Origin of the sequence: Sphingomonas rustica, from assembly GCF_039652585.1 — a bacterium.
GTDB classification, from domain to species: Bacteria; Pseudomonadota; Alphaproteobacteria; order Sphingomonadales; family Sphingomonadaceae; genus Sphingomonas; species Sphingomonas rustica.
Genome location: NZ_JBDIZK010000007.1, coordinates 1 through 55,746, shown reverse-complemented (window position 1 = coordinate 55,746; position 55,746 = coordinate 1). Strand labels below are relative to the sequence as shown.

Genomic DNA, 55,746 nt, shown 5'->3' with positions numbered 1-55,746 from the left:
GCCGGGGGCCGCATGGGTGCCCCAGTCGCGCGTCCCGCCGATGAACAGCGACGGGACGTCGATCGTCCGTCCCGAGAACAGCCGCAGCTGTGCGTTGAGGGCGGGATCGGCAAACACCCGATAGGCCTGCAGCGCCCCCTGGAACCCGGTCCGGCCATATTCCGTCGCGTACACGTCCAGTTCGCGATCGGTCAGCCAGGCGCAGTCGCGAACCTCGTCCGCCGAAGGGTGGAACGGCGCGACCGTCTCCGGCATCGTCCGCCCGCGCTCCATGACATAATAGGACGGCATCCGCGCAAACTCCGCCGCAGTCGGCGCGGCCAGCTGGTGCGGTCGATTTCCGGGCCAGTCGCCGCTCTTCACGTGGAAGAAGGCGCGCAGGAATGCGTGCAGCCCTTGGGGCGGGTGCGACATGTCCGCATTCGCCTGCCGCCCGCCGAGATAGTGTTGATAATGAACCCTTGGCGGATCCAGCGCCGCCAGCGCGGTGGCCAGGGCCCGGGCGCTATTGTCCGGCCGGGCCGGCAGCGGCTCGCGATCCGCCGTGTCGAACGGAAAGGCGGGCGGCCCGGGAAAGGGCGCGCTCATCAGCACGAGCGAGGGAAACATGTCGGGCCGCGCCAGCGCGCAATAGGCCGCGATCGGCGAGCCGATGTCGTGTCCGACGATCATTGCCGTACGGCGACAGCCCAATGCCGACACCAGAGCCACAGCATCGCGCGCCATGTTCAACAGGCTGAACGGCTCCAGCGGCACGTCATAGCCATTCTCCCAGCCGGTGGTCCGGCCATAGCCGCGCTGGTCGGGCGCGACGACATGATAACCGGCATCGGCCAGGATCGGCATCAGGTGCCGCCAGCCATAGGCCAGGTCGGGAAAACCGTGCAGCAGCAGCACCAGCGGCCGACCCGGCCCTTCGTGCCCGGCTTCGAGGATGTGCACGTCCAGACCGTTGAGGCCGTGGACCAGGCGCGATCGCACGCCGTCGGGAAGCGTAGCGGAACCAAGGGGTGAATGCGTCACGTCAGGTCCTTCGATTGCATGGGCAGTTCCAAGCGATGCGGCCGCCAGACCCGCCGCCCCCATTCCAAGGACCACCCGGCGAGTCGCTGAACGCTGTAACGCACGGGCGGTCATCAGTTGCTTCCGTTATATAGCGATCGCCATAGTATGTCAGTCGCCATAGCGACGTCAATCGCAAGCTGTTACGTCGTCGTCATGCCGCGCAAGACCGATGCCCGCGACCGAGCGATCGCCGCCGCCCAGAAGCTGTTTCGCATCCAGGGCTATACGGCGACCGGCCTGACCCAGATCCTGGAGGAAAGCGGCGCGCCGAAGGGATCCTTCTATTTTCACTTTCCACGCGGGAAAGCGCAGTTGGCCGAAGAAGCGATCGACCTTTATGTCGCGGGGCGGATCGCCGTCCTGACCGAGATTTCCTCTGCCACCCGGGGAGACGCCTCGTCGTTCGTCCAGCGCCTGTTCGGCAGTTTCGCAGACGACATGGTCGCCACCGACTTCCAATATGGCTGCCTGATGCAGAACCTCGCCAACGAACTGCCCGCGCTCGACGCCGGGCTGACCGAACGGATCGCACGCGGATTCGCCCGGTCCACCGCGATCATCGAGGCCCATTTTCTTGGATGCAGCTTCGCTCCTGCCCGCGCCTCCGCCAGCGCAGCCGCACTGGTCGCCGCCCTGGAAGGCGCCCGGACCATCGCCCGCCTGGAACGCACGCCGGCCGTCTTCGCGGCATTGGCGAAGGTGAGCTGCCATACGGCGCTTCAACCGTGACACGACAGCATTGAGCGCGGGCAACGCGCAGACGCGCTGAATCGCGCAATCGATAACGGGTGTCATCCCTGCGCCGTCGATCTGTCATCAAACCGTATCGGCCGATTTCTAACCGCGCCGAATGGGAATCATCAACGCATCGAGACGCGGCGGGGATGCGGGGTTCGGCTGGGCCCGGCTTCGCGACCAGATCGCGCGCATGACGCGGCGCGACGATGCCGAGGACCTGCTGCACGATGCATGGGTCGGCATCGCCGATCGCAAGGTACAGGCGAACAACCCCGCGGCGCTTCTGGCGCGCGCCGCGGCAAATGGCGGAATAGACGCGTATCGACGCGAGCGGCGCATGGACCTCGCCTTCGTCCCGGATGCGGCGACGGGATCCGTCGCCGATCATCGCCCCCTTCAGGACGAGGTTCTCATCGCCCGGCATCGCCTGGAACGCCTTCGCATCGGCGTCGCACAGCTAAGCCCGCGCACGCGCCAGATTTTCTTGATGCACCGCCTCGACGCCCGTAAATATCGCGAAATCGCGCAGGAGCTCGGGATCAGCCAGAGCGCCGTCGAGAAGCACATCGCGCGCGCAATGGCGCATCTGACCGACTGGATGGAGAATTGGTGACGTGATGTTCCGCGGCGAGCCGGAAAATGCGAACCGGCAGGCGGCGGACTGGCTGGCACGATTGCATGCGGATGACCGCGCGCCGGGCGACGAAGCCGCGTTTCGCGCATGGCTGAAGGCGGATGCATCGCACGCGGACGCATTCGATCGCGCCTCGGGGATCTGGGACGCCGTCGGGGGACTTCGCGGACAGCCTGTCGCGTCGGCACCCCCTGCTCCGGAACGACTGTCACGCCGCGCCGTGCTGGCAGGCGGCGGCGCGCTGGTGGTGGCCAGCGGCCTCACGCTCGGCTGGCAGGACGCGCATGCCGGCACCTATCGGACCGGGATCGGCGAGCAGCGCCGCCTCGTGCTGGACGATGGCACGCGGGTCATGCTCGACACCGACACGAGCATCCGGTTCCGCGCGCGCGACGACGTCCGCACGCTGTCGCTCACGGCGGGACGGATCGACATCGACATCGCGGCCGATCCTCGCCCCTTCGTGATCGAGGCGGGCGAGCGGCGCGCGACTGCGCAGGCAGCACGGCTGGACCTGCGGCGCGAAGGAGACCGGATCGCATTCACCGCGATCCAGGGCAGCGCGCGAATCCTTTCGGCAGGCACCGAGATGTCGCTGACGTCCGGAAATCGTATCGCGATGGCGGCCGGTCGCGCAGACCGACTCGACCGGCCGGAGATCGAGGATCTCGTCGCCTGGCAAAGCGGGCGCCTGGCGTTCCGCGACGAGACCGTCGCGCGCGCGGCGGCGGAGATGAACCGATATAGTCGGCGCGCGCTGGTCGTCTCCGATGCGCGGGTCGCCGCGATGCGGCTGAGCGGCGTCTACCGCGTCGGCGATCCCGAGGCCTTTGCGCGATCGCTCGCGCTCCTGCTGCCGGTACGCGTCACCGCGGACGACGACGCGATCCGCATCCAGGCCGCCGGCTGAAAAAACTTTTTCAGGCAAGGTGAGGAAATCCCGAGCCCGGTCGTCGAGTGACCGGGCGCTCGCGGGGAGCGCGATACGGGGACCTTGGATCATGACCAGTCTGAAGCGGCAGCTTTGCCGATCGGCAGCGCTTGCGCTCACACTTTCCACGCTTGCCATGGCGAGCACCGCCGAGGCGCAGGGCCAGGCCCGTCGCGTGCGGATCGCCATCGCCGCCCAGCCCATGGACCGGGCGATCGAGCAACTTGCACGGCAAAGCGGCACCGACATCCTGTTCACCCGCGCCGCGGTCGCCGGGCTGAACGCGCCCGCCCTTTCCGGCGAGCTGGATGCCGAGACGGCGCTGCGCCGCCTCGTCGCGGGAACGCCGCTGAGCGTCGTTCGCGACAGCGCCGGCGCGCTGATCGTCCGCGCGCACGCGCCCGAGCCGACACAGGCCAGCGATACCGAAGAGGCGGCGGAAGGCAACGAGATCGTCGTCACGGCCCGCTTCTCCGACGGTGTCGAGCGGGCGCTCGACCTGAAGCGCAACGCCGATTCGATCTCGGACGCAGTCGTCGCCGCCGACATCGGCAAGCTGCCGGCGTTCAACGTGGCCGAGGCGCTGCAGCGCGTCCCGGGCGTGACCATCGTCCGCGAAGCCGGCGAGGGCCAGTTCATCAGCGTGCGCGGGCTCGGCCCGAATTTCCAGGCAGTCACCTTCGACGGCATGCCGCTGGCCTATAACGAGAATATCCGCAACTCGGGCCAGTCGGGGCGGCAGTTCCGCCTCCAGGTGCTGCCCGCCACGCTGATCGACAGCGTCGTGGTGACCAAGTCGCCGACCGCCGATCTCGTCGAGAGCGGTATCGGCTCGACCGTCGACATCCGCCTGATCAACCCGCTCGATCGCGACTCCTTCGTCGCAGCCAGCGCCTATGGCGGCTATGAGGAGCGGACCGACACGATCAATCCCAACGGCACGATCTCGGCGGGCTGGCGCAATGCAGCGCGGACGTTCGGACTGCTGGCCGGAGTTTCCTACACCAAGCGCGAGGTGCAGTTCGACCGCCTGCGCGTGGGCTGGCAGGACACGGTCGTGCCTGGGCTCGGCACGCTGCGCACGCCCGGCGACGCTCAGCCCTATCTGGAAATGGAGAATCGCGAGCGCCTCAGCGCCGTCGTCGGCATGCAATGGCGCCCCGCACCCGGCGTCGAGTTCGAGCTCGACGGTCTCTATTCGAAGTTCAACAACGAGACGACCGAGCGTCGCCTGACCTATTATATCCCGAGCCAGATCGCGCGGCTCGATCCCGCGACCGCGGTGGTCGAGGACGGCCGGCTGGTCGCCGGCACGATCCGGGGCGCGCGGATCCGCAACTATGCCGAATATATGGACCAGTCGCACGAGAACCTGCAGCTGAACGCCACCGCACGGTTCGACCTGGGCGGCTGGCGGATCGAACCGCGTGTCAGCTATGCGCGCGCCAACAGCGACCTCGATACGCCGATCCAGCGCGTCCAGTATCGCACCGCCAACGGCGCGGGCGGCAATCTGAGCTTCGATTTCAGCAACGACGTGCTGAAGGACGGCAAGGTCAACGCGCTCTACACCGACCTTGATCTGACCACCGGATCGAGAATGGTCTTCGAGAGCTTCGCGGTCCGGCCGATCAATTCGACCGACGAGGACAAGAGCTTCGTGCTGAATGTCGAGCGCGACGTGGATTTCGGGATCGGCGGGTTCGATCTTACCCGGATCCGCTTCGGCGGCCAGGTCTCCGACCGCTATCGCGACTATCAGCGCCGCGATCGCAATGCCTCGGTGCTGCGCCCGGGCGCGACGCGCACCGACGCGTATCTCCAGTTCCCGGTACCGTCCAATGCGTTCGATCAGTCGATCGCGCATGGGCAGCCCTGGCGCAACGTCGACTGGGGTCTGTTCAACCAGAATTATACGCTGGGCGCCGAATATGACGGGGTGAACCCCAGCGCCTACGACCTCGCGCCGACGGCCGCCGATCTCCAAAATTCCTATCGGATCGGCGAGGACATCCGGGCAGGCTATGGCCGCGTCGATTTCGAATCGATCCTTGGCGGCATTCCGGTCACCGGCAATTTCGGCGTCCGCTATGTCGAGACGCATACCGACGTGCGCGGCACCACCGTCTCGCCGGTGCCGAACGGCACCGGCGGCGTGACCACCGACGTCACGCCGGTGACGACCAGGGCGCGCTATTCCGAATGGCTGCCCAGTGCCAACGCGACCTTCAAGTTCGCCGACAATGTCCAGTTTCGCCTGGCCGCGGCGCGGACGATGACCCGCCCGTCGCTGTCCGAACTGCGCAATTCGATCAACACCAACAGCGTGACCGTCACCAGCATCTACAACGAAGGCGCCGCCGCGCTGCTGGATCCCACGCTGAACCTCCAGGCATCGGCCGGAAACCCGAACCTGCGTCCCTATACGGCGTGGAATTTCGACCTGTCGTTCGAATGGTATTTCAGCAGGTTCGGCGCCTTCACCGCCGCAGCGTTCCACAAGGACATCAGCGGCTATATCGCGTCCGATTTCGAAACCCGGTCGCTCGCCTTCGCGGTGCGCGACGGGTCGACGCTGCCGGTCGACATCCTGGTCGCCACGCCGCGGAATGTCGGCGACGCGAAAATCTCCGGGATCGAGTTCGGCTATACGGACAAGCTGCCGTTCGGCCTGGGCATCACCGCAACCGCGACCTTCGCAACGTCGAAGCTGCAGCTCGACCGGACCGGCGTCGGCCTCCAGACCGCGGGTATCCAGGGTGTGTCGGACGTCAGCTATTCGATCACGCCGTTCTTCGAAAGCGGCCCGTTCGAGATCAACCTCAGCTACACCTATCGCAACGACTATATCACCGATTCGGGGGCGCTGGTGACGTCGCTGCCCACCGCCGACGATGTCGTCGCCTATTACCAGAAGGGCTTCGGCATCATCGATCTGGGCACCAGCTATCAGGTGCGGCCGAACATCGAGGTCTTCGGCCAGGTGGTGAACCTCCTCGACCAGCGCCAGGTGTCCTATGCCGGCAGCAAGAAGGAGTTCACCGAGATCCACACCTTCGGTCGGACGGTCAATTTCGGCGTCCGCGCCAAATTCTGATCGCCAGCCTCGATCGACTGAAGACGGGACCGTCGCGGACCATCGCGGCGGTCCCGCCTCGCCGATACCCGCCCGCCCGTCCGATCCGCGGAGACACCATGTATCGCAGTTCGACCTTGGGCCTGCTCCTGCTGCTGGGCCTTTCAGATCCCGCCGCTGCGCAATCGGGCGAGAAGCGGCGCTGGCTGGCCGGCGACCATCACGTGCACAGCATCTACAGCGCGACATACCGGCCCGATCCGGCGCATCCCGACCGGCCGCCGGAGCCGGTGATCGGCGGAGATTCGTCGCATACGATCCTTCAGAACGCCCGGATGGCGCGCCGTTTCGGCCTCGACTGGATGGTATCGACCGACCATGGCGGGCCGAACCATTCGGCGCTCAATCATGCACGCGCATGGCCGGACGTTGTCGCGGCGCGCGCGGCGGTGCCCGGACTGATGCTGTTCTACGGGATGGAATTCGACGTGCCCGGCGGCGAACATGCGACGCTCATCCTGCCGCATGGCCCGGCCGAGCGCGACGATCTGCGCGAGATCGAGGCACGCTTCGGCAAGCGCGAGGCGTTCCCGGCCGATCCCGCGCGCAATACCAAGCCCCGGATGATCGAGGCGCTGCGCTACATGGCCCGACTGGCCACGCCGCCCGTCCTGATCGGCAACCATCCGTCTCGCACGGCGACCGGACCCGGCCGATGGGGACTGCATTCGCCGGACGAATACCGGCTGTGGCACGAGGCCGCGCCACAGGTCGCGATCGGGATGGAAGGCGCGCCGGGACATCAGGCCGCCAGGCCCGGACCCGGCCGCGACACCGCCCATGGTTCGCGCGGCCTGTATGGCGGCTTTCCGACGCTCGGCGGCTTCGACCAGATGGTCGCGACGCTGGGCGGCGGCTGGGACGCCCTTCTCGGGCAGGGCCTGCACTGGACGATCACCGCAACCTCGGACTCACACGGTCACTGGCGCGACGGCGGTGCCGATTTCTGGCCCGGCGAATATGCCAAGACGTGGGTGTTCGCGGCACCGACCTATGACGATGTGCTGGACGGGCTCCGGTCGGGACGCGTCTTCGCGGCGACGGGCGGACTGATCGAGGGCCTGGACCTGAGCGTGGCGTCCACCCGGGCGCCGGCTCATGCGGCAAGGATGGGCGATACGCTTGCGATACAGGATGCAAAGGCTCTCCTCGTCACGATACGCTTCCGCCCGGCCGCTGCGCCGAATGCCGCAGGAGCCCTCCCGCAGGTCGATCATGTCGACCTGATCGCCGGCGGCGCGACGACGGGACAGGGCGATCGCAACCCCGGCACGCGGCTGGTCCGGCGCTTTACCGCGCGCGACTGGCATCGCGATGGTGAGTGGCGGGTGATCCGTCACCGAATGCCCGCGCTGCCCGCATCGGGATATCTGCGCGTACGCGGGACCAGCACGACGCAGGGCGAGCCCGAACCCGATGTCGCCGGCGAGGACCCGTGGCAGGACCTGTGGTTCCACTCCAACCCGGTCTATCTCGAAAAAGCGCCGAGCCGGCCGCGTCACGCCGCGCGCAGATGACGCGCCTGCGCCTCGGCTGAGGGCGATCGTCCAATAGGAACTCGCCTTCCGCCTCGCGCGCGCTATCATTCCCTCAAAATCGATAACGAAGAGGGGTCCCCGCATGCGCAACCATCCACGGCAAGGCCGCGCCGGAATCCTGGCGCTCCTGGCTCTCGCCACCGCGCTCGGTTCGCCCCTCGCCGCTCGCGCGCCGCTTCCCGCGCCGCAGTCCGCGCCGGCGCGGGACCTGACCGATCAGGTGCCGCCGGGCGCCGCGATCGGCGACTATGTCGGCGAGGACATGATGATCCCGATGCGCGACGGGGTGAAGCTGCATGTCCAGGTGTGGCGGCCGAAACACGCGAAGGGGCCGCTGCCGATCCTGCTGAGCCGGTCGCCCTATGGCTTCGGCATGCCACAGGTCACGCGGCTGTTCACCGCGTCGTACAAGGAACTGGCGGACGACGGCTTCATCTTCGTGCTGCAGGATATTCGCGGACGGCTCGGGTCCGAGGGGGAGTTCGTCAATCTGCGGCCGCGCAAGGCATCGGCTGGCGGGGTCGACGAATCCACCGACACCTGGGACACGATCGACTGGCTGACGAAGCAGTTGCCCGGCACCAACGGCAAGGCGGGCGTGCTGGGCGTATCCTATGGCGGCTGGACCGCGGCGATGGCGACGATCGATCCGCATCCGGCGCTGAAGGCGGTGTCGTCGCAGGCCTCGCCCAACGACATGTTCGTCGGCGACGACTTCCTGCACAATGGCGCGTTCCGGCTGGACTATGCCTGGAGCTGGGTGAGCGCTCTGGAGTCCGACGGGCGGACGATGAAGGTGTTCGATTTCGGCGGTGAGAAGGACGCCTATGCCTGGTATCTGAAGCAGACCGACCTGGCGATGCTCGACCGCCGGCATCTGGGCACCACCATGCCCAGCTGGCAGAATTTCGTGAACCACCCGAGCTATGACGGCTATTGGCGGGCGCAACGCACCACCAACAACATGCCGAAGCGGGTGGCGACGCCCAACCTGATCGTCGCGGGATGGTATGACCAGGAGGATTTCTACGGTCCGCTGTCCATCTATCGCGAGCAGGAAAAGGGCGACGATCGCGGGCTGAACTATCTGGTGGTCGGGCCGTGGAACCATGGCGGCTGGCGCGGGACGGGATCGTCCTACGGCCCGTTCGAGATGGGTGGGCCGACCGGCGACTGGTATCGCCGCGAGGTGGAATTGCCCTGGTTCCGGTACTGGCTGAAGGGCGAGGGCACGCTGAACCAGCCCGAGGCGCTGGTCTTCCAGACCGGCAGCAACCGCTGGCAGCGGCTGGACAGCTGGCCGCTGAAGCGCGGCACCGCGACGCGCAACCTGTATCTGCGCGCGGGCGGCAGGCTGTCGTTCGAGGCGCCGGGGCGCGGCGAGGCGGCGGCGGACAGCTTCGTGTCCGATCCGGCGAATCCGGTGCCCTATCGCGAGCGCGCGCTGATCACGCCGTTCCTGTCCGAGGGATCGACCTGCGCCAACTGGATCGCCGACGACCAGGCCCCCTTCGCGAAGCGCAAGGACGTGCTGTTCTGGCAGAGCGAACCGTTGGCGCAGGACGTGACGATCTCGGGCGACGTCGCGGCCAAGCTGTTCGCCAGCACGACGGGCTCGGACGCAGACTGGGTGGTGAAGCTGGTCGACATCCATCCCGACGATGCCGGCACGCCCGCCGAACTGCGCGGGCGGCAGCGAATGATCGCCAACGACGTGTTCCGCGGGCGGTTTCGCGGCGGATATGACCGGCCGAAGGCGATCACGCCGAACGCGGTGCTCGACTACCGCATCGACCTCCACTCCGCCTCGCACGTCTTCCGCAAGGGGCACCGGATCGGGGTGCAGGTCCAGAGCAGCTGGTTTCCGCTGATCGGCCGCAACCCGCAGACCTTTGTTCCGAACATCCTGCGCGCGAAGCCGGGCGACTTCCGCGCGCAGACGCACCGGGTCTATCACGCGCCGGGCCGCGCCTCCGCCATCACCGTGTCGGTGGCGGAATAGGCCCGACGCGCGCGTCGCGGTTATTCGAAGCCCCAGCTGTCGACCGTGACGCCCTGCCCCTTGGTCGCCACGCGCAGCACGATGTCCTCGCCCGCATGGGTGAAGGACATCAGGCACAGGCCGTCGGCGGTGCAGCGGTCGAGCTCGGGCAGCGTCTTGCACGCCTTGGCGCTGACCGCCTCGGCACAGTCATCGGCGCCCTGCGCGGTCCATCCCGCGGCGAGCACCTGGCTGCGGAAGGCGCCATAGGCCATGCCCTTGCGCGCCTTCGCCTCAAACGCGCGCAGCGGCGAATTGGCGGGGGGCTCGCGGTCCTGGGCCAGCGCAGCCGCCGGAAGCGCGAGCGCGACCATGCCGGCAAGCGCCAGCGAACGGGACAGGATCATTCGAAATCTCCGGTGAAGAAAGCAGCCTCAGAGCGAGGTGTCGGCCTTGGCGAACAATTCCCAGCAATTGCCGCGCGGGCGGAAGGAATAGCTGAGCTGATAGCCGGTATCCGGCTTCTCCAGCTTGACGCGCACCGTCTCGGCGTCCGGGCGGGTGACGCTGGCGCTCAGGCCGTCGCTGCTCTGGTCCGCGGTGGACATCATCACCGGGAAGCGCAGGCTGGCCCGCGGCTGGCTGCGCGTCATCTCGCGCGGCTCGGGCTCGGCGGTGGCGTCGATCTCGGTCACCTGCACGGTCGGGGCGGTGAAGCTGCGCTGGACCTGCGCCGAATCCGAAAAGGCCTTCAGAAAGCCGTCGAAGTTGCTCGCGGGACAGGGTGCCGCCTCGGCATGCGCGACGCCGGCGGTGCCGAGGGTAGCGGCGCACATCGCAACCAGGAAGCCGGACGAACGCAGGGTAAGGCTGGGCATCGACAGAGTCTCCATGAGGTTGAGGAAATAGTCGCGCGCCCATTCCGGCATCGGCACAGATCGAAACAGGATGGGCGACCGCATGAGCCGATAAAGCGCCGACGGCCGGAAACGGTTCCGGATGCGAGACGAAATCTGGTCCGTCGCGGAACCTCGGCCCCGCCCTGGCTTTGTCCCGGCCTTGTCCATGACGCCTCGGGGTCCCGAAATCGTGACAGTCGACGATCTGCCGCAGCTCATCGCGGTCCTGAAGGCGCGCGGCTATGATTTCGCCGCGCCGACGCCCGCCACCCATGACCGCGTCCTGGCGCGCGCGCCGGGGCGGATGGGGTGGACGCTGACCGACATTCTCGGATGGAGCCTGGCGTTCGAGCCGGGGTCGATCGATGCGGAAGTGGAAGCGCTGCTCGACGCCGCAGGCGCGATCGAACCCGCGGACAGCGGCGTGCGCAGCCGGTTGCGCGCCTCGACGCTGGACGAGGACTGTTATCTCCACTCGGCCTTCCCCACCGACGATCGCGACGCGGTGTTCTTCGGTCCCGACAGCTATCGCTTCGCCCGGCTGATCCGCGAGGTGCTGGGCCGGCGTCCGGTCGCCGGCGGTGCGCGGATCGTCGATATCGGCACGGGCAGCGGCGTCGGCGGCATCGTCGCGGCGCGCCACGCCCCGGGGGCATCGCTGACGCTGACCGACGTGAACGCCCAGGCGTTGCGGCTGGCGGCGGCCAATGCGGCCGGCGCGGGCTTGTCGCCGGCGCTGCGCGAGGGGTCGATCCTCGCCGGCCTTTCGGACGCCATCGATCTCGCCCTGGCCAATCCGCCCTACCTTCTGGACAGTCAGGGCCGCACCTATCGCGACGGCGGCGACCTGCACGGCGCGGCGCTATCGATCGACATGGCGGCGGCGGTCCTGCCTCGGCTGGCGCCCGGCGGCCGCTTCATCCTCTACACCGGCAGCGCGATCGTCGCCGGCGCCGACCGGCTCGGGGCGCGGCTGCATGCGCTGGCGCAGCAGGAGGGATGCGGGCTCGACTATGACGTGATCGACATCGACGTGTTCGGCGAGGAGCTGGCGCGCGACGCCTATCGCGACGTCGACCGGATCGCGATCGTCTCGGCCGTGTTCACCCGGCCGGACTAGAGCGTTTTCACCTTCAGTGAAGACGCTCTAGTGTTTTCGATGCCGCATTTTCCAAGTCGTTGACCGTATACGGTCAACTTGAAAATGCTCTAGCCTCGCGCGGGTCAGGGCCATAGCCGTTTCGGCCGATATCGCCCCTGCTCAACAGATAGAAGCCCAGCCAGGCCCAGCCGACATAGGGGATGAACCCGATCAGGATCGTGTTCCATCCCATGCTGTGGTCGTGCAGCCGTCGCACCATCGTCATGACCGCCATTACGATGCAGATCAACGCGACCAGGGTGTTGATCGAGAACAGGGTCAGCGCGACCGCGCTGGTGCCAAGCGTCATCAATTGCGGATCGACCTCGCTCAGGATCCTCGTCAGCTCGAACAGCGTCAGCGGCAGGGTGATGCACCAGGTGAGGATCAGCGCCATGCCGCGCCGACTCTCCCGCCCGCGCGGATCGACCAGGCCGACAAACTCGCGAAAGACTCGGCGGACCGCGGCCAACGCACTGTCGCGCCCGGACGTGGGGGCGGCCGTTTCCCACCGGCTCATGCGCGAAGCTCCAGCGCGCGGGCGAAGACCGCCTCGAACATGCCGGGCGTCAGCCGCCCGGTATTCTGGTTGTAGCGCGAGCAGTGATAGCTATCGATCACCATCCGCCCCGACGGCATGCGGTGCTCGGCCAGATGCGCGAAGCGGCATTTGGGCAGCTTGCCGCCCAGCGCCTTGACCGTCGACTGATGCGCCACCTGCCCCAGCGCGATCCACACCCGCGCGCCTGCCAGCGCCTCGGCCTCGGCGCTCAGGAACGGGCGGCAGGTGCGGATTTCCTCCGGCGTCGGCTTGTTCTCGGGCGGCAGGCACTTGACCGCGTTCAGGATCATCACCCCCTGCAAGTCGCCGTCCTCGAGCAGCCCGAACCTCGCCAGCGTCGCGAACAGCAGGTCGCCCGACGCGTCGCCGGTAAAGGCCAGCCCGGTGCGGTTCGCGCCCATCCGGCCGGGCGCCAGCCCGACGATCGCCAGCCAGGCATCGCCCGCGCCGCGCGGCGGCACCGGCGCGTTCCACCAGTCGGGATGCTCGGCACGCAGCGCGTGTCGCAGGTCGACGAGGCGCGGGCAACGCGGGCAATCGCGCCCCGGTTCGGCATCGAGCAGCGTGGACGCGGGCATGCGTCCGCGATAGGCGCTGTCGGGTGGGGACGACAAGCTATGTCATCGCGCTGGGATCGAATCGCCGCGGACGCCATGGCGCCCCGCGCGACGAACTCGCCGCGGCACTCTGCGCGCTGGGGCCCGCGATCGTCTCGCCGATCCTGACCACCCGGCCGCTCGGCCCGTCGAAGCGCCGCTTCGCAAACGCGGTCGCGATCGTCGAGAGCGAACTCGACCCGCCTGCGCTGATGAGTCGGCTGAAGACGATCGAGCGTGCCCATGGCCGCCGCCGCGGCCGCCGCTGGGATGCGCGGGTGATCGACCTCGACATCATCCTGTGGTCGGACGGCCCCTGGGCCACCAAAGGCCTGACGATCCCCCACCCCCTGTTCCGCGAACGCGCCTTCGTGCTCGATCCGCTGGTCGCGATCGCCCCGGGCTGGCGCGACCCGATTTCGGGCCGCACCGTCCGTCAGCTCCACGCCCGACTGCACCGCCCCCGTTGACCCGGCCGCGCCCCGCCCCTAGGTGAGCCGCCTTGGTGTGGGTCCGTAGCTCAGTCGGTAGAGCAAGCGACTTTTAATCGAGAGGTCCCGGGTTCGAGCCCCGGCGGACCCACCAACCTCCCGGATCAGCGCGGATCATCCCGCCGCATTGGGGTCGATCGCGATGCTATGGGTTCGGCGGATTCTCGCGGGTCGCCTCGATCAGCGCGGCAAATTGCCGCAATCTGCCACGCACCTGCGGCGCTTCCCGGAGATTGCCTGGCCAGGGAAGCTCACGCGGCATGGAGCCGTCCTCGCCGTCGACCGCGCGCGCGCGCTGCTCATAGCGTTCGGCCATCTCGATCAGGTCGAGTTTGAGATCCGGCGGAGCGTCGTCGGAGGCCATTGAACGGAGCTGCGCGGCCTGCGCCCGCAGCTCGCTGCTGTTAACGTACGACACTGGTACCCAACTCTTTACACGGCCGACGCCTTACTGCTGGCCAATAAGCTACTGATGCGACTCGGAAACGACGCATCGGTCGGGGCCGGGTATCGACTGCCATGGTTAACGGCAAGGCGAAGGCCCCATCGCGCTTACCCGTTTAAAGGCTTTGCGACGCAAGGCGCCGGATCGGACAGCTGAGCGACACCCATAGAGAGCGACCGGGCATGGGCTTCGACGAACGGGCGGGCTATTTCCCCGCGATGGACGAGCGCGAACTGAGCCTGGCCGTGGTCGGCATCACCCACCCGAACGCCGACAAGGCGCGCAGCAACCGCCGGTTCGAACTCGCGCTGTGCGTGCCTGGCGAGCCGATCGACCTGCGCCCGGAACCGAAGAACCCCCATGATGCCCATGCAGTGGCGGTGTTCAGCGTGCGCGGGACCCAGCTCGGCTATCTGACCGCGGAGCGCGCGCCGTGGATCGGCGGCAAGATCAAGGCCGGCGAGGAGTATCAGGCGATCTTCCAGGAGGCGGGCGCCACGTCCGCCGTCATTCGCCTGCGGTTCGGCGGCGGCGCCCCCGCCCTGCCGCCCAGGCGCGACCCGCCCGGCCCGCCCGATGACTTCGAGCCGGACCCGGACGGTCCGGAGTGGGGCGCCTGACGCCACTGACACGATGATCTCATCCGCGGGTAGCTCGGAGGCAGGCGGGCCCGTCACCATCCCGGAGCGCCGTGCTCCGGTCCTCCCTCTCACACCGCATAATTCTCCAGATACCCGCAGCGGTCGCAGCGATAGGTGGCGATGCCGAGCTGGTCCTGGCGCACCTGTTTGATGCCATAGAGGAAACTCTTGACCGGCGGTCCCTTCTGCCAGGTGGCCTGGCGCACCGCGCCATAGGTGAGGTCGACGATGAATCCCTCGGTCATCGCGCCTTCGCATTTCGGGCATCGTGGGGAACGTCGCATCGGCATCTCCTTCTCGTCGGTTCCTCGGAACGGCAGTCTCGCCCGGCGGATATCGCCCGCGACGCGCGCCCTGACCAGAGCCTGGCCCCGACTGCATCCGGGACGGATCCGAAACCAATTTGCATTAAGCTGCCATGGGCGGCATCCTCGGGCGCTGTTCAGGGAGATCCGAACCTTGCCCGTTCCGGCCGAAGACATGGCCCGCATCCGTTGCATGATGCCCGGCAGGGCAGCGCCCCGTCCCCGCCATCGCCGGACGGCCTGAGCGATGCTGTTCGACGGCAGGATCATCGCGGGCATCACCGTGTTCGTCGCCGTCGCCGAGGCGGGCAGCTATGCCCGCGCCGCCGAGCGCGTTGGCCTGTCGCGCTCGGGCGTGGGCAAGGCGGTCGCCCGACTGGAGGAGCGCACCGGCATGCGGCTGTTCGACCGCAACAGCCGCGCGCTGAAACTCACCGACGAGGGCCGCGTCTTCCTCGAAAATGTCACGCCGCTGCTCCAGCAGCTTGGCCGCGTCGCCGCACCCTCGCGGCCCGACGAGGTTCGCGGCCGGCTGCGCGTCTCGACCGACGGCGCGTTCGGCCCCTATTGGCTCGTCCCGGCGATCCCGGACTTCATCGCCGCCTATCCGCAGCTCAAGATCGACGTGCTGGTGCGCGACAGGATCGACACGCTGCTGGTCGAGGGAGTCGATGTCGCGCTGCGCTTCGGCGAGCCGGATTCGCGGGGCCTGGACAAGCGCCTGATCCTGCGCAGCCGGGTACTGACCTGCGCCAGCCCCGGCTATCTCGCGCAGCACGGGACGCCGGCGGCGCCGGACGATATCCTGGACGGACATGTCTGCGTCCGCCTGCTCGACGAAGCGACCGGCCGTCCGCACGTCTGGAATTTCGAGACCGCCGACGGGCGCCAGCGCCCGATCGCCCCGGATTGCGGGCTGACGGTCAACGACGCCGCGTCGCTGGTTGCCGCGGCGGTCGGCGATTTCGGCATCGTCCGCCTCCTCGATATCGTTGCGGAGGACTATCTGTGCTCGGGCCGGCTGGTCGAGATCCTGCCCGAATGGAACACCTTGTTGTGGCCGGCCTATCTCTACACGCTGCCCGACGCCCATGAATCGCTGGCGATCGCCGCCTTCACCAGCTTCATCTGCGCCCGCACCTCAGAGACCGATTGAAAAATCGCGAAGGGGCGATTTTTAGGGCGGCACCAGCCCGCTCCCCCACCCGACCACCCATAGACTACTGAAGTCGGGTGGTCGGGTGGGGGAGCGGGCCGGTACCGCAACGCACCGATAGGCGCATCCCGAACGGTCTCTCGTGACCCGCGACCGACGGCGCGCCCGAGCCGCAGGATCTCCAGTCCGGCGACGCGACGTTCGCTCGCTCCAGCGAAGACAAATTGGCGACGAACGCGACCGCGCGGCGATGGTTATGATCGCGGGTGCAACAACCGACAGTTCGCGGGAGAACGCATGACTTCGAGAACCAGGGTCGCGATTGCGGCCGCGGCGGCGCTGATCGTCGCCTGGCCGCTGGCATCTGTCGCCCAGACGACCGGGTCGGCGACGCCGACGCTTCAGGACGGCAACAAGCAGTTCATCCGCGACGCCTTCGATCGCTGGGCACAGGGTCGGGGCGACGTGTTCAGCCTGTTGTCCGATGACGTGACCTGGCACATCACCGGCTTCGATCCGGCGATCGCCAGGACCTATAGCAGCCGCGAGGCGCTGATGGCCGGCGCGGCCCGCCCGCTGGCCGACCGGGTCACGCAGCCGCTCAAGCCCGTCGTCCGCGGCATCTGGGCGGATGGCGATGACGTGATCGTCCATTGGGACGGCACCGCCCCGCTCCATGACGGTACGACCTACCGCAACACCTATCTGTGGATCATGACCGTCAGGGACCGGCGGATCGTCGCGGTGACCGCCTTTCTCGACAATGCCGCGTTCAAGGCGGCGCTGGCCAAGCCGCCGCGCTCGAACTGACGCCTGGCCTTCCGAACCCCGAGGATTTTCATGAGCTGGATAGAAGCCGATACGCTCGCCGACCTGCGCCTGGTGGTGAACGGAACGCCGCACGACCTGCGCATCGATCCGCGCGTCACCCTGCTCGACGCGCTGCGCGAACATCTCCACCTGACCGGCACCCGAAAGGGGTGCGACCATGGCCAGTGCGGCGCCTGCACCGTGCTGGTCGACGGGCGGCGGATCAACAGCTGCCTTTCGCTGGCGCTGATGCACCGGGATCAGGGGATCGTCACCATCGAGGGGGTCGGATCGCCCGACGCGCTCCACCCGCTCCAGGCGGCCTTTGTCGAGCAGGACGGGTTCCAGTGCGGCTACTGCACCTCGGGCCAGATCTGCTCGGCGCTGGGCATGCTCGACGAAGTCCGCGCCGGCTGGCCCAGCCATGTCAGTGACGCGGTCGAGGACCGGCCGACCCTCGACGCGCATGAGATCCGCGAACGGATGAGCGGCAATCTGTGCCGCTGCGCCGCCTATCCGCGCATCGTCTCGGCGATCGCCGGCTATGCCGCCACCCGCATGGACGAGCCCGCATGAACGCCTTCGACTATTGCCGCCCCGCAGACATTGCCGCGGCACTCGCTGCCGGTGCCGAGCGGCCGGCGGCGCGCTATATCGCCGGCGGCACCAATCTGCTCGACCTGATGAAGGAAGCGATCGAGCGGCCGCGCCACCTGATCGACATCAACGGACTCGACCTGCACGCTGTCGAGGAGACGCCCGGGGGCGGGCTGCGCATCGGTGCGCTCGTGCCCAATTCGGTGCTCGCGGCGCATCCGCTGGTCCGGTCGCGCTACCCCGTCCTCTCGCGCGCGCTGCTGGCCGGCGCCTCGGCACAATTGCGCAACAAGGCAACGACCGGCGGCAACCTGCTCCAGCGCACCCGCTGCTATTATTTCTACGATCCCGCTTCCCCCTGCAACAAGCGCCAGCCGGGCAGCGGCTGCGCCGCGATCGGCGGGTTCAACCGGATCATGGCGATCCTCGGCACCTCCGATCAGTGCATCGCCTCGCATCCGTCCGACATGGCGGTGGCAATGCGCGCGCTGGATGCGCGGGTCGAGACGCTGACCCGTTCGGGAGACACGGCCTCGCGCACGTTCGAGCAGCTCTACCGCCTGCCCGGCGAGACGCCGCATCTCGAAACCAGCCTCGAGCCGGGCGAGCTGATCACCGCGGTAGAGCTGCCGCCCCCGCCGCCCGGGCGGCAGCTCTATCGGAAGGTCCGCGACCGGGCCTCCTATGCCTTTGCCCTGGTCTCGGTCGCCGCAATCGTCGCGACCGAGGATGGCCACATCACTCACGCCGCTTTGGCCTATGGCGGGATCGGCACCATGCCGTGGCGCGACCGCGAGGCCGAGGCGCTGCTGGTCGGCAAGACGCCCGGCACGGCGGCATTCGACCGGATGACCGACCGGCTGCTCGCCCAGGCCAGGGGCAGCGGCGGCAACGACTTCAAGCTGCCGCTGCTGCGCCGGACGATCGCCGCCGCCCTTTCGACCCTGACGGAGCAGCCGGCATGACCGAGGCGAAGCTGACGATGGACGCCCCGTTCGAGCACAGCCTGCTCGACGATGCGCCCAAGCCCAGGGTCGGCACCCCGCTGGACCGGATCGAGGGGCCGCTCAAGGTATCCGGCCGCGCCCGGTACGCCGCCGAGCATTTCCTGCCGGACATGGCCTATGGCGTGCTCGTCCGCGCGCCCTTCGGGTCGGGCACGGTCACCCGGCTGGACGCCGATGCCGCGCGGGCCATGCCCGGGGTGATCGCGGTGATCGACAGCGACCTGCTGATCCGCAACGGCGGCGATTTCGGCGGATCGGCCGCACCGCCCCAGGGGGTGCGCGACGTCGTCTATTTCGGCCAGCCGATCGCGCTGGCGGTCGCCGACAGCTTCGAGCACGCCCGCGCCGCCGCGCTCGCGGTGCGCGTCGACCATGAGGCACGGCCCGGCATCTATGACCTCGAGGCTGCGCTGGACCGGGCGGAGCCGCCGACCGACGATATCTTCGGCCTGTTCCTGATCCACACCGAACAGGGCGATGTCGAAACGGCGATCGCGCAGGCCGACACCGTCATCGACGAAGTCTGGACCACGCCCAGCCACAGCCATGCCGCGATGGAACCACACGCCGCGGTTGCCGAATGGGACGGCCAGCGGCTGACGCTGCAGGCCTCCTATCAGTCGCCGGTCGTCAGCCGCGACCAGCTTGCCACCGCACTCGGGCTCGACGCGACGCAGATTCGCATCCTGTCGCCCTATGTGGGCGGCGGCTTCGGCGGCAAGCTGGGGCTGATGCCCGAGGCTGCGGCCGCGGCGATCGCCGCACGCGAACTCGGCCGCCCGGTCAAGGTGGTGATGGCGCGACAGACGGTGTTCGAGGCGACCGGGCGACGCCCGGCCACCCACCAGCGGCTCCGTCTGGGCGCGGATTCCGACGGCCGCCTGACCGCGATCGCGCACGAGACCATCACCGATCAGCTGGAGGGGGAAACCTTCTTCGAACCCGCCGGCATCGCCACCCATGTCCTCTATGCCGCGCCAAACCGGGTAGTCGATCACAAGGTCGCGCGAGTGAACAAGCTGCTGGGCGTGTCGATGCGCGCGCCGGGCGAGGCGGTCGGCCAGTTGTCGCTGGAATGCGCGATGGACGAGCTGGCGGAGCGGCTCGGCATCGACCCGGTCGAGCTGCGCCTGCGCAACGAGCCCGACCGTCACCCGGAGCTCGACATTCCCTTTTCCAGCCGATCGCTGGCCGACTGCCTGCGCACCGGTGCCGAGCGCTTCGGCTGGTCGAACCGCAGCGTCGTGCCCGCATCGCGCCGGGAGGGCGAATGGCTGATCGGCCATGGCATGGCGGCATCGGTGCGCGGCAATCTGTTCGGGCCCAGCCAGGCGCGGGTGCGGATCGGCGCCGACGGCCGCATCACGATCGAGACCGAGATGACCGATATCGGCACCGGCACCTATACCATCCTCGCCCAGATCGCGGCCGACCTGCTCGGCGTGGCAATGTCCGATGTCGACGTCCGGCTGGGCGACACCGACCTGCCGACCAGCGCCGGATCGGGCGGCAGCTGGGGCGCGACCACCGCCGGATCGGCCGTCTATGCCGCCTGTCTCGAATTGCGCGACCTGCTCGCCGATGCAGCGGGCGTACCGGTGGCCGAAGCGCGCTTCGCCGACGGCATGCTGACCGCGCGGGGACAGGCTCGCACGCTGGGCGACCTGGCAGGCGCGGGCATGGCGGTCGACGGCTCGGTCGCGCCGGGCCAGAGCAACGGCGCGTTCAGCCAGGCATCCTATGGCGCGCATTTCTGCGAGGTTCGGGTCAACGCCACGACCGGCGAGACGCGGGTTGCGCGCTGGTCCAGCGTCCTCGCCGCCGGCCGGATCCTCAATCCCAAGACCGCGACGTCGCAGGCGATCGGCGGGATCGTGTTCGGCATCGGCGCCGCGCTGACCGAGGAACAGGTCCATGACTCGCGCAGCGGCAAGGTCGTGAACCGGGACCTGGGCGAATATCATGTGCCGGTCCATGCCGACATCCCCGACATCGACGTGCTGTTCCTCGACGAGCGCGACCATGCGGCCAACCCGCTGCTGGCCAAGGGCGTCGGGGAACTGGGCGTGTGCGGCGCCGGCGCGGCGGTCGCCAACGCGATCTACAACGCGACCGGTGTCCGCATTCGCGACTTCCCGTGCACGCTGGACAAGCTGCTGGACGGTCTGCCGGCCGCATGAGTGGAGGGAGCGCGCGAGGCGCTGCCTCTCACCGCCTCAGGTGGTTGCCCCGCCATCGACCGACAGGATCGCGCCGGTGATCTGGCGCGCGGCCGGGCTGGCGAGGAAGGCGACCGCCGCCGCGACGGCGACCAGCTGCGTGCCGCGCGTGCGGTCACTCTGGAACGGCTGCGCACCCGGCTGAACGAGGCGGTGGCCGCGGGCGAGCTGACGCCGTCGGTCGACGTCCACGCCCTCGCGCGGTTCGTCCAGACCGTTCAGAACGGCATGTCGATCCTGGCCCGCGATGGCGCGAGCAGCGAGGAATTACGCGAGGTCGCCGAGGTCGCGATGCTGAGCTGGGACGCCCGGACCGGGCGATAGTCGACCAGGCCCTCAGGCCACGCGGCGATAGGCGATCCGCCACATGACCAGGCCGATCGCGGCCGCGACCAGCGCCACCAGGCCGCCGGTCGCAAGCGCACTCAGCCAGAAATAGGTTCGCGTGTCCGGGTCCAGCTCCGGCATGTCGAGCAGCCCGAAGCCCCAGGTCTGCGCCCCCACCAGCAGCGCCAGCGCGCTGGCCGCGCCGACCAGCGCGGCGTGGTGCCCGCGCCTCAGCCCCGCGACGTGCATGACCAGCCACAGCGGGCCGGCAACCGCGACGATCCCGATCGCGCAGAAGATCGTGCCCAGCAGGAGCGCGGCGAGGATCTGCAGCGGCCCCGACTGTCCCCCGGCGATCACCAGCGCGAGCGTGGCGAGGCCGCCGATCCCGGCACCGGCACCCAGCGCATGGCCCGCCCGGTCGAGCGTCGTCTCATAGATCCGCCGCGGACGGCGCGCGCCTCGTGTCACTTTCAGCCCTCCCGTCCCCGTCGATCGAATAGCGGCGCGGCGGCTGCCCCTCAAGCACGCCGCCCGGCGGACTTAACCGATTTGAAACACCGCTGGGCGACCCTGCGTACGGCTTGGGGGACGGGGAAATCATGGCGGTACGGATTGGCACGGCGTCGCTTGCGACTGCACTGGTCCTTGGCGGGTGCGGGCCGGGGGTCGACAATCCTGCGAACCCGCCTCGGCTGGGGCGTTGGGAACATCAGTCCAGGCTCGTCGCACTGGTCGCCAACGACATATGGATCGATCGCAAGGACGCGCCCTTCACCATCCCGCCCGATGCCAGCTCGATCGAGGCGTGCAGCGAACCGACGCTCAAGACCCGCAGCGCGCTCAATCGCAGCCTGATGGCCAATACCGAATCGATGTGCAGCCTGGGTACCCTCCAGCAACGGGGCGGCCTGATCACCGCCACCGGCACCTGCGGCCCGACCGACAAGGAGGGCGGCACGCTGACCGGGACGATCGAATTCAACGGCCAGGAGCGCGAGACGCTGGCCAAGGCCAGGGTCAGCGTCGTGATCCTCTACAAGCTGCCCTCGGGCAGCACCGAACGCCTGCGCGCCGCCTATGAGAATGTCTGGCGGCGCGTCGGCGATTGCACCGGCTGAGAGGCGCCGGATCAGGGCTCGACGATGGTGAAGCCCGGCACCGGGCGATTCTCCGGACCGTCATGGTACATGTCCATATAGACATCGACCGGCGACTCCGCGGCGCAGGTCACCTTGTACAGATCGATGATGAAGCCGAACGGCCCCTCGCCCATGCTGCCGGCACGGTCATAGGCCGGGGCGGCGCCGTCCTTGCAGCGCAGACGACCCAGATAGGCACGCTCGCCCTCAGGCATATTTTCGCGCACCGGATTTTCGCGGGATCCAAGCGGATGTTGCTCGGCCTTTCGCGCGCTTCAGGGCCTTGCCCTTCATCCCGCCCCCCATGCTGAGCATCATCTCGCGCCCCCGATTGTCGCGGCTTTGCGCATGGGCTGCACCACCGGTCACGAGCATGAGGGCAGCAATCGCCACCGCTGCCTGCCTCAGACTCCCCGCCATCCATCGTCTCCCCTCGTTGAGGACACGACGATAGTCCGCCGCCGGATCAGCGCAATGCGGCAAATGCGCCGCGCCGCTCGCACCGCTCCAGCGCGATCAGGTCGGGCTCGGGTGGCGGCGCGCCCAGCGGCGCGACCTCGATCGACCCGCCCGGCTCGACCGAGCCGAACCGCGCCGGATCGCTGCGCGCGCAGGCGAGCATCTGCGCCAGCATCCGCGGCGGCGTGTCGCGCGCCTCGCGGCTCAGCCGGAACGTGCCCCAATGGATCGCCAGCGCCCGCGGGCGGCCCAGGCCGTCCCAGACCTTTACCGCACCCTGCGGTCCGATATGGCTGCCGCTGCCCATCTGTCCCTCCTCGAAGCGGAAGGCGCCGATCGGGATCGCCGCGAAGCGGATCGGACCCAGCGCCGCCGCCTCGGCCGGCCATTTGCCGTCGCCCAGCCCGGTATCGCCGGCAAAGAAGACATTGCCATGGGGCAACCGCACGACGAAGCTCGACCACAGGGCCCGGTTGCGGTCTGAGAACCAGCGGCTGCCCCAATGATGGTTGCGCGTGACCGAAACCTGCGCGCCGGGCAGTTGCGGAATCGCCACCGACTGCGACCAGTCGAGCGCGGTCGCCTTCACGCCGGCATTGCCGATCACCGCGTCATTGCCCAGGCTGGTGACGATCATCGGATGGTCGCGTTCGCTCAGCCGCTTGAGCGTCGCCAAGTCGAGATGGTCGTAATGATTGTGGCTGACCAGCACGAGGTCGATCTTCGGCAGGTCCTCGAAGCGGATGCCCGGCGCGGTCACCCGCTTCGGGCCGAAACCGAAGGGTCCGGCGGTTTTGCTCCACACCGGATCGGTCAGGATGTTGAGACCATCGGCCTGGATCAGGACAGTGGCATGCCCGACCCAGGTCACCACCATCCGCCCGCCCGCGACGCGCGGAGCGGGCTTTGCCGGCGTGACGGCAACATGCTCGGGCCACACCGGCCGGGTGGCATCGCCGAAGATCTGGCGCCACATGAAGCGGATCCGGCTGCCGCCCGACGTCGTGCTGATCCGGTCGTCATCGCCGTCGGGGTTGAAGAAATGGCCGCCGTCGAAATGGCCGGAGACCGGCCCGCGATAATAGCTGCGGTCGAGGAAATGCGGGACGATCACCGCGACGATGCATGCGGCCACCGTCGCCCAGAGCAGGATCGCACCCGCCCGGCGCAAGGCAACGGGGATTCGAGTCATGCCGCCCTTGTCGCGGTCATTGCCGGACGCTTCAAGCTTGATCGCGCGGGCATTGCGCGCCTAACCCAGCGCCATGACCGCGCCGCTGCCCGAGACGCCCGAAGCCGCCGCCCTCGAACTCGAGCGGCTGGCCGCCGAGATCGCGCATCACAATCGCCTGTATCACGGCGACGACGCGCCCGAGATCAGCGACGCCGACTATGACGCGCTGATGCGGCGCAACGCGGCGATCGAGGCTGCCTGGCCCGACCTGGTCCGCGCCGACTCCCCATCGCGCAGCGTCGGCGCCGCGCCCGCCTCGCATCTGTCGAAGGTCGCGCATGCCCGGGCGATGTTCAGCCTCGACAATGCCTTCAGCGCCGAGGATGTCGCCGACTTCATCGGCCGCGTCCGACGCTTCCTGTCGCTGGCCGAGGATGCCGAGGTCGCGCTGACCGCCGAGCCCAAGATCGACGGCCTGTCCTGCTCGCTGCGCTACGAGCGCGGCAGGCTGGTCCAGGCGCTGACCCGCGGCGACGGCCAGATCGGCGAGGACGTCACCGCCAATGTCCGAACCATCGGCGACATCCCCGCGGAAATCCCCGGCGCGCCCGACATCTTCGAGGTGCGCGGCGAGGTCTATATGGCCAAGGGCGATTTCGCCGCACTGAACGCGCGGCTGCTCGCCGAGGCGCCCGATCCCGACAAGGCGCGCCAGTTCGCCAACCCGCGCAACGCCGCCGCCGGATCGCTGCGGCAAAAGGACGCCTCGGTCACCGCGTCGCGGCCGCTGCGCTTCCTCGCCTGGGGCTGGGGCGAGGCAAGTGCCCTGCCCGGCACCACCCAGACCGAGGTGATCGCCGCGATCCGGGCGATGGGGTTTCCCGTGTCGGACCTGTTCGTCGGCCCCGTCGCAGAGGCCGCCGCGCTCGACCGCTATCGTCGGATCGAGACCGAGCGTGCCGACCTGCCGTTCGACATCGACGGCGTCGTCTACAAGCTCGACCGGCTCGACTGGCAGACTCGGCTGGGCAGCGTCGGCCGCGCCCCGCGCTGGGCGATCGCGCACAAATTCCCGGCCGAGCGCGCTCAGACCACGCTGCGCGCGATCGACATCCAGGTCGGCCGCACCGGCAAGCTGACCCCGGTCGCCCGGCTCGAACCCGTCACTGTCGGCGGCGTCGTCGTCACCAACGCGACGCTGCACAATGCCGACGAGATCCAGCGCCTGGGCGTCCGCCCCGGCGACCGCGTCGTGCTCCAGCGCGCCGGCGACGTGATCCCGCAGATCGTCGAGAACCTGACGCGCGACGAGGTTCGCGATCCCTGGACCTTCCCGACCCTGTGCCCTGAATGCCAGTCGGACGCGGTGCGCGAGGAGGACGAGGTCGATATCCGCTGCACCGGCGGGCTGATCTGCCCGGCGCAGCGGGTCGAGCGGCTGCGCCACTTCGTCAGCCGCGGCGCGCTCGATATCGAGGGGCTCGGCATCAAGCAGATCGAGGATTTCTTCCGCGACGATCTGGTCCACACCCCGGCCGACATCTTCCGCCTGACCGAGGAACAGCTGCTCCCGCGCAAGAAGGACGGCCGCACCTGGGCGGCGAACCTGCTCGCCGCGATCGAGGCCAAGCGCCGGCCCGACCCGGTCCGCTTCCTCTTCGGCCTCGGCATCCGCCATGTCGGCGTCAAGACGGCCAAGGACCTGCTCAAGGCATTCGGCACCGTCGAGCACATCGCCGATGTCGCGACGCGCGCGCATGACGATGCGGAGGCCCGCGCCGAGATCGAGTCGGTCGAGGGCGTCGGCCCGGTCGTGGCCGAAGCGCTGATCGACTTCTTCCACGAGCCGCATAATCGCGAGGCCTGGGACGACCTGCTCGGCCAGGTCCAGCCCCAGCCCTTCGTCCTCGAGGTTCGCGAGTCGCCGGTGACCGGCAAGACCCTGGTCTTCACCGGCAGCCTCGAGACGCTGAGCCGCGACGAGGCCAAGGCCCAGGCCGAAGCGCTGGGCGCGCGCGTTTCCGGATCGGTGTCGGCCAAGACCGACCTGGTCATCGCCGGGCCCGGTGCCGGATCGAAGCTGAAAAAGGCGGCGGAACTCGATATCGAGGTGATCGACGAGGCGGCCTGGGCAGCATTGGTGGCGGCTTCGAGCTAAGCCTCGGAAGTGATGCTTTTTTGCAACGCAGCATGACTCGAATCGCTGCGGACCCCTGACTCGCGTTGACTGTCACGGAACTGCCATCAAGTGTCGCCACAGGGCGGCTCAGACGGTGGATATCACCGCACCGCGAGTTGATTGAACCGGGCAACTACCCAACCCAACAAGGGGACGACCATGCGCAATATGCTTTTCGCTGGCGCGGCAGTAGCCGCGCTCGTGATTCCGGCTGCTGCCAGCGCGCAGCAGATTACCACCGGCATCCAGGGCACCGTGACCGACGACGCGGGTGCACCCGTCGCCGGCGCCCAGATCACCGTCACCGACACCCGCACCGGCGCAGCGCGCACGCTGACCACCGGCTCGACCGGCACCTTCACCGCAACCGGCCTGACCACCGGCGGCCCCTACACCGTTGCTGCCACCGCCGACGGCTATGAGGGCCAGACGGTCGAGAACATCAACACCACGCTCCAGGGCAACACCCAGGTCGCCTTCACGCTCGCGACCGGCGCCGGCGAAATCGTCGTCACCGCGCAGCGCGCCCGCGTCACCCAGTCGGTGACCGGCCCCGGCACCTCGTTCGGCACCGCCGTCCTCGCGAACGCGCCGACCTTCAACCGCGACGTCCGCGACATCATCCGTCTCGACCCGCGCGTCAGCCTCGACCGCGACGATGGCGGTTCGGGCCAGGACCGCATCTCGTGCCTGGGCGGCAACGACCGCGGCAACGTGTTCACGGTCGACGGCATCGCCCAGAGCGACATCTACGGCCTGAACGACACCGGCTTCTCGTCGCGCAGTTCCACCCCGCTGCCCTATGACGCGATCCGCGAGACCCAGGTCCAGTTCGCGCCGTTCGACGTCGACTATGGCCAGTTCACCGGCTGCGCGATCAACGTCGTGACCAAGTCGGGCACCAACGATTATCGCGCGACCGGCTTCTTCGAATATTCCGACTCGGGCATGCGCGCCAAGAACGTCGCCGGCCGCGCCGTCGCACCGATCGAGCCCGAGAAGCGCTGGGGCGTCACCCTGGGCGGCCCGATCATCAAGGACCGCCTGTTCATCTTCGGTGCCTATGAGCATAACGAAGCCGGCCAGTCGCAGGACGACGGCCCCACCGGCGCCGGCTATGCCAACCCGCAGACCGGCATCAGCCTGACCCAGTTCAACCAGATCCGCGACGTGCTGCGCAACAGCTACGGCGTCGACACCGGCGATCTGGTCTACAGCCGCGATTACACCAATGATCGCTATTTCGTCCGCGCCGACCTGCAGATCAACGACAAGCATCGCCTGGAAGGCACCTATCAGCGCCTCGAGGAGAGCACGCTGCGTCCGGACGACCTGTTTACGGGCAACTCGCCCCAGGCGGTCGGCCGCAACACCTTCTACCGCAGCGGTACCGTCTCGAACTATTATTCGGGCCGTCTCTACTCGCAGTGGACCGACCAGTTCTCGACCGAGCTGCGCTATGCCCGCTCGGAAGTCCGGGATCTCCAGGACCCGGTCGGCGGCGGTGAAGCCCAGTCGGGCAGCCCGATCCCGCGCATCATCGTCGGCATCGACAACGCCAGCGGCATCGACAACCCCACCGGCATCGACGGCACCGTCCTCGCCGGCCCGGGCAACTCGCGCTCGGCCAACGACCTGCGCACCACGATCGAGCAGTATCGCGCGGTCGCCAAGCTGGCGGTGGGCAACCACTCGATCAAGGTCGGTGCGGAGCTGAACCGCGCGAACCTGTTCAACCTGTTCGTGCAGAACGCGACCGGCACGCTGGTCTTCCGCAACATCGACGACCTGCGCGCGGGCCTGTTGTCGCAGGGCACCGGCAACTTCCAGACCTCGACCTCGCCTGCCAACGTCGTTGGCGGCATCACCGAGGGCGCGTTCGGCAACTTCACCGCCGACGGCAACATCAACAGCGCGGCTGCGTCGTTCACCCGCAGCATCTACTCGATCTATGCTCAGGACGAGTGGCGCGCGACCGACGCGCTGAAGATCACCGCCGGCGTCCGCGTCGACTGGTATGACGGCGGCCGTCCGGACTATAACCCGGTCTTCGCCCGTCGCTACGGCATCGCCAACAGCACCGGCTTCAGCAATGTCGATCCGGTGATCCTGCCGCGCGTCGCCTTCGCCTATGACTTCGACAATGGCGGGATGTTCAGCCGCACCCAGCTGCGCGGCGGTGTCGGCATCTTCTCGGGCGGCGATCCGGTCGTGTGGTTCGGCAACGCCTTCCAGAACGACGGCGCGGCCTTCGCGCTGGGCACCACCCAGGCCTCAGGCTGCCCGACGGGCCAGATCAGCGTGCTGAACGGCGGCCGCTTCACCGGCGTCCCGACCTGCATGCAGGCATCGGCGCAGGCGACCGCGGCGGCCGGCCAGGGCAACACCCAGTCGATCGATCCGAACATCACCATGCCGACCGTGTTCCGCGCGAACATCGGCCTGCAGACCGAGCTGAACTTCACCGACGGTGGCGCCTTCAGCGGCTGGAACCTGAACCTCGACTATATCTACAGCAAGTATCAGAACCCGTTCACGCTGGTCGATCTGTCGCAGGCGATCAATCCGGCGCGTGGCCTCAACGGCTACACGATCGACGGTCGTCCGATCTACAACTCGATCGACCTGCTGGCGACGGGCTGCACCGGCCGCCTGACCGGCACCGGCGCTCCGCCGACCTTCAGCAACCTCAACGCTGCCTGCTTCACCGGGTCGCGCGGCGGCGAGCTGATGCTCACCAACTCGGACGGCTATCGCAGCCACATCGCATCGATGCTGCTGTCGAAGAACTTCGAGGGCGGTCTCTTCACCGAGGGCGGCTCGACCTATGTGACCTTCGGCTATGCGTACACCGACTCGCATGACCGCCGGAACATGTACAACTCGACCGCCGGCTCGAACTATGGCCAGTCGGCCGCGTTCGACCGCCAGAATCCGGCCGAATCGACCGGCTTCTTCCAGAGCCGCCACAACATCAGCTTCTCGACCAACTTCCGGAACGAGTTCTTCTCGGATCTGGGGACGTCGCTGGGCTTCACCTTCGTGGCGCGCTCGGGCCGTCCGTACAGCCTGACCTTCACCGGCAACAACGTGTTCAACCCGACCAATGGCGGCCTGACCACGAACGATGCGGCGCTGCTGTACATCCCGACCGGCATCACCGACCCCAACGTCGTCTATGTCGATACGCTGTCGAGCACCGGCGGGGTGCTCCGCACCGCGGCCCAGAATGCAGCCGACTTCGACGGCTTCATCAACAGCCTGGACTGCGCTAAGAAGGCCCGCGGCCGTTCGATCGACCGCAACAGCTGCACCAACGACTGGTATTTCGACCTGGATCTGAGCTTCTCGCAGGAACTGCCCGGACCGGGCCGTCTCTTCGGTCGCGACGACAAGATCCGTGTCTATGCGATGGTCGACAACTTCCTGAACCTGCTCGACCGTAACTGGAACGTGCAGCGTCGCCGCAACTTCTTCGGCGTCCAGGACGTGGTCCAGGCAGGTCGTGCAGCCGTGACCCAGGGCACGACCACCCCGGCGATTCCGGGCGTGGACTCGCAGGGCCGCTATGTGATCTCGAACTACTTCGGCAGCACCTTCGCCGACGACAACCAGATCAACGTGTCGTCCTCGGCATGGCGTCTGAAGATCGGTGTCAGCTACGACTTCTGATCTCGTCGACAGCGAACCAACGAAACCGCCGCCCCGGAAACGGGGCGGCGGTTTTCGTTTGTGCCGCGCTCAGGCCGTTTGAGAATGCGCCTGTCGGCGCATTGCGGCACCGCCTTGAAAATCGCTCTTCCGCGATTTTTCAAACGATCTCAGACCCCCTCGACCGCCTTGGCGTAGAGGCTGTTCAGCGGTCGCGCGAACACCCGCCGGACCATCGGCTCGAAGAAGGCCAGCGGCTCGCTGTCATAGTCCGGGTCGAACGCCACCTGGTCGTACCTGCCGCAGAATTCGGCACAGGCTTCGAAATGCGGATGCCCGCGAAACGCCTCGCGCGCGTCGCGGTCCATCCCCAGGAAATGGAAGAAATAATAGCCCTGGAAGGCGCCGTGATGCTGCGCGATCCAGTGCAGCTCCTCGCTGACGAACGGCTTCAGGATCGCCGCCGCGATCTCGGGATGGTTGTAGCTGCCCAGCGTGTCGCCGATATCGTGGAGCAGCGCCATCACCACATAGGGCTCGTCCCGCCCGTCGCGATGCGCGCGCGTCGCGGTCTGCAGCGAATGCTGCATCCGGTCGATCGGAAACCCGCCGAAATCGCCGTCCAGCAGCCCGAGATGCGCCAGCACCCGGTCCGCCAGCCCGGCGGCGAAACCGCGGAACTGCCCGCCGATGATCGCCCAGTCCGCCTGCGTTCCTTCCGCCATCGCGCGGAACGTCGCGCGTTCGCCGCCGTTTTCCATTGGAACCTCTCCTATGCTTCCGGCCAAGCTACCCCTCTTTGCCCCTTCCTGTCAGCGGTGTTAGAGACGCCTCCGTGCTCCAACCTCTGGACTCCAAGCTTCGCCTTTCCGCCGCCCTCGCCCGGCCGGTGGTGTTCACGCGCCCGTTCTTCGAGGACAAGAGCCGCGCCTTCTGGATGCTCCAGGCGGTCGGCTGGGGCGGCTATCTCGTGCTGCGCACCGTGTCGTCGGTGTCGAACGCGCTGACGGTCGAGGGGGTGATCCAGCCGATCATCGAATCGATCGTCGGCTATTGCATCACGCTGCTGCTCTCGACGCTCTACGGCGTCTACCGGCGCCTGCCGCCGATCACCGGCATCCTGCTGACGCTCGCCACGCTGTTGCTGGCGACCCTGCTCTATGCGGTGCTCAACGCCTTCAGCTTCAGCTTCATCCGCATGGCCGAACCGGGGATCAGCGTCGCCCTGGTGTTCGCGTCGATGTTCCTGAACTTCACCGTGCTGGCCGGCTGGTCGGCGCTGTATTTCGGGATCAACTTCTATCTGATCGTCGAACAGCAGGCCGACCAGATGCACGCGCTCGAGCATCAGGCATCGTCGGCGCAGCTGGCGATGCTGCGCTATCAGCTCAACCCGCATTTCCTGTTCAACACGCTCAACTCGATCTCGACCCTGGTCCTGCTCAAGCAGACCGAACGCGCCAACATCATGCTGTCGCGCCTCGCCTCGTTCCTGCGCTACACGCTGGCGAACGAGCCGACCGCGCATGTCACCATGGCGCAGGAGGTCGAGACGCTGAAGCTGTATCTTGAGATCGAGAAGATGCGCTTCGACGAACGATTGCGCACCCATTTCGAGGTCGACCCGCGCGTCGCCAAGGCACGGCTGCCTTCGCTGCTGCTCCAGCCGCTGGTCGAAAACGCGATCAAATATGCGGTGACGCCGCAGGAAGAGGGCGCCGATATCACGCTTTCGGCTCGGCTCGCCGGAGAACGGGTGCAGATCAGCGTATCGGACACCGGCCCGGGATTGATCGAGAATAAGTCCCGGCCGACCCTTTCAACCGGCGTGGGGCTCGCCAATATCAAGGAGCGACTGGCTCAGGCTTACGGGCCCGACCATCGTTTCGAGGCGCGATCGAACCCGGGGGTGGGGTTCAGCGTTGAGATCGAAATCCCGTTCCAGATCGAGGAACCGAACCGAGAGGCCGCATGACGATCCGTACCATTCTCGTCGACGACGAGTCCCTGGCCATCCAGGGTCTCGAGCTCCGTCTCCAGGAGCATGAAGACGTCGAGATCATCGACAAATGTTCCAATGGCCGCGAGGCCATCCGTGCCATCAAGACCCACAAGCCCGACCTGGTCTTTCTCGACATCCAGATGCCCGGCTTCGACGGCTTCTCGGTGGTCCAGGGCCTGATGGAGGTTGAACCGCCCCTGTTCGTCTTCGTCACCGCCTATTCGGACCACGCCATCCGCGCGTTCGAGGCGCAGGCGATGGACTATCTGATGAAGCCGGTCGAACCCGCCCGGCTCGCCGACACGCTCGACCGCGTCCGCCAGCGCCTGAACGAGAAGCGCGGCGCCGAGGAAGTCGAGAAGCTGAAGGAAGTGCTCGCCGAAGTCGCGCCCGACGCGGTCGACGAGATGGCATCGGACGGAAACGACCAGCACGCCTCGAACCGTTTCGAGAAGCTCATCAACATCAAGGATCGCGGCCAGATCTTCCGCGTCGATGTCGACACGATCGAGCGGATCGACGCCGCCGGCGATTACATGTGCATCTATACCGGCGACAACACGCTGATCCTGCGCGAAACGATGAAGGATCTGGAAAAGCGCCTCGACCCGCGCCGGTTCCAGCGCGTCCATCGCTCGACCATCGTCAATCTCGACCTGGTCAAGCAGGTCAAGCCGCACACCAATGGCGAATGCTTCCTCGTGCTCGATTCGGGCGCGCAGGTGAAGGTCAGCCGTTCCTATCGCGACGTGGTGGCGCGCTTCGTCCACTGATCCGGGCGGCGGGCATCCTGCAGGGTGCCCGCCCCTCCCCTTTCCCACCGACCCTTTCGATTCCGCTTTGAGCGGCGTTCGCCGGCGCGACGCTTGCCGTTCCGGTGACGTTCCGATAGAGGAACATTGACGGAACAAAGGGGTGGGTCATGTCCAGCAAGTTCAGCCGTTTCGCCGCGCTTCACGTGCCGGGCGATCCGGTCATCCTGTTCAACGTCTGGGATGCGGGCACTGCCCGGATCGCCGCCCGTGCGGGGGCGAAGGCGATCGCGACGGGCAGCGCCTCGGTCGCGGCCGCCCATGGCTGTGACGATGCGGAGGCGCTGCCGATCGCGCTCGCCATCGCCAATGCGGAGCGGGTGGCCAGGGCGACCGACCTGCCCGTCTCGATCGATTTCGAGGGGGGCTATTCGCCCGATCCCGATCTGGCCGCCGCCCATGCCGGACGGCTTGCGGCGACCGGGGCTATCGGCTGCAATTTCGAGGATCAGGTGATCGGCGGCACCGGCCCGCGCCGGATGCACGCGATCGACGACCAGGCTGCGCGCATCGCCGCGATCCGCTGGGAAGTCGGGCCCAATTTCTTCATCAATGCCCGGACCGACCATTTCCTGATCGCACCGCGCGAAACGCATGACCGGGCGCTGGCCGACGCCGCGATCGAACGCAGCCACGCCTATGCCGAGGCCGGCGCCAGCGGCTTCTTCGTCCCCGGCCTGGCCGACCTCCACCTGCTCGAACGCATCTGCAAGGCCGCGCCGCTCCCGGTCAATTTCATGGCCTTCCCCGGCGCCCCCGATGCCCGCGCCGTCGCATCCACCGGAGTCGCCCGCATCAGCCACGGCCCCTTCCCGCACATGACCGCGATGAAGGCCTTCGAGGACGCCGCGCGGGCCGCGTTCGCGGGGTGAGGGCCGGCCAGCAGGGCATAGGGAGCATTGGAGCGCGTCCAAATCCGAGAGCAACCCACCCCCACAAGCCTCAAGGCACCAAATCCGCCCGCATCAACGTGATCCGCACAATCTCACCCCCGCCGATCCGATACTGGACATGCACCGCATAGCCGTCCCGAGCGAACCGGTCCCACGCGCCGCTCGGGCCGAAAATCACATTGTCGGTCTCCTGTCCGCTCTTCGATGGCGCGCCAAAACCCGCCAGCACCTCGGCGCGACCCCATGACGCCGCCAGATCGCCCAGCCCCTGCGCAAACGCATCTCCGGCACCGCACCCGACAAAGATCGTGCCGACCCGATCCTCCGCATCCGCGCTGACATCGACCCCCTCGGCACAGACATAGTCGATGACCGGCGCATCCAGATCGTCATCCACCGTCCGGTCGAACGACCATCCGCTGAACGGCGGATCGGCCAGCAGAGCGGCCGCCGGCCCGCCCAGATACCGGGCAAGCGTCTCGGTCGAGATCATAAGCGTGCTCTCCTCACCAACCGGCCCTATGCCGACTGCTCGATCGTACGGACCGCCGGCCCGTTCGCTTCGACGAACACATAGAGCTGCGCCTCGTCATGCCGCAGATCGGCCAGGTCAAACTGACCGACGAAGACCATCGGCTTGCTATTCTCGAACGGCCAGACCGCATCCTGCAGCCAGTTCGGCCGCTTCTTCAGGCAGCGAAAGTCCTCCGCGATCCGCGCCTTGGCCATTTTCAGGCGCGCGGCGCGCGATGCGCCCGGCGGAAACGCATCGATCAGCCGACCAATATAGTCGCCCGGCAGGACAAGCCACGAAGGCGCGGCATCCAGCACGATCCCGAAATTCTCACCCGCCGCCGCATCGACGCGATGCTCGATGCCCAGCGCCGTCAGATATCCGGACATCGCATCGCGAATGTCGAGATCCGCTCCGGCCGATGCCGCATTCTGGTGCATCATGAAGAGGAAGAGATTGTCGTGATCGCTATGGGCCGGCACCGACACCGCCTCCTCCAGCAATTCCTGCAGCGGCAGGTCGACCATCACATCATCATAGAATTGCTTCAGCGGAATCTTGCCGCCGACATAGGCGATGATCTTTTCGACCGGCGTCATATGACCTCAGAGTTCGCCCAGCAGAAATCGGGCCGCAGCCGCGCTCATCGCGGGATCACGCGCCGCCAGCACGACCCGCTGCACCTCATCGCGAGCCTCGGCCGTGATCTCGAAATCGTCGTCGACCGTCCAAGGCAGTTCGGCTCCGCCCGGATAGCCATTGGCATTGATCGCACCGGCCAGTTCGGCGCCGAACACAGCCCCGGGCACCGCCGGATCATCAGCAGCCTGCTCAAGCTTGACCGGAAGCTCCGCCTCCGCTGCCACCGCCATCAGCGCGTCGAGAGCGGTGCGGTAATTCACCCTGCCTCGTCATAGCGGCGCAGAAACGGCTCGGACAGTTCAGGCGGATTGAGTCGCGTGGCGGACCGGTCCTCGACCTCGATCGTCTCTTCGCTGTCGGTGATCGTCACGAACAACGTCACGCCCTGCAGCGCCTGTTCCCGCTCGGAGCGCAGCGTGGCCAGGGCATCGACCATCGCATCGATCAGATGCTCGAAATAGGTTTCGAAGCCGCCCTCGGGATCTTCCACTTCTTCGGAGAGATCCTGCTCGATCCGCTTGAAATGCTCCCATCCCGTCATCTCGTGCCGCCATTCGGCGGAGTTCCACCGCAGATAGGCATCGTAGCTCTCGTCCAGATCGCCGGCCTCCTCCGCCTCGGCGCGCTTTTCCGCATAGCCTTCCTCGGTGTTGGCACACAGGCCGACGCTCATCCCGCCATCGTCGGTCTGAAGGCAGATCGCGTACAGCCGCTCGCCGTCGAGCGAGCCCAGCAACTCGTCGAGCGCCAAGAGCGTCGATGCGTAGAACGCGTCAGGAGTCGGGTGAAAGGCGATCTCGGCCATAACACGCAGGAAAGGTCGCCTGGACCTCTAGATTTCTCCTAACAGGAACCGGGCTGCAGCATCACGCACTTGCGGATCGGCATCCGCCAAGACCTTGCTTCGCACTTCTTCGCGTGTCGCCGCTGCAATCTCGAAATTGTCGTCGAAAAGGTTGCCCCCGCGATCCACGATGAAGAAATTCAACCAGGCGGCCAGCATATTGAAGAATGCCGGCAGGTCGGCGGCGATACGATGATGCGTCCAGCGACCCTCGCCGTGCTTGGCGAAGCTGATGCTCCCGTCGCCGGCGATGCTCACGGGATTGGCCGACCAGTCCGCGATCGCATATCGGTCTTCACCCCAATCCTTCGACGGCTCCCCGCTATTGGCATCCGCACGATAGCCTGCTTGCTGCTCTTCCAATTCGTCGAGACCATAAATGTACAGGTCTTCGACTATCCAGGGAATCTCGGCACTCCCGGGATATCCTGCCGCCCCGATCTCATCCGCCAGATCGTCTCCGAATACGGTCCGATGGAAACCGGCATCGGCGTCCGGGGTTTCCAGATCGATCGGGGTCTCCGCCTCGTCGCCGGCTTGCACGAGAGCTTCGACTGCCTCGGTGTACGTCACCCTGATTCTCCTACTAACATCCCGCGCGGAAGCGTCGCAGCATTTCGACACGATCGATCAGGCGACCCTTCGTGCTGTTCTGCCAGCTGCCTCGGTGACCTTGTTTACTGTACAGGTGGTCGTTGGGAAGGCCGCGGCGACCATTCTTCAGGAAGCGGATGTTGCGCGGATCCCCCTCCCAGTCGGGCGCCGTCGCCGCATTGTTGATATGGTGGCCGGTGAATCCGCGGACCTTGCCGGTCTTCAACAACTCACGCCGCTGTGCTGCGGTCCAGTTGACGGTGCCGCGCCCCGTTTCCTGTACCAGAAGGCGCTCCTGCGCCCAGGCGCGCGAAATACCCGTGGAGTAGGCGCCGGGTTGCGGGGTGAGTGATGGATGCTTCGGATAGGTAACAGTGCCCGGTGCATCCTGGAGGCCTTCGGGGTCGAACCAGGCCAGCGGATCGTGCACATAGGCATGCGTCCGCAAGCCGCCATCGATCCCGATCGGATCAGGCGAGAGATATTGGCCAGTCTCAGGATCGTAATAGCGATTCAGATTATAGTGGAGCCCGCTTTCCTCATCCGCCCACTGACCGGGGAAGCGGAGCGAACATGGCGCGACATCGCCGGATTCGTCCGCTTGCCGGTCGCGCAGCAATTCGCGTGCGGTTCGCGCGCGCCCCCATAACTCCGCCTCACATTCCCACAGCAATTCGCCTTCCGCAGAAAACAGCGCGCGTGGCGCCCCGATCTGGTCGGCGACCATGGGCTGCAATTGTGCCGCCGCCGCGTCCGGCGTGCCATCTTCGCCCGCAGGCAACAACTCCCTGGCCAACGGACGAAGACCGTCCTGCTCGTAGTGCCAGCGCTCGATGCGCAGGCTGCCGGTGCTCGCGCCGCCATTGCCCTCGTCACGATCCGTGCCGCGGTGCCACGCCTCCGCCAGCGTCTGGCCTTGCCACACATAATCGACGCGGCGCGGTTCTGCGCCCGCGACCAGCGACTTCGCCACGCGCCGCCCGAACGCATCGTAGCTGTAGCGCCAGCGCACACCCTCCGGAGTTTCGAGCTCGGTGAGGCGATCGAACCCGTCCCAGCGATAGCGCCAGTGCCGCGGGCGGAAGCCGTCCTGCGACAGCACCCGCTCGATCATCCGTCCTCGCGCGTCATAGCGGAAGCGGTTTGGTCCCGCCTCGACAACGCAGTCCTGCCAGTAGCGATGCTCGCCAGCCAGACCTTCGGCCAGGTTCATCAGCGCATCGTAGCGATAAGTCTCGCGGGCGCCGGGGCGCTCGACCGACAGGGTCTGATCGCGCCGGTCATGGTGATAGCGGGTCTCGCCGCGAGTACCCGACCTGCCGCTTTCGGCTGTGCCGGCCAAGCGCCCGACCTGATCCCAATGATAATGGCGCGTGAGCGTGTCAGGCTGCGGCCGATCAGGCGTGAAGGGCGCAACGCCACCGGCGCGTTGCTCCGCGATCCTGCCGGCCGGATCATAGCGTTGCTGAAGCTGGAACGCGGTCGGTGTGCCGATTGCCGCAAGTTCACGCAGCGTTTCGAGCCCGCTTGCATCATGCGTGAAGCGCAGCACCTGACCATTGCTTTCGTAGCGGCTCAGTTGTCCGGCTTCGTCGAACGCCAGCGCGGTCTCGCCGCTGGGGCTCGATCGCCCGACGCACCGACCCGCATCGTCATATCGATAGCTGACGGCGACACCGTTCTGCGTTTCACTGACGAGCCGTCCCTTTTCGTCGAAAACGAGCGAGACCTCGGCCACCTCGGTCGGGACGCCGTCTGCCAGCACCCAGCTGGTCGCGCCCGTCAGCCGGTCCAGCTCGTCATAGCGATAGGTGATCGCATCATCGCCGGCGATGACTCTAATGATGCGATCGCGCGCGTCCCATTCGAACTGCTGATCCGCACCGTCCGGCATCCGTCGCGCGAGCAAGCGTCCGAGCACGTCCCGCTGGTATCGCGTCTCGCGTCCCGCCCAGTCGATCTGCGCAAGCAGACGCCCCGCCGGGTCATAATGGAACTGCCACGACTGTCCGGCCGCGTTGGTGATCGCGGTGAGGCGCCCCGCCCCGTCGTAACCAAACTGCGTCGTGGCGCCCAACGGGTCGACGACCTGACGCAAGGTATCGAAGGAACCGTAATGATAACGCGTCGCCTGACCGTCCCCACGCAGGCGCGCGACCAGCTGCCCCTCCGCATCATAGGCAAAACGCATCTCGTTGCCGTCGGCCGTGCGCGCGGCGCTGACGGATCCCAGCGGATTTTCGGACGAGCGCTGATAGGACCAACTGCTGGACCGGCCCACCGGATCAGTGACCGAGACGAGCCTGCCCATCCGGTCCCAGGCCTGACGGGTCAGCCGGCCGCCGGGGTCTTGTTGAACGACCGGACGGCCTGCGGCGTCCGTTTCCCAAAGCGTCTCGCCCACCCCGGCGACACGTTCGCGGACAAGCGCTCCCCGTTCATCATAGTCGGCCGTCCCGGACGTACCGTCCAGAGTCCAACCAACGATGTTACCGCGATCGTCGCGCCTCCAGCTCGACCGCTCTTCGCCATCGCTGAACGCAACCAGCGCGCCCCAGCGATCATAGGACCAGCTCGTGCTACGGCCCGCCCAATCGGTTTCGCCGATCAGCCTGCCGTCACCATCATAGGCGTAACGCGTCTCGCGCCCCGCCGGATCGATCCGGCGCTGCAGCCGCTCCAGCGAATCCCATTCGCTGATCGTGACCGCGCCAAGGGGATCGACCTCCTCGGTGACCATCCCGTCCTGGTTGTAGGTGAAGCTGAACACCGCGCCGGTCGCGTCGATATAACGCGATCGCCGCTCCTCGGGATAATAGAGGAAGCGGTCGTTGAACATGCCGTCGCCGGTCTCGGTCCCGACGACGCGGCCAGCGGGATCATAGGCGAGCGACACCTGGGTCGGGCCGCTGTCGCGCCAGGCGTTCAGCCATCCCTCGCGCGTATAGCGATAATGGCGCTCGCCGGTGAAGGTCCCGATCGCGTCGGTCAGATATCCGTTCGCATCATAGACGTAGCGCACCACCGGCTCCGCCTCACCGTCCATCCGCAATGCGGTCAGCAGGCCCAAGCCGTTGGTTTCGACGCGAAACACCGTTCCGTCGGCATGGCGGATCGCGACCAGATAGCCCCGGCCGTCTCGCTGAAAGTCGATCCGGTTGCCGTTGCGGTCCTCATACCCCACCATCTCCAATCGGGCGGGATCGGCGACCGGGGCGAATAGCAGGAATTGCTGGGTCCGGCTGTCGAACAGCCGCATCCGGTCGCGTGTGCCGGTCAGGTGGTAATAGGGCGCTTTGAGATGGCGGGCGTCGATCCGCGGCGTATCCCCGATCGCGAACAGCAGCCGTTGGCCTCCGGCATCCTCGAGCAAAACGGTGCCGGCTGCTGCATCCAGGGTCAGCCGCTGTGACCAGTTGCAGATCCAGCGCGGGCCCAACAGACCCTCGACCTGCATCTTGCCCGGATAGGCGCGCTCCAGCCGGAGTGGCAGGATGCCAGGATACTCGAAATCGGTGCGGTAATCGGCATAGTCGCCCGTGACAATATCGACCGGTTCGCCGAACAAGTTGCGCAGCTTGCCATCGACCAGCCCGCCCTGCCGGACGGCCGACCGCATGCCGATCACCTCGACTGCCGACAGCAACAGCTGCTCGGCAACCGAGAATTCGGCATCCGCGGTGCCGTACACCCCGGTGGTGTCATCCCCCAGGACGGTCTCGCACCCTTCCTGGATGACCGCGTCGCAGGACAGCTTGTGCCCGATCCGCGCCATGGGCAGGCCGTTGATCAGGATCGTCTCGCTGCCCTCGATGATCTGCGACGGCGGCGTCCCCGGGTGCTTGGTGCAGGCGGCGGTATCGGTGACGCGCGCCGCCGGCTGCCCCTCGAACAGGACGTTGGGCGATCCGCTGCTGATCGGGCCCGACAGCGTTGCGGTCTTGGCGCCGGCCCCGGCGATCGCGCTGGTGACGAAGCCGCCGACCGCACCCGCGCCGAACGCCACCGCCGCGCCGACCAGCGGCGCCGCCATGCCCGCAGTGCCGATGATCGCCGCTGCGCTGACCGCGACGATCGCGCCCACGACGATGCCGGCCACGATACCGGCAAGCAGCCCGGCAAAGGCGTTGCTGTGCGCGATCTGATGCTTCAGCCGCGCGGCATTCTTGCCCGGCCCGGCCAGCCGCTTCGCACCGAATTGCTGCGCGACCCAGAAGGCACCTTCGTCGGCATGGACCTTCTCCGCAACCCAGGCGCCGGCCATCGCGCCCGCCAGCGGCGCCGCGATCCGGCCGGCAAAGCATTTGAGCGCAGTCAGGCCGCCGGTCGAAGCGGCGGTATAGGCGCCGCCGGCGACGATCCCGGCCGACGCGACATGGCCGCCCGTCGCGATGGCGGACACGGTGCCCGCATTGCTGTTCGCCGCGGTCCGCTCACGCAGATCGCGCAGCTTTTCCTCGGCGCTGGGCTCGGGTTGGGTCACTCGGCGAAGGTGAAGGACATGATCGCGGAGATCAGTGCCTTGCGGGTCTCGTCTTCGGGACCGCCGGGGATCGAACCGGTGAAGGTGAGCACCCGGTTCTGGTCATGCAGCACCATCGCCATGATCTGGTGGACCGGCTTGCCATCCGTCCGCCAGCCCATCTCCATCAGCTGCGCCTCGCGCCCGCCGATCGCCCCGGTGGTGTCGGAGAGCATTTCGAAATCGGCGAGCTGGGCGCCGAAATTCTGGCGTTGCTGGACGACATAATCCTGGAAGGTCATGCCGAGCGGCAGGCGGTCGCGCGAAATGACCAGGTTCGATCCCTGGACCTGCGACTCCTGCGGCAACAGCACGTTGATGCTCTGATCGTGCCAGGCCGAGTTCAGCGAAAGCGTGCCTTCAGCGATTCGATACACGATCCTGCATCTCCACTGTTCCGACTGCCGCTTGATTACCGTTCAAGCCCGGAAATGCCCACCGGTTTCTGGCGAAGTTCATCGTCCGCAACAGCCTGTCTGCCGCGAATGTCAGCTTCATGACGGTGGGTTCTTGCGCATTACGTGCGCATAACGCGCCGGCGCCCGGTGGCGATCCATGCCGGGCGGCCGGCGGCGCGGATTACTCCGCGTCGGGCGTGGCTGCCTCGTCCTCACCCTTTGCGGCGTCGTGCTCCGCCCCTTCGGCATCCACCGCGGGCGATTCGAACCAGGCCTCGACCGGGCCGTTCAGGGTGAGGGTCAGCGGATTGCCCTTGCGGTCCATCTTCTTGCCGACCTGGACCTTGATCCAGCCTTCGCTGATCGAATATTCCTCCACGTCACGGCGCTGCACGCCCTTGAAGCGGATGCCGATGCCGCGCATCAGCGTCGGCTCGTCGAAATGGGGGCTCTTCGGATTGACCGAGAGGCGGTCGGGAGGGGTATCGCTCATGCGCGCCCCTTTGCCGCAAAGCGGGTCAGGCGGGCAAGCCCTCCGCTTCACGCTGGCGCATCTCCAGATAGCGGTGGATGGTCGACACCACGACCGATCCCTCGCCCACGCCCGATGCGACGCGCTTGATCGATCCCGAGCGCACGTCGCCGACCGCGAAGATGCCCGGCCGCGACGAACAGAAGGGCGAGGCGCCGTTGCCGGTGACAACGAACCCTTGCGCGTCCAGTTCGACGCAGTCGCCCAGCCAGTCGGTATTGGGCTCGGCGCCGATCATCACGAACAGGCCGCCGACCGCCAGTTCCTGCTCCTTGCCCGACCGTTCGCGCCAGCGCAGCCGCTCGAGATGCTTGCCGCCGGCGACCTCGGTCACCTGGCAATAGGGGTGGAGCGTGATCCGGTCGGATGCCTCGATCCGTTCGATCAGGTAGCGCGACATGGTCGCCGCCAGTCCCTCGCCGCGGACCAGGATATGGACGTGGCGGACATGGCGCGACAGGAACATCGCCGCCTGCCCCGCCGAATTGCCGCCGCCGACCACGACGACGTCGGTGCCGGCGCACAGTCCGGCCTCCATCGCGGTTGCGGCGTAATAGATACCGTTGCCCTCCAGCCGGTCATAGTCGGGCAGGTCGAGCTTGCGATAGCGCGCGCCGGTCGCGACCACGATCGATCGGGCGCGGACCGAGCGGCCGTCGTCCAGCGCGACGCGGAAGGCGTCGGACTGGCAGTCGAGCGCCGCGGCGCCGCGTGACACCAGCAGCTGCGCGCCGAACTTCTGCGCCTGCACCTGCGCGCGGCCGGCCAGCGCCTGGCCCGAAATGCCGGTGGGGAAGCCCAGGTAATTCTCGATCTTCGAGCTGGTGCCCGCCTGGCCGCCGGGGGCGATCGCCTCGATCACCACCGTATCCAGTCCTTCGGACGCGCCATAGACCGCGGCGGCCAGCCCCGCGGGACCAGCGCCGACCACGAGCAGGTCGTGGAGCTGCGCCTCGTCGATCGCGACGCTGAGGCCCAGCGCATCGGCCAGCTCGGCGTTGCTGGGGTTGCGCAGCGGATGGCCCTGCGCAACCACCACCGGCAGGTCGGCATCGGTCAGCTCGAAACAGTCGAGAAAGCCGCGCGCGTCGACATCGCTCTCGGTGTCGATGCGGCGATGGGGATAGCCGTTGCGGGTCAGGAAGGTCTCGATCCGCACGCTGCTGGCCGAATGGCCGGGGCCGACCAGGGTGACGCCGCCCTGGCCGTGGAGCATCAGCCCGACGCGGCGCAGGATGAAGGCGCGCATGATGATCTCGCCGATATCGGGCTCGGCCGCGATCATCCGGCGGAAGTCGTCGCGCCGGATCCGTGCGACCCGGCTGCCGGGCAGCGCGCGGCCGGTGACCAGGATCTTGCGGTCGTTGAACAGGTCGAGTTCGCCGGTGAACTGGCCGGGCACATGGGTGTGGACGACGTGGAACTGGCCGCAGTCATCCTCATCGAGAATCTCGATGCCGCCGGCCAGGCACAGGAAGAAATCGACGCTGCGCTGCCCGCGCTCGAACAGCATCGCTCCGTCGGGCAGGTCCTCGGCAGTGCCGAAGGCGGCGACGCGGGCCGACATCTCGTCGGAGAGGACCGGGAAGGTCTGGGCGACCCGCAGATAGGGGTCGGACGGGTCGAGGCCCGGCGCGGCTGCGGGGGAGCGGGTGTCGGTCATGCGCGCACCCTATCGGCGCGCATGGGCCGGCGCGAGTCGTACCTAAGGATGAGGGCGCGGAACCCGAAGGTCCCGCGCCCCGAGGCCCGACTCAGCAGTAGCGGACCAGCACGCGGCGGCCGATATAGGGATCGTAGACGCGGCGGACGCGGCAATCGTCATAGCCGCGGTAGCGGCGGTAATTGTCGCGGTACCAATAGCCGTTGGTCGGGTAATAGCCGCGGTCGCGATAATAGCGGCGGTCATAGTCGTAACGGCGGTCGTAATAGTCGTAGCCGCGGTCACGGTCGCTGGCCAGCGCCGCGCCGATGGCGATGCCGGCGATGCCGGCCACCAGCGCTTCGCCGCCGCGGTCGCGGTCGCGATAGTAGTGGCGGTAGCGCTGGGCATCCGCCGGCGCCGCCGCGGCCGTCAGCGCGGTGACGCCGAGGACGGCGCCGAGTGCGACCTTCGTGCCAAGATTCAACATGACAGTCCTCCTCGAGTTTCGACTGCCCCGCTCGCTTGCCTGACAAAACGCGCAGAGCCGGGCGCAGGTTCACCGGATACGCCCGCGCGCCTGAACCGGATCGGAATCGGGTGTTCATGCGCGGTTTAGGACGCTAGTCGGGCGGGCATGCGATACTGGCTGCTGCGCTCCGAACCCGATGTCTATGGCTGGGACGACCTGATCAAGGAGGGGTCGACCGAATGGAACGGAGTGCGCAACTATACCGCGCGCAATTTCCTGAAGGAGATGGCGCCGGGTGACCAGGCGCTGTTCTACCATTCGAACACCGAGAAGGCGGCGGTGGGGATCATGGAGATCACCCGCGCCTGGCAGCCCGACGGCGACGACGGGAAGTGGGCCAGCGTCGCGGTGAAGCCGGTGCGCAAGCTGAACAAGCCGGTGCCGCTGGCCGACATCAAGGCCGAGCCGCGGCTGAAGGAGCTCGAGATGATCCGCCAGTCGCGCCTGTCGGTGACCCCGGTTCGCGACGCCGAATGGAAGGTGCTGCTGGAGATGGGCGCGTAATGCGACACGAAACGGCGATTCCGGCAAACTAGAACCGAGCAAAATCAGGACGATAGCGACTCGGCGCAGGAAATTTCCTACGCGGTCGCAGCGGACGGGGATCGGGCGGACAGGCGGGCGCATGCCCGGCTTGTGACACGCAAGCGGCGCGCGATCAGTCGATCATCACAGTGCCGTGGTCGACCCGGTAGCGGGTCGCCGCGCCGGGGACGGTGTCGAACAGGGCCGCCTCGGTCCCCGTCATCCACACCTGCCCCTTGCCCGCGAGCCGGTCGAACAGCGCGGCGCGGCGTCCGGGGTCGAGATGCGCCGCGACCTCGTCGAGCAGCAGCACCGGGGCGCGGCCGGTGCGGTCGGCGACCAGATCGGCATGGGCGAGGACGAGGCCGAGCAGCAGCGCCTTCTGCTCGCCGGTCGAGCAGAGATGCGCGGGCTGGTCCTTGGCGAGATGGGTGACGATCAGGTCGGCGCGGTGCGGCCCGGCCAGCGCGCGGCCCGCGGCGGCATCGCGCCGGCGCCCCTCGGCCAGCGCGCGGGCAAGGTCGGGCGCGGTCCCGCTCCAGCCGTCGAGCCGCAGCCCGGCGCGCGCGAACGCCCCCTCGGGCTGGGTCAGGATCGCTGCGGCCAGCCGGTCGACCGTGTCGCGGCGGGCAGCGTCGATCGCGGCGCCATGCTCGGCCATGCGCGCCTCGAGCGCGGCGAGCCAGGCGGGATCGGGCGCCGCATCCTCGGCCAGGATGCGGTTGCGCTGGCGCATCGCCGCGTCATAGCGGGTCGCGTGGCCGGCATGGCCGGGATGCAGCGCCAGCGTCAGCCGGTCGAGGAAGCGGCGGCGATCGCCCGGCGCCTCGACGAACAGCCGGTCCATTGCAGGCGTGAGCCACAGGATGGTGAGCCATTCGGCCAGCGCGGTCGCGGCGGCCGCGGTGCCATTGACCCGCACCAGCCGCCGCTCGGGCGCGCGCGGCTCGGTCCCCGTGCCGATCTCGCCCCCGCCCTGTGCCGCATCCAGCCGGGCCGCGACCCCGAAACCGCCGGACCCGCCCTGGCGCGCCATGTCCGACAGCGCCGCGCGGCGCAGCCCGCGGCCGGGGGCGAGCAGCGACACCGCCTCGAGCACATTGGTCTTGCCCGCGCCATTCTCTCCGGTGAGCACGACGAAGCCGGGGCCGGGTTCGAGCACGGCGTCCGCGTGGTTGCGGAAATCGGTGAGGACGAGACGGGTCAGGGCCATGCGGGACCGTTCCTAGCCGGGCGGGGGGCGCAGGGCTACCGGGGGCGGGAGTCGCGGGGCGGGGTTGGGTTGCATGAGGTGGGCGCGGCGCTTGGGGCGTCGGGGAAATTTTTGCGCACAAAGTCACGAAGGCACGAAGGAAGAAGATGGGTTGTCGCGCAGAGGCGCGGAGGCGCGGAGGGGTTTTGGCTGGGCCTTGTGGTGGGGCTTGATCGGGTCGGCGTGGACAGGTTCGCCTGGCGGATCGGAGCGTCGCATGGACGATCAGCGGTCGTAACCCGGCCGCAGTGCCGGGGTCTACCCCGCCTCCATCCTGCCGCCTGGAGCGGAGGGCGCCGTTGCCTGGAACCGCGTAGCGTCGCGAGCGGTGTGGGACCGCTTTACCTGCTCGTCACCGCCGAGGCCGCAGGCTTTCAGGGAGGAGCGAGGGGAAGCGGGTGCCGTGGAACCTCCCGGTTCGGGATGGAGGAGGGGTGGGCCCCGGCACTTCGGCCGGGGCGACGGGTAGATCGGGGGGTCTCGGCTTGGTGAGGTTACCCTCCCCTCGACGTTGATCCCCATTCCCCGGAGCCGCAGGCTTCTGGGGAGGAGATCTGAGACGCGGCTTGCGTATCCCGTGAAAGGCGCTTAACACTGAACCATATGGTTCAGTATTCCGCCTCGGCGCTCGACCTGTCCTTTGCGGCGCTGTCCGATGCGACGCGGCGGGGGATCATCGATCGGCTGGGGCGCGGGGAGGCGTCGATCACGCATCTTGCCGATGCGTTCGGGATGACGCTGACCGGGATGAAGAAGCACGTCCAGATCCTCGAGCGGGCGGGCCTGGTGGTCACGCACAAGGTCGGACGGGTGCGCAGTTGCAGGCTCGGGGCCGGCGGCCTGAAGGCGGAGGCCGAGTGGATCGAGCTGCATCGCAGGCTGTTCGAGGACCGGTTCGACGCGCTGGATGCCATTCTTGTCGAGATGAAACAGGAGGAACGCGATGACCCAGCCGGACGATAGCGCAGGCGCTGCGCGATACCCAACGACCGTCGAGCGCAGGGGCGAGCGCGAGCTGGTCGTGACGCGCGTGTTCGATGCGCCGCCGGAGCTCGTGTACCGCGCGTGGAGCGTGTCCGACCTGTTCCGGCGCTGGTGGATGCCGAAGTCGGTGACGGGCGTCACGCTGGTCGGGTGCGACATGGATGTGCGAACCGGCGGCACCTATCGGCTGGAATTCAGTGCGGGCGGCGCAGACACGATGGCCTTTTACGGCAAGTATCTGGAGGCCGTGCCGAACGCGCGGATCGTGTGGACCAATGACGAGGGCGAGGACGGCGCGGTGACGACGGTGACGTTCGAGGCGCAGGGCGACGGGACGCTGCTGACGTTCCACGAAGCCTATCCGTCGGCGCAGGCGCTGGAGGAGGCGCTGCAGGGCTCGGCGGCGGGGTTGCCGGAGCAGTTCGGGCAGCTGGACGGGATGCTGGCGGAGATGGGGGCGTAGTTGGGTGGGCTCGCACGAAGACACGAAGGTGGGTTGTTCGCGCAGAGACGCGGAGGCGCAGAGGGGGTGCGTTCGAGCTCGAGGTTGGGTGACGGGTTAGATGAGCTCGACTTTCTCCTCCCCAGGAGCCTGCGGCTCCGGGGGAGGGGGACCGCGATGCGTAGCATCGTGGTGGAGGGGGCTGCTGGGGTTTAGGGGTGGCAGTGGCCGCCACGGCTGTTGTGGACCCCCTCCACCATTCGCTGCGCGATGAACAGGTGAGATTGCCGGGGGCAATCTCACCTGTTCATCCCCCTCCCCCGGATGCGCAGCATCCTGGGGAGGAGAGTGCGGTCAGATACCTTTCAAGCCCGCGGCTTCCAGGCGTTGCTGGGCGATCCTGTATCCGGGGGCCGGGGCGATGTTCAGGCGCTGGCGGGCGGCCTCCAGGGGTTCGGCCATCAGCTTTTCATAATCCTCGGCATGGAGCCAGGCGGCGCGCTTGCCGTTGCGATAGCCTTCGATGACGGCCTTGAGGAAAGCCGTCTCGCGGGTGACGCGCAGGCTTTTCAGGGCGGCGCCCATCGCGATGAAGCCCCAGCCGAGGCCGCCGGTCTGGGCGTAGGAGAAGGCGACGAGGCAGGCTTCGCCCAGATGCTCGTCGGCCTTGTAGCCGGTCAGGATGTGCCACAGGTCGTGGATGTCGCGTTCGCGGCGGCCCATCCAGGCATAGGGATGCTCGACATCGCCCTGGAACGCGCCCTCGGCCATGCTGATCTCGGCCAGGCCGTCGGCGGAATAGCCGGTGGCGTCGAGGAAGCTGCGATAGGCGCCGCCGACCGTCCCCTCGGCAAAGCCGTCGATCCAGGCCCGGTCGCCCAGGCGCCGGGCGAGTTCGACCCGGCGATAGGCAAGCGCGCCGCCGGCGGGGATCGTCAGCAGCTTGCGATAGGAACGCTGGGTCACGTCGCCGTTCAGCGCGCGCATGATGCGGAAGACCTGGGCAGTGTCGTCGCCATTGGCGAGCAGCTTGCCCAGCGCATTGAGCGCGGTGCCCCATTCGCGCCGGAGCGGGATGCCGGGGTTCAGCGCCTCGGCAGGCGGCGTCGCCGCCGGCTGGGCCGTCGTGGGGCGCTGGGTCGGGGCAAGTTGCGTGGCCATGGGATCACCGAATCACTACTGACAATGATGTAAGTAGCACGAGTTGCGGGCTAAGGCAATTGGGGGGTTGTGCGGGGGTTACGGGTGCAACGGTTTGGGCGCGGTGGACGCGCGCAGCAAGTGCCACTCCCGCTTGCGGGAGGGGTTACAGTATGAGGTGCGCTTGTGGACAGGCCCTCCCAGTCGCCGGGTGGACAGCCCCCGGCTGTCCAGGTCAAGCCGGGGGCTTGACCGTGCCCGGCAACTCCCTCCCGCAAGCGGGAGGGAGTTAGAGTCGCAGCACCTGGTCGGCTGGCCCGCCTCTCCCTCCGGAGCGAGGATCTGAATGTGGCCAGGCTTCGCATCGTTGAAGGGAACCCGCGGGACGCTATAGGGGTATAGCACGGGGTGCCGCGAGCGCGATTCCCGCGTGGACGCGGCACGGATGGGGAGCCTTCATGAAGAAATTTGCCTCGGTACTGGCTGCGGCCGCGACCTTTTGTCTTGCGGCGCCGGTGATGGCGCAGGACGACGTCATCTCGATCCTGCTCGGCAAGACCGACGAGGTCTTCGCCAGCAAGGGGTTCAAGCCGACCGGATGGACCCAGCGCGGGACGCTGGCCAATGGCGGGTCGAAGACGTTCAAGCTCACGCTGGCCGGCGACGGCCCCTATGCGGTGATCGGGATGTGCGACACCGATTGCGAGGACGTGAACCTGGTGATCAGCGACGCCAGCGGCGCCGAGGTCGACAAGGACGTCGAGACCGATGACGCGCCGATCGTGCTGCTGGAAAAGCCGGGCACCTATTCGGTCAGGATCGACATGAAGGCGTGCAAGACCGACAGCTGCGACTATGGCATGCGCGCGTTCACGCAGTAAGACTGGAAGGACCGGGCGCGCCGCGTGAGCGACGCGCCCGGCCTTGCGCCCGGCGCCCCGATCAGCGCAGCGCCTCCACCAGCGTCCAGATGCCGATCGCGACGAACAGCGCGGCGGCGATGCGGTGGACCAGGGTCAGGTCGATCTTCCTGAGCAGCCTGTCGCCCATCCACACCACGGGTCCGTTGGCGAGCATCATGCCGAGCGTGGTGCCCATCGTCACTGCGACGACATTGTCGAACCGCGCGCCCAGCGCGACGGTGGCGATCTGGGTCTTGTCGCCCATCTCGACGAAGAAGAAGGCGACCAGCGTGGTCAGGAAGGCGCCGTAGCGCGGCAGCTTCGCATCCTCGTCATCGAGTTTGTCCGGGATCAGGGTCCAGGCGCCCATCGCGATGAACGACAGGCCGATCGCGACCGCGAACCATCGGCTTTCGAGGAATCCCGAAGCCAGCGTGCCGACCAGTGCGGCGAGGAAGTGATTGGCCAGCGTCGCGGCGAAGATGCCGGCGATGATCGGCCAGGGGCGGCGAAACTTCACCGCAAGCAGGATGGCGAGCAGCTGGGTCTTGTCGCCGATCTCGGCAAGCGCGACGAGGCCGAGCGAGGTGAAGAAGGCTTCCATGGGATCTGGTTCCGGGGGTCGGGCGGCGGACGAACGACAGCAACGACCCTCCCGCCCGACCATGAGCGGAAAGCCGTTGCCATCGGTCTCGCCTGGGATGCGGCGGGCCGTGCGGCCCTCCCCATCCCTGCTGCGCCATGGTGTCTCCACCAAGTATGTTGACGCAGGCAATCCGCCCGGATGCGGGCGGCGGGCTACTCCCCGAATGACGCCGGCCGGATAGCGGCGGGGGTCGCGGGGGTCAATATGATCGACCCACAAAACTGATCTATCCTAGCTTTTCCGGCCCGGTATCGAACGCGGTGTCCATCGCGACCGCGGCGCGATAGCAAGGGCACTCCTCGATGATGGACGGTGTCATGCGCGCGATCATGCCGACCCTTGCCGCCCTTGCCCTTGCCGCCCTTGCCCTTGCCGGATGCGACCCGGGCCTTGGGACCGAAGAAGATTATAGCGTGCCGCCGTCCGAGGTGGGCACCGTCCAGATCTTCTCGCCGGAGCACCGCCTGCCGTCCTCGGCGAAGAATGTCCGGATCCACCGCAGGCATTTCCAGGATACGGTCCTGTTCGTCCGGTTCGACGCGCCGCCGGACGATGCCCGTGCCTTTGCCGAGCGGCTGACCGGGCAGAAGCTGCGCGCCGGCGAAGGCGATGTGTCGAGCTGGGGACGCGGGCTCGGCTGGTGGATCGATCGCTATCCGGAACAGGGAAAAGGCGCGGTGGGCACGATCGGCGCCAACGCCACGGCCCGCGTCGTCGTGCACCCAGGCACGCCCGACGCCACGGTGTGGATTTTCGCAAGCCAGGGGTAAGATCGGCGCAGAGCCGCCTAAGCGTCGAAACCCCATGTTGACACCGTCAACACGACGCAATATTGACGCCGTCAACATGGAGGCGATGCGATGACCTATCATCATGGCGATGCCCGTGCGGCGCTGATCGCGGCGGCGGGGGAGTGGCTGGAGGAGGTCGGCGCGGCGGGGCTGTCGCTGCGCGGGGTGGCGGAGCGGGCCGGGCTGTCGCGGCAGGCGCCCTATAATCATTTCGCCGACAAGGAAGCCATGCTGGCGGTGCTGGCGGCGCAGGGGTTCGAGCGGCTGGCGGCGGCGGTGCGTGCGGCGAGCGGATGGCGCGCGGGCGTGGCGGCACTGGCGGCGGCGGGGGAGGCCTATATCGGCTTTGCCCAGGCGCGCCCTGCCCTGTTCCGGCTGATGTTCGCGCGCGAGCTGGTCGACATCGCCCGCTTTCCCGAGGCGGCGGCGGCGGCCGGGGACGCGCTGGCGGCGCTGACGCAGGTGGTCGCTGGGCTGTGCCCGGCGGCGCGGGTGGCCGACGTCAGCCTGGCGGCATGGTCGATCGTCCATGGCTATGCCACGCTGACCAACGAGGCGGGGATCGAGCCCCCGGCGCGGCGGACGGCGCGGGCGCGGCAGTTTGCGGAGATCGTCGCGGCATCGGCAAGGACGGCGGCGGACGGGACCAACACTCGATCACGGGAGCACGGAGCATGAGCGGACTGGCGGCAGTTGCGGGCGGCGTGATCGCCTTCGTCGGAACCCATTTCTTGTTGTCGCACCCGCTGCGCCGACCCATCGCCGGCGCGATCGGGGAGAAGGCGTTTCTGGGCGTCTATTCGCTGGTCGCGTTCGCGACTTTGGGTGCGACGATATGGGCCTATCGCGCGGCCGAAGTCACCGCGCCCTTATGGCTGGTGGGCGACGGGTTGTGGGCAGTGGCGACGGCGGTGATGCTGGTGGCGTCGATCCTGATGCTGGGCTCGCTGGTGCGCAATCCGGCGCTGCCCGGCGCCGAGGACCAGGCGGCGACCGCCGAGGCGAAGGGCGTCTATGCCGTCACCCGCCACCCGATGATGTGGGCGTTCGCGCTGTGGGGCGTGGCGCATATCCTGGTCTATCCGATCGCCAAGAACCTGATCCTGTCGGGCGGGATCATCGTGCTGGCGCTGGTCGGCGCGGCGTTGCAGGACCGCAAGAAGGCAGCGGCAGCGCCGCAGGCCTGGCCGGCCTGGGAAGCGCGGACCAGCTACCTCCCCTTCGCCGCGATCCTGGCCGGGCGGGCGCGGTTCGGCGGGTTCGGGATGCATGCGATCGGCGGCGGCGTGGTGCTGTGGCTGGTAGCGACCTGGGCGCATATCCCGCTGGCCGGGTGGGCTGCGGGGGTTTGGCGGTGGGTGGGGTGATGGTGGGCGGCGGGTGCTTTGCGCCCCAAGAACAGTCATTCGCCGGGCCAGCGACCGTTCCCTAAAGCGCCCTTTATTAAGATGGCGCCGACGGACGCACGTGGTGTTTGTATCGATAGGGCCACGATAAAGCAATTTTTGTTCACCGTGGCGAGAAAAGGGTTGCTCAGTGAAGTAGCCAAGCACATCGGACGCTAGTCGGCGACGGCCTCTCCGAAGTAAGAAGGCCGGACATCGTAGCGTTCCATATTTGCCCCAGCACGGAAATCGAGTACGCTCACAGAAGCGTGACCAACCGCGGCAAGGGTGCCGGCCGGCACGCCGAGTATGATTTTCGTGATCGCCCGAATGACGCCACTGTGCGTTACGAGAAGTACCTGACCTGGTATGACCGAGAGGCGGGCGAGACTGGCACGCAGGCGAGCCTCGAACGCCGACCAAGATTCGCCACCCGGAGGAGTGTGCTCACCCGAGCGCCAGCGGAAATAGGCCTTATCTTCGCTGGCCATGAGGTCGTCGATGAGACACCCGCTCCATCTGCCTACATCAAATTCGCGCCACGAACGATCCGGCTGCGCTGTGGTGTACCCCGCGAGCCATGCGGTTTCGCGTGTCCGCGCCAGGTCCGAGCAGAAGGCGGATTTGAACTGAGTGTCCCGCAGATATCGCCCTAAAGCGATGGCCTGTTCACGGCCAAGAGCCGACAGTGGCCGGTCCGCATGACCCTGCAGCCGTCGTTCGGCATTCCAATCGGTCTGCGCATGTCGAACGAGGAAAAGCTGTTCCACCCATACCCTCAAGCCAATTTTTGCCTCGTTCGGCGCATGCCCCTTAGAGGCGGTTCACGCAATCGTAGTTGCGACGCATCGGATCGCACGAGCCAACTTATCGCATTATGATGGCCTATGCCGTACGGGCTGCGTACACTCCTTCGGCATATGTGAATCATGGCCGATGCGCGGCGCGTAGATATGGCCGGGGAAAAATTAGTGAACCTGCACGCATCACCCAACTTTGGACCGGCGACCGGGGGGATAAATGTCGAAGAGCTGCAACCCTATGATTATATGCAACCGGTTGGAAACAGCGATGCATCAGACGATCCGCTATTCCACGAACTCGTAACTACCGCCGCGTTCAAACGTTTGGCGGACATCCGCTTTCTGGGCGGCATCGACTATTTCCTCGTCCGCTATCCCAATGGCGCCCCGGGAAATCGCCGCTACACACGTTTGCAGCATAGTCTGGGCGTCGCCAGACTGGCCAAGCTCTACGCTGAGATCAAGGGGCTTAGCCAGAAGGAAGGTCGTCTCGCTTGGACCGCGGCACTTCTTCATGATGTTGGACACGCCCCCTTGTCTCACACACTAGAAGGTGCGTTTAAACGTGCATTCGGTATTGATCACCATATTGCCGGCGCTGACATCATCCTGGGCCGCTCACCCCATGGTCGCGAGATAACCAATATCCTGCTGGCATATGGTCTCGACCCCGAAGAGGTGCTTGCGATAGCAAGCGGCGAGCAGGATCCTTTCGATGATTTTTTCAGCGGTCCGATCAACTTCGACACGATCGAGGGAATCTTGCGATCGTGGATGTATGTTAGGCCGCATCCGAACATGCTTAGCCCGGAGAAGGTTGTCCTAGCTTCGATACATCGGGCTACACCCGCCGACATGCGGACCGTGGACAACTTCTGGGAATATAAGGATCACGCATATCGGCTTATCGTACGTTCCGAATTTGGCGTTGCGTCCGATTATCTGTGCGAAGCTATTGTCTCAAGCAACATATTTCGCCTTGAGCGTAATGACTATTTCTTGACTGAAAGACAGATATTTAGAAAGATTCCCGACCTCAAGAGACTGCTTCTCAAATTCGAACTGCGCTCACGAGCCATTCACAATAAGACGCAGGAAATAGCATACAAAGCGCGATTTTTTTCGGTAGATCGGCGGTTTGACTTCTACTCCCGGGACGATAAGGCTCGATACACGCAGCGGAAGGAGGATAGGGTGATGAGGGCGCCCGATCCCACCACTGCCGACAGTTTTCCTCGCCCCTCGCTGCCGGCGTCATTTTATGAGCTCGACTTACGAGAAGACTACTGAGACTTCCAACGCGGCCCTGAGGGCGCTGCGTAAATCCCTCACACCGATCGTCCCGGCCAGTGCGGTCGCGCTTACGTGCGGATCGTATGCTCGGCGTGAAGCGACGATCGGCTCTGACCTGGATTTTTACGTCCTCGTTCCCGATCTTGAACAAGCTGATCCCGCGTGGTTCGGCGATGCAAAGACCGCTATCACTCATGTCGTCAGTAAGCCACCAGCTGCTGACGGCGCGTTCGAGTCCCTTATTCGCAAAGATGAAATTCTCGCGAATTTCGGTGGTGACAAGGACGTCAACAAGACGATTACGAGAAGGATGCTATACCTTCTTGAAGGAGAGTATTTGACCAACGAGGTAGAGTTCAAGGACATAAGGCGCAAGATTATCGCGCGCTACGTATCGGAAACGCGCGAAGACCATCACATTGCCCAGTATCTACTGAACGATATCATTCGGTATTGGCGAACAATTACAGTAGATTATGCTTTCAAGACCCAAGAGGCGAACAAGCCGTGGGCAATCCGCAATATCAAACTTGTATTCTCACGCAAGCTTATCTACGCAAGCGGCCTCTTCAGTGTTGCGATGACCGCTGACCGAAGTCAGCAAGCGAAGATCGAAATCCTCGAAGAACTGTTCTCTATGACGCCGTTGGACCGAATGACGCATATCTGCGGCGAGAGCCGTACGCGCGAACTGTTAAACAGCTACAACATCTTTCTTAGCCGGATTGACGACGAGACCTCGCGTCAGCACCTTGAGGCCCTATCGAAGAAGGATCGCGACACAGACGAGACCTTCCGGGAACTGAAGAATGAGGGCTACCGCTTCGCAAGCGAACTACTGATGGCTTTCGAGAAGACGTTCCATTCGACCCATCCCATCCACCGGGCGGTAGTTTTTTAGGCTCTGGATGCCCGATCGCTCGGCGAAGGGAATTAGGATCCGCGTATCAACGAAAGTAACGCCGCGCTTTGCTAAGAGTCCGTTTTGAAATGCGCCTGTTGGCGCATTGCGGTGCCGGCGCGCTCCCCCACCCGACCACCCACAGAATACTGCCGTTGGGTGGTCGGGTGGGGAGCGGGCCGGTGCCGCCTTGAAAATCGCTCTTTCGCGATTTTCCAAACAGTCTCTAAGACAGAGAGAAAAACGCAACCTGGCGAAAAAGGTCAATCCACTCGTGCCACTCGCTTCGGCACATTACGACGAGGTGCCGGACGACACATAAAGAAATATCGCGTAGTCTCTATCTCCCAACAATAAGCAGGGATGGGCGCCCTATAGAATTTCTTGAAATAGCCCGGCTCTCACTCGCAATGATTAAAGAAGAATTCCCTGCGCAGACGGCGCTGCTCCAACTTGAATGACGCCGTTTATCAACCATTGGTCTGGCCACCGTCGATGAGTCCCCATCGCCAGCATGATTCCGCGCTGAGGAAGATCAACTCCAAACTTGTGCCGCATCCAGTCGAGGGCCTGGGCCTCTGATCCGAACTCATGACGCCGACGCAGGAAGGTCGCCTCAGTTTCCCAGTCTTGGCACGTTCCGGTGTGCTCGCCATCGTCGTCTCGGTAGGTGTATTTGAAGGAGTAAGGCGATGCCTCTGTCGAGACATTTTCCGACAACTGGAACATGTCCCCCTGCGCCCGGATCGCCTTGCGACTAGCAAGTTCTCGGCCGAGTTCTTCCTCCGATCGTCGGACGATATCGAAAGTAAGCGAGGTCTGAAGGCCGCCTTGCGGGCGGGGCCATCGACGGGCTGATAGCCGCTCTTTGAGCGGGGCGGTGATGTCGGACGAGATCGGGTTAGCTGACGATGGAGCGAGTAGTCATACG

The 55,746-nt window shown here is 66.8% G+C and carries 56 protein-coding genes and 1 tRNA gene (1 of these 57 only partly in view); 31 read left to right on the top strand and 26 right to left on the bottom strand.

What is annotated here, in order from left to right; genetic code table 11:
• Positions 1–1,023, bottom strand: partial view of an alpha/beta fold hydrolase gene (locus tag TPR58_RS12630; RefSeq protein WP_346247036.1) — the 5' portion only. The gene continues 150 nt to the left of window position 1, outside the view; the window shows 1,023 of its 1,173 coding nt (coding positions 1–1,023); it begins with the start codon at positions 1,021–1,023; its stop codon lies off the left edge, out of view.
• 195 nt (positions 1,024–1,218) lie between these two features.
• On the opposite strand from TPR58_RS12630, the gene TPR58_RS12625 reads away from it, so the two are divergent.
• From TPR58_RS12625 to TPR58_RS12600, 6 genes are all read left to right on the top strand, one after another.
• Positions 1,219–1,794 (top strand): TetR/AcrR family transcriptional regulator, encoded by a 576-nt coding sequence (locus tag TPR58_RS12625; RefSeq protein ID WP_346247034.1) that lies wholly within the window; start codon positions 1,219–1,221, stop codon positions 1,792–1,794.
• A 121-nt stretch (positions 1,795–1,915) separates the two neighbouring features.
• On the top strand, positions 1,916–2,416 hold the full coding sequence (locus TPR58_RS12620) for a sigma-70 family RNA polymerase sigma factor (protein ID WP_346247033.1): 501 nt from the start codon (positions 1,916–1,918) through the stop codon (positions 2,414–2,416).
• Positions 2,417–2,420: 4 nt separating this feature from the next.
• Positions 2,421–3,347, top strand: a complete 927-nt coding sequence (locus TPR58_RS12615; RefSeq protein WP_346247239.1) for a FecR family protein — start codon at positions 2,421–2,423, stop codon at positions 3,345–3,347.
• A gap of 91 nt (positions 3,348–3,438) precedes the next feature.
• The gene (locus tag TPR58_RS12610; protein ID WP_346247032.1) at positions 3,439–6,465 is read left to right on the top strand and encodes a TonB-dependent receptor; all 3,027 of its coding nucleotides are present in this window, start codon (positions 3,439–3,441) and stop codon (positions 6,463–6,465) included.
• A 98-nt stretch (positions 6,466–6,563) separates the two neighbouring features.
• Complete coding sequence (locus TPR58_RS12605) at positions 6,564–8,021, top strand: CehA/McbA family metallohydrolase domain-containing protein (protein WP_346247031.1); 1,458 nt, start codon at positions 6,564–6,566, stop codon at positions 8,019–8,021.
• 103 nt (positions 8,022–8,124) lie between these two features.
• The gene (locus TPR58_RS12600) at positions 8,125–10,044 is read left to right on the top strand and encodes a CocE/NonD family hydrolase (RefSeq protein WP_346247030.1); all 1,920 of its coding nucleotides are present in this window, start codon (positions 8,125–8,127) and stop codon (positions 10,042–10,044) included.
• A 20-nt stretch (positions 10,045–10,064) separates the two neighbouring features.
• Here the strand turns inward: TPR58_RS12600 and TPR58_RS12595 are convergent, their stop codons facing one another.
• On the bottom strand, positions 10,065–10,430 hold the full coding sequence (locus TPR58_RS12595; RefSeq protein WP_346247029.1) for a hypothetical protein: 366 nt from the start codon (positions 10,428–10,430) through the stop codon (positions 10,065–10,067).
• Positions 10,431–10,457: 27 nt separating this feature from the next.
• The gene (locus TPR58_RS12590; RefSeq protein ID WP_346247028.1) at positions 10,458–10,901 is read right to left on the bottom strand and encodes a hypothetical protein; all 444 of its coding nucleotides are present in this window, start codon (positions 10,899–10,901) and stop codon (positions 10,458–10,460) included.
• 211 nt (positions 10,902–11,112) lie between these two features.
• Between TPR58_RS12590 and TPR58_RS12585 the strand changes: the two genes are divergently transcribed.
• Complete coding sequence (locus tag TPR58_RS12585) at positions 11,113–12,042, top strand: methyltransferase (RefSeq protein ID WP_346247027.1); 930 nt, start codon at positions 11,113–11,115, stop codon at positions 12,040–12,042.
• 73 nt (positions 12,043–12,115) lie between these two features.
• On the opposite strand, the gene TPR58_RS12580 is transcribed toward TPR58_RS12585, so the two are convergent.
• Both TPR58_RS12580 and TPR58_RS12575 read right to left on the bottom strand, forming a co-directional pair.
• Positions 12,116–12,583, bottom strand: coding sequence for a DUF805 domain-containing protein (locus tag TPR58_RS12580; RefSeq protein WP_346247026.1), 468 nt, complete (start codon positions 12,581–12,583; stop codon positions 12,116–12,118).
• A complete protein-coding gene (locus tag TPR58_RS12575; RefSeq protein WP_346247024.1) occupies positions 12,580–13,203 on the bottom strand; it encodes a uracil-DNA glycosylase in 624 nt (207 codons plus the stop codon). The genes TPR58_RS12580 and TPR58_RS12575 overlap by 4 nt, the downstream gene beginning before the upstream one ends.
• 23 nt (positions 13,204–13,226) lie before the next feature.
• Here TPR58_RS12575 and folK point away from each other — a divergent pair, with 23 nt between their 5' ends.
• Both folK and TPR58_RS12565 read left to right on the top strand, forming a co-directional pair.
• Positions 13,227–13,691, top strand: coding sequence for a 2-amino-4-hydroxy-6-hydroxymethyldihydropteridine diphosphokinase (gene folK / locus TPR58_RS12570; protein ID WP_346247023.1), 465 nt, complete (start codon positions 13,227–13,229; stop codon positions 13,689–13,691).
• 39 nt (positions 13,692–13,730) lie between these two features.
• Positions 13,731–13,806, top strand: a tRNA-Lys gene (locus tag TPR58_RS12565).
• Between the two features lie 51 nt (positions 13,807–13,857).
• On the opposite strand, the gene TPR58_RS12560 is transcribed toward TPR58_RS12565, so the two are convergent.
• Positions 13,858–14,130 carry a hypothetical protein gene (locus TPR58_RS12560; RefSeq protein ID WP_346247022.1) on the bottom strand — a complete coding sequence of 91 codons (273 nt, stop codon included), beginning with the start codon at positions 14,128–14,130 and terminating at the stop codon, positions 13,858–13,860.
• Between the two features lie 209 nt (positions 14,131–14,339).
• Here TPR58_RS12560 and TPR58_RS12555 point away from each other — a divergent pair, with 209 nt between their 5' ends.
• The gene (locus TPR58_RS12555; RefSeq protein ID WP_346247021.1) at positions 14,340–14,777 is read left to right on the top strand and encodes an HIRAN domain-containing protein; all 438 of its coding nucleotides are present in this window, start codon (positions 14,340–14,342) and stop codon (positions 14,775–14,777) included.
• A gap of 89 nt (positions 14,778–14,866) precedes the next feature.
• Here TPR58_RS12555 and TPR58_RS12550 read toward each other — a convergent pair whose 3' ends face one another.
• A complete protein-coding gene (locus TPR58_RS12550) occupies positions 14,867–15,043 on the bottom strand; it encodes a hypothetical protein (protein WP_346247020.1) in 177 nt (58 codons plus the stop codon).
• A 307-nt stretch (positions 15,044–15,350) separates the two neighbouring features.
• Here TPR58_RS12550 and TPR58_RS12545 point away from each other — a divergent pair, with 307 nt between their 5' ends.
• From TPR58_RS12545 to TPR58_RS22660, 6 genes are all read left to right on the top strand, one after another.
• Positions 15,351–16,259: a LysR family transcriptional regulator gene (locus tag TPR58_RS12545; RefSeq protein WP_346247019.1), complete on the top strand. Its 909-nt coding sequence runs from the start codon at positions 15,351–15,353 to the stop codon at positions 16,257–16,259.
• Positions 16,260–16,556: 297 nt separating this feature from the next.
• Entirely contained in the window at positions 16,557–17,069 is a 513-nt protein-coding gene (locus TPR58_RS12540; RefSeq protein WP_346247018.1) for a nuclear transport factor 2 family protein, read from the top strand.
• Between the two features lie 30 nt (positions 17,070–17,099).
• Positions 17,100–17,645: a 2Fe-2S iron-sulfur cluster-binding protein gene (locus TPR58_RS12535; protein ID WP_346247017.1), complete on the top strand. Its 546-nt coding sequence runs from the start codon at positions 17,100–17,102 to the stop codon at positions 17,643–17,645.
• Complete coding sequence (locus tag TPR58_RS12530) at positions 17,642–18,631, top strand: FAD binding domain-containing protein (protein WP_346247016.1); 990 nt, start codon at positions 17,642–17,644, stop codon at positions 18,629–18,631. Before TPR58_RS12535 ends, TPR58_RS12530 begins: the two co-directional genes overlap by 4 nt.
• Complete coding sequence (locus TPR58_RS12525; protein ID WP_346247015.1) at positions 18,628–20,853, top strand: xanthine dehydrogenase family protein molybdopterin-binding subunit; 2,226 nt, start codon at positions 18,628–18,630, stop codon at positions 20,851–20,853. Before TPR58_RS12530 ends, TPR58_RS12525 begins: the two co-directional genes overlap by 4 nt.
• The gene (locus TPR58_RS22660; protein ID WP_428835715.1) at positions 20,854–21,216 is read left to right on the top strand and encodes a hypothetical protein; all 363 of its coding nucleotides are present in this window, start codon (positions 20,854–20,856) and stop codon (positions 21,214–21,216) included.
• A gap of 12 nt (positions 21,217–21,228) precedes the next feature.
• Here the strand turns inward: TPR58_RS22660 and TPR58_RS12515 are convergent, their stop codons facing one another.
• Positions 21,229–21,690: a hypothetical protein gene (locus TPR58_RS12515; protein ID WP_346247013.1), complete on the bottom strand. Its 462-nt coding sequence runs from the start codon at positions 21,688–21,690 to the stop codon at positions 21,229–21,231.
• A 131-nt stretch (positions 21,691–21,821) separates the two neighbouring features.
• On the opposite strand from TPR58_RS12515, the gene TPR58_RS12510 reads away from it, so the two are divergent.
• Positions 21,822–22,340 (top strand): hypothetical protein, encoded by a 519-nt coding sequence (locus TPR58_RS12510; protein ID WP_346247012.1) that lies wholly within the window; start codon positions 21,822–21,824, stop codon positions 22,338–22,340.
• Positions 22,341–22,351: 11 nt separating this feature from the next.
• Here TPR58_RS12510 and TPR58_RS12505 read toward each other — a convergent pair whose 3' ends face one another.
• The 3 genes from TPR58_RS12505 to TPR58_RS12495 are packed head-to-tail and all read right to left on the bottom strand — an operon-like array spanning position 22,352 to position 24,012.
• The gene (locus TPR58_RS12505; protein ID WP_346247011.1) at positions 22,352–22,576 is read right to left on the bottom strand and encodes a hypothetical protein; all 225 of its coding nucleotides are present in this window, start codon (positions 22,574–22,576) and stop codon (positions 22,352–22,354) included.
• Positions 22,569–22,781 carry a hypothetical protein gene (locus TPR58_RS12500; RefSeq protein ID WP_346247010.1) on the bottom strand — a complete coding sequence of 71 codons (213 nt, stop codon included), beginning with the start codon at positions 22,779–22,781 and terminating at the stop codon, positions 22,569–22,571. The genes TPR58_RS12505 and TPR58_RS12500 overlap by 8 nt, the downstream gene beginning before the upstream one ends.
• Before the next feature lie 46 nt (positions 22,782–22,827).
• On the bottom strand, positions 22,828–24,012 hold the full coding sequence (locus TPR58_RS12495) for an MBL fold metallo-hydrolase (protein WP_346247009.1): 1,185 nt from the start codon (positions 24,010–24,012) through the stop codon (positions 22,828–22,830).
• Positions 24,013–24,085: 73 nt separating this feature from the next.
• Here TPR58_RS12495 and ligA point away from each other — a divergent pair, with 73 nt between their 5' ends.
• The gene (ligA, locus tag TPR58_RS12490) at positions 24,086–26,152 is read left to right on the top strand and encodes an NAD-dependent DNA ligase LigA (protein WP_346247008.1); all 2,067 of its coding nucleotides are present in this window, start codon (positions 24,086–24,088) and stop codon (positions 26,150–26,152) included.
• A 180-nt stretch (positions 26,153–26,332) separates the two neighbouring features.
• Positions 26,333–29,845 carry a TonB-dependent receptor gene (locus TPR58_RS12485; RefSeq protein ID WP_346247007.1) on the top strand — a complete coding sequence of 1,171 codons (3,513 nt, stop codon included), beginning with the start codon at positions 26,333–26,335 and terminating at the stop codon, positions 29,843–29,845.
• Positions 29,846–29,994: 149 nt separating this feature from the next.
• Here the strand turns inward: TPR58_RS12485 and TPR58_RS12480 are convergent, their stop codons facing one another.
• Complete coding sequence (locus tag TPR58_RS12480) at positions 29,995–30,585, bottom strand: HD domain-containing protein (RefSeq protein WP_346247006.1); 591 nt, start codon at positions 30,583–30,585, stop codon at positions 29,995–29,997.
• Positions 30,586–30,761: 176 nt separating this feature from the next.
• On the opposite strand from TPR58_RS12480, the gene TPR58_RS12475 reads away from it, so the two are divergent.
• The 3 genes from TPR58_RS12475 to TPR58_RS12465 all read left to right on the top strand — a co-directional run bounded on the left by TPR58_RS12475 (position 30,762) and on the right by TPR58_RS12465 (position 33,510).
• Entirely contained in the window at positions 30,762–31,799 is a 1,038-nt protein-coding gene (locus TPR58_RS12475) for a sensor histidine kinase (protein WP_346247238.1), read from the top strand.
• The gene (locus tag TPR58_RS12470; protein ID WP_346247005.1) at positions 31,796–32,599 is read left to right on the top strand and encodes a LytR/AlgR family response regulator transcription factor; all 804 of its coding nucleotides are present in this window, start codon (positions 31,796–31,798) and stop codon (positions 32,597–32,599) included. The genes TPR58_RS12475 and TPR58_RS12470 overlap by 4 nt, the downstream gene beginning before the upstream one ends.
• Before the next feature lie 149 nt (positions 32,600–32,748).
• Complete coding sequence (locus tag TPR58_RS12465; protein ID WP_346247003.1) at positions 32,749–33,510, top strand: isocitrate lyase/PEP mutase family protein; 762 nt, start codon at positions 32,749–32,751, stop codon at positions 33,508–33,510.
• 70 nt (positions 33,511–33,580) lie between these two features.
• Here TPR58_RS12465 and TPR58_RS12460 read toward each other — a convergent pair whose 3' ends face one another.
• From TPR58_RS12460 to TPR58_RS12415, 10 genes are all read right to left on the bottom strand, one after another.
• Positions 33,581–34,024 (bottom strand): hypothetical protein, encoded by a 444-nt coding sequence (locus TPR58_RS12460; RefSeq protein ID WP_346247002.1) that lies wholly within the window; start codon positions 34,022–34,024, stop codon positions 33,581–33,583.
• Between the two features lie 26 nt (positions 34,025–34,050).
• Positions 34,051–34,644, bottom strand: a complete 594-nt coding sequence (locus tag TPR58_RS12455) for a YwqG family protein (RefSeq protein WP_346247001.1) — start codon at positions 34,642–34,644, stop codon at positions 34,051–34,053.
• A 6-nt stretch (positions 34,645–34,650) separates the two neighbouring features.
• Complete coding sequence (locus TPR58_RS12450) at positions 34,651–34,947, bottom strand: hypothetical protein (RefSeq protein ID WP_346247000.1); 297 nt, start codon at positions 34,945–34,947, stop codon at positions 34,651–34,653.
• On the bottom strand, positions 34,944–35,492 hold the full coding sequence (locus tag TPR58_RS12445) for a DUF4303 domain-containing protein (RefSeq protein ID WP_346246999.1): 549 nt from the start codon (positions 35,490–35,492) through the stop codon (positions 34,944–34,946). The genes TPR58_RS12450 and TPR58_RS12445 overlap by 4 nt, the downstream gene beginning before the upstream one ends.
• A 27-nt stretch (positions 35,493–35,519) precedes the next feature.
• A complete protein-coding gene (locus TPR58_RS12440) occupies positions 35,520–36,104 on the bottom strand; it encodes a hypothetical protein (RefSeq protein WP_346246998.1) in 585 nt (194 codons plus the stop codon).
• 13 nt (positions 36,105–36,117) lie between these two features.
• Positions 36,118–40,608 carry an RHS repeat-associated core domain-containing protein gene (locus TPR58_RS12435; RefSeq protein WP_346246997.1) on the bottom strand — a complete coding sequence of 1,497 codons (4,491 nt, stop codon included), beginning with the start codon at positions 40,606–40,608 and terminating at the stop codon, positions 36,118–36,120.
• Complete coding sequence (locus TPR58_RS12430; protein ID WP_346246996.1) at positions 40,605–41,024, bottom strand: DcrB-related protein; 420 nt, start codon at positions 41,022–41,024, stop codon at positions 40,605–40,607. The genes TPR58_RS12435 and TPR58_RS12430 overlap by 4 nt, the downstream gene beginning before the upstream one ends.
• A 202-nt stretch (positions 41,025–41,226) precedes the next feature.
• The gene (locus TPR58_RS12425; RefSeq protein ID WP_346246995.1) at positions 41,227–41,538 is read right to left on the bottom strand and encodes a DUF3297 family protein; all 312 of its coding nucleotides are present in this window, start codon (positions 41,536–41,538) and stop codon (positions 41,227–41,229) included.
• Positions 41,539–41,563: 25 nt separating this feature from the next.
• Positions 41,564–43,240, bottom strand: coding sequence for an FAD-dependent oxidoreductase (locus tag TPR58_RS12420; RefSeq protein ID WP_346246994.1), 1,677 nt, complete (start codon positions 43,238–43,240; stop codon positions 41,564–41,566).
• Positions 43,241–43,331: 91 nt separating this feature from the next.
• Positions 43,332–43,709, bottom strand: a complete 378-nt coding sequence (locus TPR58_RS12415; protein ID WP_346246993.1) for a hypothetical protein — start codon at positions 43,707–43,709, stop codon at positions 43,332–43,334.
• Between the two features lie 147 nt (positions 43,710–43,856).
• Between TPR58_RS12415 and TPR58_RS12410 the strand changes: the two genes are divergently transcribed.
• Positions 43,857–44,255 (top strand): EVE domain-containing protein, encoded by a 399-nt coding sequence (locus TPR58_RS12410; protein WP_346246992.1) that lies wholly within the window; start codon positions 43,857–43,859, stop codon positions 44,253–44,255.
• A gap of 154 nt (positions 44,256–44,409) precedes the next feature.
• On the opposite strand, the gene recF is transcribed toward TPR58_RS12410, so the two are convergent.
• On the bottom strand, positions 44,410–45,489 hold the full coding sequence (recF, locus tag TPR58_RS12405) for a DNA replication/repair protein RecF (RefSeq protein WP_346246991.1): 1,080 nt from the start codon (positions 45,487–45,489) through the stop codon (positions 44,410–44,412).
• A gap of 642 nt (positions 45,490–46,131) precedes the next feature.
• Between recF and TPR58_RS12400 the strand changes: the two genes are divergently transcribed.
• Together TPR58_RS12400 and TPR58_RS12395 are read left to right on the top strand one after the other, a co-directional pair.
• The gene (locus TPR58_RS12400; protein WP_346246990.1) at positions 46,132–46,491 is read left to right on the top strand and encodes an ArsR/SmtB family transcription factor; all 360 of its coding nucleotides are present in this window, start codon (positions 46,132–46,134) and stop codon (positions 46,489–46,491) included.
• On the top strand, positions 46,472–46,975 hold the full coding sequence (locus TPR58_RS12395; protein WP_346246989.1) for an SRPBCC domain-containing protein: 504 nt from the start codon (positions 46,472–46,474) through the stop codon (positions 46,973–46,975). Before TPR58_RS12400 ends, TPR58_RS12395 begins: the two co-directional genes overlap by 20 nt.
• Positions 46,976–47,308: 333 nt before the next feature.
• Here TPR58_RS12395 and TPR58_RS12390 read toward each other — a convergent pair whose 3' ends face one another.
• Positions 47,309–48,115 carry a Coq4 family protein gene (locus TPR58_RS12390; protein ID WP_346246988.1) on the bottom strand — a complete coding sequence of 269 codons (807 nt, stop codon included), beginning with the start codon at positions 48,113–48,115 and terminating at the stop codon, positions 47,309–47,311.
• 437 nt (positions 48,116–48,552) lie between these two features.
• Between TPR58_RS12390 and TPR58_RS12385 the strand changes: the two genes are divergently transcribed.
• Positions 48,553–48,975, top strand: a complete 423-nt coding sequence (locus TPR58_RS12385) for a hypothetical protein (protein ID WP_346246987.1) — start codon at positions 48,553–48,555, stop codon at positions 48,973–48,975.
• Positions 48,976–49,036: 61 nt separating this feature from the next.
• Here TPR58_RS12385 and TPR58_RS12380 read toward each other — a convergent pair whose 3' ends face one another.
• Positions 49,037–49,600, bottom strand: a complete 564-nt coding sequence (locus tag TPR58_RS12380; RefSeq protein ID WP_346246986.1) for a TMEM165/GDT1 family protein — start codon at positions 49,598–49,600, stop codon at positions 49,037–49,039.
• A 344-nt stretch (positions 49,601–49,944) separates the two neighbouring features.
• Here TPR58_RS12380 and TPR58_RS12375 point away from each other — a divergent pair, with 344 nt between their 5' ends.
• The 3 genes from TPR58_RS12375 to TPR58_RS12365 all read left to right on the top strand — a co-directional run bounded on the left by TPR58_RS12375 (position 49,945) and on the right by TPR58_RS12365 (position 51,800).
• Complete coding sequence (locus tag TPR58_RS12375; protein WP_346246985.1) at positions 49,945–50,412, top strand: hypothetical protein; 468 nt, start codon at positions 49,945–49,947, stop codon at positions 50,410–50,412.
• A 90-nt stretch (positions 50,413–50,502) separates the two neighbouring features.
• On the top strand, positions 50,503–51,111 hold the full coding sequence (locus TPR58_RS12370) for a TetR/AcrR family transcriptional regulator (protein WP_346246984.1): 609 nt from the start codon (positions 50,503–50,505) through the stop codon (positions 51,109–51,111).
• Positions 51,108–51,800, top strand: coding sequence for an NnrU family protein (locus TPR58_RS12365; protein WP_346246983.1), 693 nt, complete (start codon positions 51,108–51,110; stop codon positions 51,798–51,800). The genes TPR58_RS12370 and TPR58_RS12365 overlap by 4 nt, the downstream gene beginning before the upstream one ends.
• A 194-nt stretch (positions 51,801–51,994) precedes the next feature.
• On the opposite strand, the gene TPR58_RS12360 is transcribed toward TPR58_RS12365, so the two are convergent.
• Positions 51,995–52,588: a histidine phosphatase family protein gene (locus TPR58_RS12360; protein WP_346246982.1), complete on the bottom strand. Its 594-nt coding sequence runs from the start codon at positions 52,586–52,588 to the stop codon at positions 51,995–51,997.
• A 159-nt stretch (positions 52,589–52,747) separates the two neighbouring features.
• Here TPR58_RS12360 and TPR58_RS12355 point away from each other — a divergent pair, with 159 nt between their 5' ends.
• The gene (locus tag TPR58_RS12355) at positions 52,748–53,911 is read left to right on the top strand and encodes an HD domain-containing protein (protein WP_346246981.1); all 1,164 of its coding nucleotides are present in this window, start codon (positions 52,748–52,750) and stop codon (positions 53,909–53,911) included.
• The gene (locus TPR58_RS12350) at positions 53,883–54,815 is read left to right on the top strand and encodes a nucleotidyltransferase family protein (RefSeq protein ID WP_346246980.1); all 933 of its coding nucleotides are present in this window, start codon (positions 53,883–53,885) and stop codon (positions 54,813–54,815) included. Before TPR58_RS12355 ends, TPR58_RS12350 begins: the two co-directional genes overlap by 29 nt.
• Positions 54,816–55,746: the final 931 nt, after the last annotated feature.

Bases quoted from the DNA above. Each gene is read 5' to 3' on its own strand.
- TPR58_RS12470 (WP_346247005.1), top strand. From the start codon at position 31,796: ATGACGATCCGTACCATTCTCGTCGACGACGAGTCCCTGGCCATCCAG.
- TPR58_RS12495 (WP_346247009.1), bottom strand. From the start codon at position 24,012: ATGACTCGAATCCCCGTTGCCTTGCGCCGGGCGGGTGCGATCCTGCTC.
- TPR58_RS12530 (WP_346247016.1), top strand. From the start codon at position 17,642: ATGAACGCCTTCGACTATTGCCGCCCCGCAGACATTGCCGCGGCACTC.
- TPR58_RS12610 (WP_346247032.1), top strand. From the start codon at position 3,439: ATGACCAGTCTGAAGCGGCAGCTTTGCCGATCGGCAGCGCTTGCGCTC.
- TPR58_RS12385 (WP_346246987.1), top strand. From the start codon at position 48,553: ATGAAGAAATTTGCCTCGGTACTGGCTGCGGCCGCGACCTTTTGTCTT.
- TPR58_RS12415 (WP_346246993.1), bottom strand. From the start codon at position 43,709: ATGTTGAATCTTGGCACGAAGGTCGCACTCGGCGCCGTCCTCGGCGTC.
- TPR58_RS12420 (WP_346246994.1), bottom strand. From the start codon at position 43,240: ATGACCGACACCCGCTCCCCCGCAGCCGCGCCGGGCCTCGACCCGTCC.
- TPR58_RS12545 (WP_346247019.1), top strand. From the start codon at position 15,351: ATGCTGTTCGACGGCAGGATCATCGCGGGCATCACCGTGTTCGTCGCC.
- recF (WP_346246991.1), bottom strand. From the start codon at position 45,489: ATGGCCCTGACCCGTCTCGTCCTCACCGATTTCCGCAACCACGCGGAC.
- TPR58_RS12355 (WP_346246981.1), top strand. From the start codon at position 52,748: ATGGCCGATGCGCGGCGCGTAGATATGGCCGGGGAAAAATTAGTGAAC.
- TPR58_RS12445 (WP_346246999.1), bottom strand. From the start codon at position 35,492: ATGGCCGAGATCGCCTTTCACCCGACTCCTGACGCGTTCTACGCATCG.
- TPR58_RS12535 (WP_346247017.1), top strand. From the start codon at position 17,100: ATGAGCTGGATAGAAGCCGATACGCTCGCCGACCTGCGCCTGGTGGTG.
- TPR58_RS12625 (WP_346247034.1), top strand. From the start codon at position 1,219: ATGCCGCGCAAGACCGATGCCCGCGACCGAGCGATCGCCGCCGCCCAG.
- TPR58_RS12370 (WP_346246984.1), top strand. From the start codon at position 50,503: ATGACCTATCATCATGGCGATGCCCGTGCGGCGCTGATCGCGGCGGCG.
- TPR58_RS12575 (WP_346247024.1), bottom strand. From the start codon at position 13,203: ATGCCCGCGTCCACGCTGCTCGATGCCGAACCGGGGCGCGATTGCCCG.
- TPR58_RS12350 (WP_346246980.1), top strand. From the start codon at position 53,883: ATGAGCTCGACTTACGAGAAGACTACTGAGACTTCCAACGCGGCCCTG.
- ligA (WP_346247008.1), top strand. From the start codon at position 24,086: ATGACCGCGCCGCTGCCCGAGACGCCCGAAGCCGCCGCCCTCGAACTC.
- TPR58_RS12505 (WP_346247011.1), bottom strand. From the start codon at position 22,576: ATGCCTGAGGGCGAGCGTGCCTATCTGGGTCGTCTGCGCTGCAAGGAC.
- TPR58_RS12550 (WP_346247020.1), bottom strand. From the start codon at position 15,043: ATGACCGAGGGATTCATCGTCGACCTCACCTATGGCGCGGTGCGCCAG.
- TPR58_RS12500 (WP_346247010.1), bottom strand. From the start codon at position 22,781: ATGGCGGGGAGTCTGAGGCAGGCAGCGGTGGCGATTGCTGCCCTCATG.
- TPR58_RS12590 (WP_346247028.1), bottom strand. From the start codon at position 10,901: ATGCCCAGCCTTACCCTGCGTTCGTCCGGCTTCCTGGTTGCGATGTGC.
- TPR58_RS12460 (WP_346247002.1), bottom strand. From the start codon at position 34,024: ATGATCTCGACCGAGACGCTTGCCCGGTATCTGGGCGGGCCGGCGGCC.
- TPR58_RS12525 (WP_346247015.1), top strand. From the start codon at position 18,628: ATGACCGAGGCGAAGCTGACGATGGACGCCCCGTTCGAGCACAGCCTG.
- TPR58_RS12395 (WP_346246989.1), top strand. From the start codon at position 46,472: ATGACCCAGCCGGACGATAGCGCAGGCGCTGCGCGATACCCAACGACC.
- TPR58_RS12555 (WP_346247021.1), top strand. From the start codon at position 14,340: ATGGGCTTCGACGAACGGGCGGGCTATTTCCCCGCGATGGACGAGCGC.
- TPR58_RS12485 (WP_346247007.1), top strand. From the start codon at position 26,333: ATGCGCAATATGCTTTTCGCTGGCGCGGCAGTAGCCGCGCTCGTGATT.
- TPR58_RS12365 (WP_346246983.1), top strand. From the start codon at position 51,108: ATGAGCGGACTGGCGGCAGTTGCGGGCGGCGTGATCGCCTTCGTCGGA.
- TPR58_RS12580 (WP_346247026.1), bottom strand. From the start codon at position 12,583: ATGAGCCGGTGGGAAACGGCCGCCCCCACGTCCGGGCGCGACAGTGCG.
- TPR58_RS12410 (WP_346246992.1), top strand. From the start codon at position 43,857: ATGCGATACTGGCTGCTGCGCTCCGAACCCGATGTCTATGGCTGGGAC.
- TPR58_RS12425 (WP_346246995.1), bottom strand. From the start codon at position 41,538: ATGAGCGATACCCCTCCCGACCGCCTCTCGGTCAATCCGAAGAGCCCC.
- TPR58_RS12400 (WP_346246990.1), top strand. From the start codon at position 46,132: ATGGTTCAGTATTCCGCCTCGGCGCTCGACCTGTCCTTTGCGGCGCTG.
- TPR58_RS12540 (WP_346247018.1), top strand. From the start codon at position 16,557: ATGACTTCGAGAACCAGGGTCGCGATTGCGGCCGCGGCGGCGCTGATC.
- TPR58_RS12480 (WP_346247006.1), bottom strand. From the start codon at position 30,585: ATGGAAAACGGCGGCGAACGCGCGACGTTCCGCGCGATGGCGGAAGGA.
- TPR58_RS12595 (WP_346247029.1), bottom strand. From the start codon at position 10,430: ATGATCCTGTCCCGTTCGCTGGCGCTTGCCGGCATGGTCGCGCTCGCG.
- TPR58_RS12380 (WP_346246986.1), bottom strand. From the start codon at position 49,600: ATGGAAGCCTTCTTCACCTCGCTCGGCCTCGTCGCGCTTGCCGAGATC.
- TPR58_RS12390 (WP_346246988.1), bottom strand. From the start codon at position 48,115: ATGGCCACGCAACTTGCCCCGACCCAGCGCCCCACGACGGCCCAGCCG.
- TPR58_RS12600 (WP_346247030.1), top strand. From the start codon at position 8,125: ATGCGCAACCATCCACGGCAAGGCCGCGCCGGAATCCTGGCGCTCCTG.
- TPR58_RS12615 (WP_346247239.1), top strand. From the start codon at position 2,421: ATGTTCCGCGGCGAGCCGGAAAATGCGAACCGGCAGGCGGCGGACTGG.
- TPR58_RS12510 (WP_346247012.1), top strand. From the start codon at position 21,822: ATGGCGGTACGGATTGGCACGGCGTCGCTTGCGACTGCACTGGTCCTT.
- TPR58_RS12375 (WP_346246985.1), top strand. From the start codon at position 49,945: ATGATGGACGGTGTCATGCGCGCGATCATGCCGACCCTTGCCGCCCTT.
- TPR58_RS12455 (WP_346247001.1), bottom strand. From the start codon at position 34,644: ATGACGCCGGTCGAAAAGATCATCGCCTATGTCGGCGGCAAGATTCCG.
- TPR58_RS12475 (WP_346247238.1), top strand. From the start codon at position 30,762: ATGCTCCAGGCGGTCGGCTGGGGCGGCTATCTCGTGCTGCGCACCGTG.
- TPR58_RS12465 (WP_346247003.1), top strand. From the start codon at position 32,749: ATGTCCAGCAAGTTCAGCCGTTTCGCCGCGCTTCACGTGCCGGGCGAT.
- TPR58_RS12605 (WP_346247031.1), top strand. From the start codon at position 6,564: ATGTATCGCAGTTCGACCTTGGGCCTGCTCCTGCTGCTGGGCCTTTCA.
- TPR58_RS12620 (WP_346247033.1), top strand. From the start codon at position 1,916: ATGGGAATCATCAACGCATCGAGACGCGGCGGGGATGCGGGGTTCGGC.